At 65.2% G+C, this 55,902-nt stretch carries 62 protein-coding genes and 1 tRNA gene (1 of these 63 only partly in view); 39 read left to right on the forward strand and 24 right to left on the reverse strand.

The genetic code is table 11. The annotated features are described in order from the left end of the window. A partial coding sequence (locus tag VF992_04025) for an NUDIX hydrolase (protein HEX9340322.1) occupies nt 1–359 on the forward strand: 359 nt, incomplete at its 5' end. Here the strand turns inward: VF992_04025 and VF992_04030 are convergent. From VF992_04030 to VF992_04040, 3 genes are all read right to left on the reverse strand, one after another. Continuing rightward, the gene (locus VF992_04030; GenBank protein HEX9340323.1) at nt 356–928 is read right to left on the reverse strand and encodes a hypothetical protein; all 573 of its coding nucleotides are present in this window, start codon (nt 926–928) and stop codon (nt 356–358) included. The two genes, VF992_04025 and VF992_04030, sit on opposite strands and share 4 nt — an antisense overlap. Then, entirely contained in the window at nt 925–1,272 is a 348-nt protein-coding gene (locus VF992_04035) for a PadR family transcriptional regulator (GenBank protein HEX9340324.1), read from the reverse strand. Before VF992_04035 ends, VF992_04030 begins: the two co-directional genes overlap by 4 nt. 145 nt (nt 1,273–1,417) lie before the next feature. After that, nucleotides 1,418–2,737, reverse strand: coding sequence for a hypothetical protein (locus VF992_04040; GenBank protein ID HEX9340325.1), 1,320 nt, complete (start codon nt 2,735–2,737; stop codon nt 1,418–1,420). Between the two features lie 134 nt (nt 2,738–2,871). Here VF992_04040 and VF992_04045 point away from each other — a divergent pair, with 134 nt between their 5' ends. From VF992_04045 to VF992_04055, 3 genes are all read left to right on the forward strand, one after another. Beyond that, nucleotides 2,872–3,237, forward strand: a complete 366-nt coding sequence (locus tag VF992_04045; GenBank protein HEX9340326.1) for a twitching motility protein PilT — start codon at nt 2,872–2,874, stop codon at nt 3,235–3,237. Between the two features lie 111 nt (nt 3,238–3,348). Then, on the forward strand, nt 3,349–3,936 hold the full coding sequence (locus tag VF992_04050; protein ID HEX9340327.1) for a DUF120 domain-containing protein: 588 nt from the start codon (nt 3,349–3,351) through the stop codon (nt 3,934–3,936). 55 nt (nt 3,937–3,991) lie between these two features. Continuing rightward, nucleotides 3,992–4,486 carry a hypothetical protein gene (locus VF992_04055; GenBank protein ID HEX9340328.1) on the forward strand — a complete coding sequence of 165 codons (495 nt, stop codon included), beginning with the start codon at nt 3,992–3,994 and terminating at the stop codon, nt 4,484–4,486. Between the two features lie 42 nt (nt 4,487–4,528). Here VF992_04055 and VF992_04060 read toward each other — a convergent pair whose 3' ends face one another. The 3 genes from VF992_04060 to purL form a co-directional block, all read right to left on the reverse strand. Beyond that, on the reverse strand, nt 4,529–5,389 hold the full coding sequence (locus VF992_04060) for a carotenoid biosynthesis protein (protein HEX9340329.1): 861 nt from the start codon (nt 5,387–5,389) through the stop codon (nt 4,529–4,531). A gap of 104 nt (nt 5,390–5,493) precedes the next feature. Next, nucleotides 5,494–6,366, reverse strand: a complete 873-nt coding sequence (gene purQ / locus VF992_04065; GenBank protein HEX9340330.1) for a phosphoribosylformylglycinamidine synthase subunit PurQ — start codon at nt 6,364–6,366, stop codon at nt 5,494–5,496. Beyond that, nucleotides 6,327–8,666, reverse strand: a complete 2,340-nt coding sequence (gene purL / locus VF992_04070; protein ID HEX9340331.1) for a phosphoribosylformylglycinamidine synthase subunit PurL — start codon at nt 8,664–8,666, stop codon at nt 6,327–6,329. The genes purQ and purL overlap by 40 nt, the downstream gene beginning before the upstream one ends. A 100-nt stretch (nt 8,667–8,766) precedes the next feature. Between purL and VF992_04075 the strand changes: the two genes are divergently transcribed. The 3 genes from VF992_04075 (at nt 8,767) to VF992_04085 (ending at nt 12,571) form a co-directional block, all read left to right on the forward strand. Then, nucleotides 8,767–9,711 carry a hypothetical protein gene (locus tag VF992_04075; protein HEX9340332.1) on the forward strand — a complete coding sequence of 315 codons (945 nt, stop codon included), beginning with the start codon at nt 8,767–8,769 and terminating at the stop codon, nt 9,709–9,711. 71 nt (nt 9,712–9,782) lie between these two features. Further along, nucleotides 9,783–10,802, forward strand: coding sequence for an ATP-binding protein (locus VF992_04080; protein HEX9340333.1), 1,020 nt, complete (start codon nt 9,783–9,785; stop codon nt 10,800–10,802). 929 nt (nt 10,803–11,731) lie between these two features. Then, the gene (locus VF992_04085; protein HEX9340334.1) at nt 11,732–12,571 is read left to right on the forward strand and encodes a recombinase family protein; all 840 of its coding nucleotides are present in this window, start codon (nt 11,732–11,734) and stop codon (nt 12,569–12,571) included. Here VF992_04085 and VF992_04090 read toward each other — a convergent pair. The 3 genes from VF992_04090 to VF992_04100 all read right to left on the reverse strand — a co-directional run bounded on the left by VF992_04090 (nt 12,566) and on the right by VF992_04100 (nt 14,214). Next, nucleotides 12,566–13,135 carry a hypothetical protein gene (locus tag VF992_04090; GenBank protein ID HEX9340335.1) on the reverse strand — a complete coding sequence of 190 codons (570 nt, stop codon included), beginning with the start codon at nt 13,133–13,135 and terminating at the stop codon, nt 12,566–12,568. The genes VF992_04085 and VF992_04090 overlap by 6 nt on opposite strands. Then, nucleotides 13,120–13,863 carry a hypothetical protein gene (locus VF992_04095; GenBank protein ID HEX9340336.1) on the reverse strand — a complete coding sequence of 248 codons (744 nt, stop codon included), beginning with the start codon at nt 13,861–13,863 and terminating at the stop codon, nt 13,120–13,122. Before VF992_04095 ends, VF992_04090 begins: the two co-directional genes overlap by 16 nt. 69 nt (nt 13,864–13,932) lie before the next feature. Next, nucleotides 13,933–14,214, reverse strand: coding sequence for a hypothetical protein (locus tag VF992_04100; GenBank protein ID HEX9340337.1), 282 nt, complete (start codon nt 14,212–14,214; stop codon nt 13,933–13,935). 66 nt (nt 14,215–14,280) lie between these two features. Between VF992_04100 and VF992_04105 the strand changes: the two genes are divergently transcribed. Next, entirely contained in the window at nt 14,281–14,718 is a 438-nt protein-coding gene (locus tag VF992_04105) for a hypothetical protein (protein HEX9340338.1), read from the forward strand. A gap of 41 nt (nt 14,719–14,759) precedes the next feature. On the opposite strand, the gene purS is transcribed toward VF992_04105, so the two are convergent. From purS to VF992_04120, 3 genes are read right to left on the reverse strand one after another with little or no spacing between them, the layout of a single operon-like run. Further along, nucleotides 14,760–15,005: a phosphoribosylformylglycinamidine synthase subunit PurS gene (gene purS / locus VF992_04110; protein HEX9340339.1), complete on the reverse strand. Its 246-nt coding sequence runs from the start codon at nt 15,003–15,005 to the stop codon at nt 14,760–14,762. Nucleotides 15,006–15,041: 36 nt separating this feature from the next. Beyond that, on the reverse strand, nt 15,042–15,644 hold the full coding sequence (locus tag VF992_04115) for a hypothetical protein (protein HEX9340340.1): 603 nt from the start codon (nt 15,642–15,644) through the stop codon (nt 15,042–15,044). Nucleotides 15,645–15,675: 31 nt separating this feature from the next. Further along, a complete protein-coding gene (locus VF992_04120) occupies nt 15,676–16,311 on the reverse strand; it encodes a MarR family transcriptional regulator (GenBank protein ID HEX9340341.1) in 636 nt (211 codons plus the stop codon). Between the two features lie 122 nt (nt 16,312–16,433). Here VF992_04120 and VF992_04125 point away from each other — a divergent pair, with 122 nt between their 5' ends. Both VF992_04125 and VF992_04130 read left to right on the forward strand, forming a co-directional pair. After that, nucleotides 16,434–16,952, forward strand: coding sequence for a PH domain-containing protein (locus VF992_04125; GenBank protein ID HEX9340342.1), 519 nt, complete (start codon nt 16,434–16,436; stop codon nt 16,950–16,952). A gap of 60 nt (nt 16,953–17,012) precedes the next feature. Continuing rightward, a complete protein-coding gene (locus VF992_04130; protein ID HEX9340343.1) occupies nt 17,013–17,366 on the forward strand; it encodes a hypothetical protein in 354 nt (117 codons plus the stop codon). Here the strand turns inward: VF992_04130 and VF992_04135 are convergent. Then, nucleotides 17,363–17,989, reverse strand: coding sequence for a Mov34/MPN/PAD-1 family protein (locus tag VF992_04135; protein HEX9340344.1), 627 nt, complete (start codon nt 17,987–17,989; stop codon nt 17,363–17,365). The genes VF992_04130 and VF992_04135 overlap by 4 nt on opposite strands. Nucleotides 17,990–18,163: 174 nt before the next feature. Between VF992_04135 and VF992_04140 the strand changes: the two genes are divergently transcribed. Continuing rightward, nucleotides 18,164–18,406, forward strand: coding sequence for a PRC-barrel domain-containing protein (locus VF992_04140; protein ID HEX9340345.1), 243 nt, complete (start codon nt 18,164–18,166; stop codon nt 18,404–18,406). A gap of 6 nt (nt 18,407–18,412) precedes the next feature. Beyond that, nucleotides 18,413–19,768 carry an MBL fold metallo-hydrolase gene (locus VF992_04145; protein HEX9340346.1) on the forward strand — a complete coding sequence of 452 codons (1,356 nt, stop codon included), beginning with the start codon at nt 18,413–18,415 and terminating at the stop codon, nt 19,766–19,768. Nucleotides 19,769–19,777: 9 nt separating this feature from the next. Here the strand turns inward: VF992_04145 and VF992_04150 are convergent, their stop codons facing one another. Then, nucleotides 19,778–20,440 (reverse strand): MarC family protein, encoded by a 663-nt coding sequence (locus VF992_04150; protein ID HEX9340347.1) that lies wholly within the window; start codon nt 20,438–20,440, stop codon nt 19,778–19,780. A 27-nt stretch (nt 20,441–20,467) separates the two neighbouring features. Beyond that, nucleotides 20,468–21,226 carry a methyltransferase domain-containing protein gene (locus VF992_04155; protein HEX9340348.1) on the reverse strand — a complete coding sequence of 253 codons (759 nt, stop codon included), beginning with the start codon at nt 21,224–21,226 and terminating at the stop codon, nt 20,468–20,470. Nucleotides 21,227–21,320: 94 nt separating this feature from the next. Between VF992_04155 and VF992_04160 the strand changes: the two genes are divergently transcribed. Genes VF992_04160 through VF992_04175 form a run of 4 tightly spaced genes read left to right on the forward strand, consistent with a single transcriptional unit; the run spans nt 21,321 to nt 25,367 of the window. Continuing rightward, nucleotides 21,321–22,472, forward strand: a complete 1,152-nt coding sequence (locus VF992_04160; protein ID HEX9340349.1) for a branched-chain amino acid ABC transporter permease — start codon at nt 21,321–21,323, stop codon at nt 22,470–22,472. Then, nucleotides 22,469–23,812: a branched-chain amino acid ABC transporter permease gene (locus tag VF992_04165; GenBank protein ID HEX9340350.1), complete on the forward strand. Its 1,344-nt coding sequence runs from the start codon at nt 22,469–22,471 to the stop codon at nt 23,810–23,812. Before VF992_04160 ends, VF992_04165 begins: the two co-directional genes overlap by 4 nt. A gap of 9 nt (nt 23,813–23,821) precedes the next feature. After that, a complete protein-coding gene (locus tag VF992_04170; GenBank protein HEX9340351.1) occupies nt 23,822–24,586 on the forward strand; it encodes an ABC transporter ATP-binding protein in 765 nt (254 codons plus the stop codon). A gap of 4 nt (nt 24,587–24,590) precedes the next feature. Continuing rightward, nucleotides 24,591–25,367: an ABC transporter ATP-binding protein gene (locus tag VF992_04175; protein ID HEX9340352.1), complete on the forward strand. Its 777-nt coding sequence runs from the start codon at nt 24,591–24,593 to the stop codon at nt 25,365–25,367. Nucleotides 25,368–25,392: 25 nt separating this feature from the next. Here VF992_04175 and VF992_04180 read toward each other — a convergent pair whose 3' ends face one another. Next, nucleotides 25,393–26,772 carry an ABC transporter substrate-binding protein gene (locus VF992_04180; GenBank protein ID HEX9340353.1) on the reverse strand — a complete coding sequence of 460 codons (1,380 nt, stop codon included), beginning with the start codon at nt 26,770–26,772 and terminating at the stop codon, nt 25,393–25,395. A gap of 239 nt (nt 26,773–27,011) precedes the next feature. Between VF992_04180 and VF992_04185 the strand changes: the two genes are divergently transcribed. The 8 genes from VF992_04185 (at nt 27,012) to VF992_04220 (ending at nt 33,555) form a co-directional block, all read left to right on the forward strand. Next, nucleotides 27,012–27,404, forward strand: coding sequence for a zinc ribbon domain-containing protein (locus VF992_04185; GenBank protein ID HEX9340354.1), 393 nt, complete (start codon nt 27,012–27,014; stop codon nt 27,402–27,404). A 24-nt stretch (nt 27,405–27,428) separates the two neighbouring features. Beyond that, nucleotides 27,429–27,950, forward strand: coding sequence for a hypothetical protein (locus VF992_04190; protein ID HEX9340355.1), 522 nt, complete (start codon nt 27,429–27,431; stop codon nt 27,948–27,950). 57 nt (nt 27,951–28,007) lie between these two features. Then, nucleotides 28,008–29,294: a hydroxymethylglutaryl-CoA reductase, degradative gene (locus tag VF992_04195; protein HEX9340356.1), complete on the forward strand. Its 1,287-nt coding sequence runs from the start codon at nt 28,008–28,010 to the stop codon at nt 29,292–29,294. Nucleotides 29,295–29,616: 322 nt separating this feature from the next. Next, the gene (locus VF992_04200; GenBank protein ID HEX9340357.1) at nt 29,617–30,423 is read left to right on the forward strand and encodes a recombinase family protein; all 807 of its coding nucleotides are present in this window, start codon (nt 29,617–29,619) and stop codon (nt 30,421–30,423) included. A 3-nt stretch (nt 30,424–30,426) separates the two neighbouring features. After that, complete coding sequence (locus VF992_04205; protein HEX9340358.1) at nt 30,427–31,155, forward strand: recombinase family protein; 729 nt, start codon at nt 30,427–30,429, stop codon at nt 31,153–31,155. Nucleotides 31,156–31,314: 159 nt separating this feature from the next. Next, the gene (locus VF992_04210) at nt 31,315–31,467 is read left to right on the forward strand and encodes a hypothetical protein (protein ID HEX9340359.1); all 153 of its coding nucleotides are present in this window, start codon (nt 31,315–31,317) and stop codon (nt 31,465–31,467) included. 146 nt (nt 31,468–31,613) lie between these two features. Further along, nucleotides 31,614–32,987, forward strand: a complete 1,374-nt coding sequence (locus tag VF992_04215) for a replication factor C large subunit (protein HEX9340360.1) — start codon at nt 31,614–31,616, stop codon at nt 32,985–32,987. After that, entirely contained in the window at nt 32,980–33,555 is a 576-nt protein-coding gene (locus VF992_04220; protein HEX9340361.1) for a hypothetical protein, read from the forward strand. Before VF992_04215 ends, VF992_04220 begins: the two co-directional genes overlap by 8 nt. A 5-nt stretch (nt 33,556–33,560) precedes the next feature. Here the strand turns inward: VF992_04220 and VF992_04225 are convergent, their stop codons facing one another. Next, entirely contained in the window at nt 33,561–34,142 is a 582-nt protein-coding gene (locus VF992_04225; protein HEX9340362.1) for a hypothetical protein, read from the reverse strand. A 349-nt stretch (nt 34,143–34,491) separates the two neighbouring features. On the opposite strand from VF992_04225, the gene VF992_04230 reads away from it, so the two are divergent. The 4 genes from VF992_04230 to VF992_04245 all read left to right on the forward strand — a co-directional run bounded on the left by VF992_04230 (nt 34,492) and on the right by VF992_04245 (nt 38,174). Further along, complete coding sequence (locus tag VF992_04230; protein ID HEX9340363.1) at nt 34,492–34,848, forward strand: hypothetical protein; 357 nt, start codon at nt 34,492–34,494, stop codon at nt 34,846–34,848. A gap of 660 nt (nt 34,849–35,508) precedes the next feature. Then, complete coding sequence (gene twy1 / locus VF992_04235; protein HEX9340364.1) at nt 35,509–36,447, forward strand: 4-demethylwyosine synthase TYW1; 939 nt, start codon at nt 35,509–35,511, stop codon at nt 36,445–36,447. Nucleotides 36,448–36,506: 59 nt separating this feature from the next. Continuing rightward, entirely contained in the window at nt 36,507–37,151 is a 645-nt protein-coding gene (locus VF992_04240) for a hypothetical protein (GenBank protein ID HEX9340365.1), read from the forward strand. 39 nt (nt 37,152–37,190) lie between these two features. Beyond that, nucleotides 37,191–38,174, forward strand: coding sequence for an NOG1 family protein (locus VF992_04245; protein HEX9340366.1), 984 nt, complete (start codon nt 37,191–37,193; stop codon nt 38,172–38,174). Here the strand turns inward: VF992_04245 and pdxS are convergent. Continuing rightward, entirely contained in the window at nt 38,128–39,123 is a 996-nt protein-coding gene (pdxS, locus tag VF992_04250; protein HEX9340367.1) for a pyridoxal 5'-phosphate synthase lyase subunit PdxS, read from the reverse strand. The two genes, VF992_04245 and pdxS, sit on opposite strands and share 47 nt — an antisense overlap. A gap of 569 nt (nt 39,124–39,692) precedes the next feature. Between pdxS and VF992_04255 the strand changes: the two genes are divergently transcribed. Genes VF992_04255 through VF992_04270 form a run of 4 tightly spaced genes read left to right on the forward strand, consistent with a single transcriptional unit; the run spans nt 39,693 to nt 42,731 of the window. Continuing rightward, nucleotides 39,693–40,229 (forward strand): AAA family ATPase, encoded by a 537-nt coding sequence (locus VF992_04255; GenBank protein ID HEX9340368.1) that lies wholly within the window; start codon nt 39,693–39,695, stop codon nt 40,227–40,229. After that, nucleotides 40,222–40,656, forward strand: a complete 435-nt coding sequence (locus VF992_04260; protein HEX9340369.1) for an RNA-binding domain-containing protein — start codon at nt 40,222–40,224, stop codon at nt 40,654–40,656. The genes VF992_04255 and VF992_04260 overlap by 8 nt, the downstream gene beginning before the upstream one ends. Further along, a complete protein-coding gene (locus VF992_04265) occupies nt 40,657–41,820 on the forward strand; it encodes an aconitase X catalytic domain-containing protein (protein HEX9340370.1) in 1,164 nt (387 codons plus the stop codon). After that, nucleotides 41,817–42,731 carry a DUF126 domain-containing protein gene (locus VF992_04270; GenBank protein HEX9340371.1) on the forward strand — a complete coding sequence of 305 codons (915 nt, stop codon included), beginning with the start codon at nt 41,817–41,819 and terminating at the stop codon, nt 42,729–42,731. The genes VF992_04265 and VF992_04270 overlap by 4 nt, the downstream gene beginning before the upstream one ends. Here VF992_04270 and ileS read toward each other — a convergent pair. After that, nucleotides 42,646–46,698, reverse strand: a complete 4,053-nt coding sequence (gene ileS, locus VF992_04275; protein ID HEX9340372.1) for an isoleucine--tRNA ligase — start codon at nt 46,696–46,698, stop codon at nt 42,646–42,648. The two genes, VF992_04270 and ileS, sit on opposite strands and share 86 nt — an antisense overlap. 82 nt (nt 46,699–46,780) lie before the next feature. Continuing rightward, on the reverse strand, nt 46,781–48,463 hold the full coding sequence (locus VF992_04280; GenBank protein ID HEX9340373.1) for an ABC transporter substrate-binding protein: 1,683 nt from the start codon (nt 48,461–48,463) through the stop codon (nt 46,781–46,783). Between the two features lie 29 nt (nt 48,464–48,492). Here VF992_04280 and VF992_04285 point away from each other — a divergent pair, with 29 nt between their 5' ends. Beyond that, a complete protein-coding gene (locus tag VF992_04285) occupies nt 48,493–48,651 on the forward strand; it encodes a hypothetical protein (protein HEX9340374.1) in 159 nt (52 codons plus the stop codon). On the opposite strand, the gene VF992_04290 is transcribed toward VF992_04285, so the two are convergent. Next, a tRNA-His gene (locus VF992_04290) sits at nt 48,633–48,708 on the reverse strand. The genes VF992_04285 and VF992_04290 overlap by 19 nt on opposite strands. 168 nt (nt 48,709–48,876) lie before the next feature. Between VF992_04290 and VF992_04295 the strand changes: the two genes are divergently transcribed. Both VF992_04295 and VF992_04300 read left to right on the forward strand, forming a co-directional pair. Beyond that, nucleotides 48,877–49,266, forward strand: a complete 390-nt coding sequence (locus VF992_04295) for a hypothetical protein (protein ID HEX9340375.1) — start codon at nt 48,877–48,879, stop codon at nt 49,264–49,266. 204 nt (nt 49,267–49,470) lie between these two features. Next, entirely contained in the window at nt 49,471–49,833 is a 363-nt protein-coding gene (locus VF992_04300; GenBank protein HEX9340376.1) for a winged helix-turn-helix domain-containing protein, read from the forward strand. A 17-nt stretch (nt 49,834–49,850) separates the two neighbouring features. Here the strand turns inward: VF992_04300 and VF992_04305 are convergent, their stop codons facing one another. Continuing rightward, nucleotides 49,851–50,108 (reverse strand): hypothetical protein, encoded by a 258-nt coding sequence (locus tag VF992_04305; GenBank protein ID HEX9340377.1) that lies wholly within the window; start codon nt 50,106–50,108, stop codon nt 49,851–49,853. Between the two features lie 89 nt (nt 50,109–50,197). On the opposite strand from VF992_04305, the gene argF reads away from it, so the two are divergent. From argF to VF992_04325, 4 genes are read left to right on the forward strand one after another with little or no spacing between them, the layout of a single operon-like run. Further along, complete coding sequence (gene argF, locus VF992_04310; GenBank protein ID HEX9340378.1) at nt 50,198–51,130, forward strand: ornithine carbamoyltransferase; 933 nt, start codon at nt 50,198–50,200, stop codon at nt 51,128–51,130. A 45-nt stretch (nt 51,131–51,175) separates the two neighbouring features. Next, complete coding sequence (locus VF992_04315; protein ID HEX9340379.1) at nt 51,176–52,861, forward strand: ABC transporter permease subunit; 1,686 nt, start codon at nt 51,176–51,178, stop codon at nt 52,859–52,861. 1 nt (nt 52,862) lies between these two features. Next, a complete protein-coding gene (locus VF992_04320) occupies nt 52,863–53,624 on the forward strand; it encodes an ABC transporter ATP-binding protein (GenBank protein HEX9340380.1) in 762 nt (253 codons plus the stop codon). Between the two features lie 55 nt (nt 53,625–53,679). Then, nucleotides 53,680–54,165: an AAA-associated domain-containing protein gene (locus VF992_04325; GenBank protein ID HEX9340381.1), complete on the forward strand. Its 486-nt coding sequence runs from the start codon at nt 53,680–53,682 to the stop codon at nt 54,163–54,165. A gap of 3 nt (nt 54,166–54,168) precedes the next feature. Here the strand turns inward: VF992_04325 and secY are convergent, their stop codons facing one another. Then, complete coding sequence (secY, locus tag VF992_04330; GenBank protein HEX9340382.1) at nt 54,169–55,773, reverse strand: preprotein translocase subunit SecY; 1,605 nt, start codon at nt 55,771–55,773, stop codon at nt 54,169–54,171. 3 nt (nt 55,774–55,776) lie between these two features. Beyond that, nucleotides 55,777–55,902: the 3' end of an uL15 family ribosomal protein gene (locus tag VF992_04335; GenBank protein ID HEX9340383.1), read on the reverse strand. 312 nt of this gene lie beyond the right edge of the window; the window shows 126 of its 438 coding nt (coding positions 313–438); its start codon lies beyond the right edge, outside the window; its stop codon occupies nt 55,777–55,779.

The following is a 55,902-nucleotide window of genomic DNA, read 5'->3' on the forward strand; positions in this document are numbered from 1 at the left end:
TCGTCCTCCACGATGGCAAGCTCGTCGTCGTCCGCCGTCGGAACGATCCGTTCCGTGGGATGCCCGCGCTGCCCGGCGGCTTCGTGGAACTCGGAGAAAGGGTCGAAGACGCGGCGGTGCGAGAGGTCCGTGAAGAGACCGGCCTCGGAACGCGAGTCTTGCGCCTCGTCGGCGTGTTCTCGGATCCGTCCCGGGACCCGAGGGGCCATGTCGTCTCGATCGCGTATGCGCTCGAGGAGATCGGCGGTGTCTTGAAAGCGGGGAGCGATGCGGCCGATGTGATGCTCATCAATCCGGACGATCTTCCGAGGATGGCCTTCGACCACGATGAGATCATTCGGCGATGGAAAGGCGACTAGAGCTCCGCCCGAGGCCCGGACCAAGTCTGTTTCGCGGTCCCCGGCAACCATCCGAGGACCACGAGGGCTACAGAGGCCGCCAGGAGGATTTCGATGCCTTCTGCGGTCACCACCGCGCCGGGCTGCGTCTGAGCCGCGATCGCGAAAGCAAAGACTCTGCCCACGAACCCCGCGACGCCGGCGATCAAACCGGCGCGCGATCCCGCGGCGACGCTCACCCACACCACCCAGGCGGCGACGACGATGAGGAAGATGATCGAGAGGCCATAGGGGAAGATCCGTTCGTTCCCGGAAACCAGCACGGGGATGGAAGGGACGGCCAACAGGAAGGCGATCATCGCGAACAACGCGCGATACACGCGACTGTATCCGTAGATGGCCCGATAGTGGCGGCCCACTTCTCGCGGAGAGCCGAGTCCGGAAAACGCGGTGGTCGGATTGTCGCCGTTCGCCGCCATGGATTCCGCGACGTGGCTCCGGAGCTCGCGCAAGATGTCGTCCCGCACCGCAGGCTCCATGCCGGACATCGCGCGACGCACCTGGCTCAGGTAGTCCTCCTGCGGCGTCATCGGGCGTCCTCCAGGACCGCTGCGGCGCCCGCCGTCATGGCGTCCCAGATCCCGAGGGCTTCCGTGAGCGCGACCCGGCCGCGGTCCGTGAGTCGGTAGTACTTCCTCGGCACGCCCGTCTCCGGTTCTTGCCATCGGCTCTCGACAAATCCCCGCTCTTCCAGGCGCCGCAGGGCCGGGTACAACGTCCCCTCCTTCAGATCGAAGAACCCGTTCGACTTGTCCTTGAGTTCGTGCAGGATCTGAAATCCGTACTTTTCCTGCTTCGAGAGCAGGGCGAGGAGGCAGAGCTGGATCGAGCCCTTCTTCAGCTCGGCCGTCCACTCCGGCGAGACCTCGGGCATCCGCGGCACCTCGTATCCGTGCCTCGCTATTTCGGCTTTCGTGACCCGATTGCGTCGGCGAGGGCAGATTCGTCATCGGCGTCCATCCCTCCGAAGACTTCGATCATCGCGCTGGGATTCGAGAGAAAAAGGGGGAGGGGAGGCGCTACGTTTGGCGCCTCGCCTTCACTCGCAGGTACAGGGCAGGACCCATGGCGATGGCGACAACCGCCAGCTGCGCCGCGAGGATCGTCAGGGGAGTCAGGTTCACCGCGGACGGCAGATCGACGAGCGCCTCCGTCGAGAGGACGGGGTCATGCTCGATTGTCTGGCCCTGCGGATACACGAATGCACCCCGGAGCCAGAAGCCCACGAAGTACGCGCCCCCGTGCTCCAAGAAAAGGCTCCCGCCACCCTGGAGGTTGAACGTCATCGTCGACGGCCGCCCGTCTACCGTGACGCTCGTCGCCCACTCGAACCGGCCGATCCGCGTGTAGTTGTCGTCGAAGTACACGCTGTCGCGCGTGTAGAGGCGGGGCCGGGTCCGCAGCGTGTCGTTCAGGGTGCGCGCATCGCCGACTGTGCTGTTCCCGTCGTCCGCGCGTTCGCGCAGGAGCGCGTGGATGAAGTCCGCCGTCCGTTCAGGGATGTAGTTCCCGATGATCAGGTGGGTCTCGAGCGCAAGCCGGCTGTCCGGGTACGCGAAGTCCCAGCCTTCGATCAGGTGGTCGTACTTCGCGCCCATCGCGACGGTCGGGCCCGTGACGTTCCTGTAGCCGAGGAAGTCGACGTCTGTGATGTCGTAGCGGTTGCCATCGTCCACGGTCACCTTGAACCACGGGATCTGGGCGCTCTTGTCGCGCGTGTCCACGGTCAGGTGGAACGTGAACGCGACGTAGTTGAGCATCCCGTCTCCGAGGCTCGTGTTGTCGAGCACGCGCGTGTACGGCAGGTCGGGCGCACCGACCGTGAAGTTGACGTAGGTTACGTCATCGACGGTCTCGTTCGTCAGGCCGCTCAGCGTCCACGCCGTCACGAGGCTGCGCGCTTTGATCGGGACATTCTGCGTGAGTGGGACCCCGAAGGTGTCGACGCTCATCAGGTCGAATCCGTCGCTCGCGTTCACGGCGCGGAACTCGATGAAGCGGTTCAGGCTCTGCGCCAGGACCGTGTACACCGGCACGCCGCGCGTCGCGATGTAGTTGCCCTGTTCATCGACGATCTCTGCTCCGCCCAGGAACCGCTTGTACTCCGCGAAGATCACGACGTCGTTCACATGAGCGGTCGTTCCGTACCGTACGCCGAAGACCGCGTTCCCGGCTTTCACACCGACGAGATCGCCGCCACCGAACCGGTCCGTCGAGATGGGACCGATCACGACCGGCGTGAGGTCGCGCGGTGGGGCCGCCGCGCTCGCCGATCCCATGAAGCCAAGGGGGATCGCGAGCAGGGCCGCCACGACCAATGCCACCACCAACGTGCGCATGCGTTCACCTTCCCCGTGAGACGATATATCGCCTCACTATGGACATAGTGTCGCTATGATTGTATCTGTACTTAAATCCAGCGAAGCGATTCTCCGGTCAAGCCCATATAGTTCGGCACGGATGCACGAAAACGGTGTCTCGGCTCATCTTGCTCGACGCGAACGCCCTCTTGATGCCTTTCCAGTTCCAGGTCCACCTCGACGCGGAGCTGCGCCGAGTCGTGGGCGATGTCGAGGTCGCGGTCCCGACGCCCGTGCTGGCGGAGCTGGCCGTCCTCGCCGAGTCCGATCGGGACGCCCGGTCCGGGCTGCGTCTCGCAGGAAAGTACCGCCGGATGGAGGCCCACGGGTCCGCGGACGACGCGCTCCTCGACCTCGCGACGACGCATCGCGCGGTCGTCGTGACGAACGACCAACCGCTCCTGGAACGACTTCGGGCGGCGGGCGTCCCTCGCGTCTTCCTGCGATCCCGCAACCACCTCGTCGCGGAAGGCTTGTGACGCTGGAAAGACATAAGCCCGGCGCGGGCCTGTCCCGCGCCGCTGAAGCCGTACCACGTCGAGACGCTCAAGGCGATTGCCCTCACGGGCGGGCTCAAGGACTACGTCAACTTGTCGTCACGCGACCTGGGCAAGCTCGTCGGCGTGAGCCAGCAGAGCGCGTCGCAGCGGATCCTCGAGTTGATCCGCGAGGGCTTGGTGGCGCGAGACCTCGCGACCCGCCGCCAGCGCATCCGGCTGACGCCGAAAGGCGCGGACGTCCTCCGGAAGGAGTACGCCGATTATCAGCGGGTCTTCGACATCAAGGAGACGCTCACGATCACGGGGAGCGTCGCGAGCGGCCTGGGGGAAGGCGCGTTCTACATGCGGCAGAAAGGCTACAAGGACCAGTTCCGCAAGAAGCTCTGGTTCGAGCCCTACGAAGGGACACTGAACCTGAAGATCGCGGGCCCGGACCTCGCGAAGCTGCGGATCCTTCAGGAGAATCCGGGGATCGAGATCTCGGGATTCGAGGCCGCCGGCCGTACGTTCGGCGGCGCGAAGTGTTTCCTCGCGACGGCGGGCCATGTCGATTGCGCCGTCATCATGCCGATCCGCACGCACCACACGGACGTCCTCGAGGTCATCTCGAAGCACTACCTACGGAGCGCGCTCGGGCTCAAGGATGGGGACGTGCTCGAGCTCAATGTGACGCTTTAGGAAACGTCCGTACGTAAACGCAAAGCCCAAGACCGTGGGCCGTGTTCGTCGTGCGATGGCTTTTCCCAGGGCCCTTCCGCTCCTCGTCGCGGGGTGCATCGTCCTCGTCGCCGCCGTGGCGGCCTGGTTCCCTCATCCCGCGGTGTGGATCTCTGTCCGCGCGGGACGGACCGTCTACGCGCCCGGGGAGCCGGTGAATTTTACCGCCACACTCGTCGTCGGTGGGAACCGGCCCGTCACCGTGCCGGACGGCCCCGGGGGTCCGGGTTGTGGAATCTACTTCATCGTGGAGGACGAAAGCCACGCGCAGATATACCCCGGCGACGGGGGATTGCGCTCTTGTCCGCTGATGTTCGCGAGGCTCCTCCCTCCGGGGGAGACTCGGTCGTGGAATTTCACGTGGCTCCAAGTAAATGCGTCGGGTTCGCCCGTACCGGCGGAGCGCACGTATTGGCTCGTCGCCGAACTCTTTACGTCGCGCGACATCCAAGTAATCGTGGCGCCCGCCGGTATCTTCGTGGGGATGGGCGGGATGTCGTCGAGCGGTTGATGAGCCGCGGTGACGGTTTTCGCAGCACGCACCGATCGAGCCTCAGGCGCGGTCGTCCTCTTGGGCGATCCGTCGGGCGTTTGCGGCCGCGGTCGCCGGGCTCCACAGATTCGGGGCGAAGAGTTCGCGCGGCATCAACGCGAGGCGACGCCAGGCGAGCCCGACGACCGGCAGGACGATGCCCAATCCGATGAGGGCGGTCACGAAGAAGCCGTACGCCGTCGACAGGATTCCGAACTGGAGGGCGGACGTCAGGAGCACGCCTGGTACGATTGTGAGGATTGCGCGGGGCATCTGGGCCGGTGCGCGGACGTCGCGCGCCCACATCCAACGGGTCGCCGCCGAGAGCCCGGTGACGATCAGGAACCAGCCGAGGAAGTTCGACAACGGGACGCCGTACAGGGTGGCAGGAGAGAGCCAGGTCCAGAATTGAGACCGGACCGCGACGGGGTCCACGAGCAGGTCCCACGCCGTCGCCACGAGGCCGTCCACCGGCGCGAGCCACAGGGTCGAACGGCCCAGCGCAGCCGTCGTCGTGGCGATTGCGAGGTATCCGACGAGAATCCATGCGATGAAGATGAACACCGGCACGAGGCCGAGCACGTACGGGCCCGGTGCCTGCAGATAGGCGTACGCGCCGTACGGGACGCCTGTGAGGACTCCCAGGAATTCGGATGCGAACGGAATCGCAATCACGAGGCCGACGAACGACATCGTGCCCGAGAGGCCGTGCGTCCGCAGCATGCACGCGACGACGAACGCCGATGCGAGGACGGTGGCCCCGGGCACCGTCGCGCTCGTGATCAACTGGATGATCGCCGCGCTGAGCTGGATGGCGGCGACGCCGACGAACGCGAAGAGGTAGACGCGGTCGAGCCGGGAACGGCTGGGCACGACCTCCATCCAGTCCCGGATGCGGACGGCCCGGAGATATAACTATGTCAAGGCGGAGCGCGGAGTCCGTCGATCGTCGAATGCGGAACGGCGGGGCCGAGGTCCGGAGTCGGCTAGAACCGTCTCTCGACGTACTGCAACACGCCCTCGAAGACGGCTTTCCCGTCGCCGTAGACCGGGTCTCCATCGTCCCTGCGGGTCCAGTCCGGATGGAGGTGGCGGAAGAAACATCGCTCGGGGTGCGGCTGCACGCCGAAGACGTTCCCGTCGCGATTGCACAGCGCGGCGATGTTGAACGTCGTGCCGCTTGGGTTCCACGGGTAGCCGGCGTACTTGCCCCGGTCGTCCACGAACCGGAAGACGATCTGGTCGTTGTCGGCGAGCTCCTTCAGCATCTTCTTCTCCCGGTCTTTCGGCAGCAGGAACTTTCCCTCCGCGTGGGCGGAGATGAATGTGACCACGCCGCCTCGTTTCAGGCCGCGCGTGAAGACGCACGACCCGCCGTTCTCCATCCGCAGGAAGCTGGGCCGGCACTCGTAGTGGCTTGAGTCGTTCGTCGCGAGGACCGCCTCCGGCTCGTCCGTCATGACGCCACCGAGGGCGGGGAGGAGGCCCGCCTCCACGAGGACCTGGAACCCGTTGCACACGCCGAACAGCGGCTTGCCCGCCTTCACGAAGGCGACGAGGTCTCTCGAGAGCCTCGATCGGAGCCGGGCCGCGAAGATCGTGCCCGCGCGGACGTAGTCCCCGGCCGCGAAGCCGCCCGGAATCATGACGATGTCGTAGTCATCGAGGTCCCGCCGGAGTTCCGCGGGCGCGTCGCCGGTGAGCTGCTTCAGGTGGACCTTCTCCGCGTGGGCGCCGAGGTGTCGGAAGAACGCGACCGACTCGTCCTCGCAGTTCGTGCCTTCGATGTAGACGACGCCGACGCGGATCGACGAGCGCTTCAGGCGACCACCACCTGCTTCGGGATCGCCTCGCTCCACGCCTTCCGCATCGCGGGGAGGGCGAGGGAGGTCCACTGCCGACCGCGGGCGAGGTGCAGCGAGCGCCCGCCCGTCGTGCCCAAGTACGTCGCCGGGACGCCTTCCATGAGGTGCATGAACTCCTCGTACCGGTCTTTCGGGACCTCGACGAGCCAGCGTCCGTTCGACTCGGAGAACAGTTGCACGTCCCACCGCCCCGGGTCCATCGCCGTGGTCTTGAGGTCGGCGCCGAGGTCGCCGCCGAGGCACATCTCGGCCGCCGCGACTGCGAGCCCCCCGTGGCTTAGGTCGTGGCACGCGCGCACGGTGCCGGCCCGAATCGCCGCGAGGAGGTGATCAATCGATGCGCGGAGGCCCGGTGCGTCGACCGCGGGCGCCGGGGCGATCCCCTTCCCGCGCAGCCGGAGGTACTCGGAGCCTCCAAGGTCCGGACCCGTGTCCCCGACGAGGACGACCGGATCGCCGGGCCGCTTGAAGTCTGACGTCACGCACCGCCGAAGGTCGTCCACGATCCCCACGCCGAGGATCACGGGCGTGGGCGGGCACGGCCCGATCGCGGATTCGTTGTAGAACGATACGTTCCCCGAGGGGATCGGCACGCCGAGCGCCCGGGCCGTCGCCCCGATGCCGCGGACGACCTCGCGGAACGACCACAAGCGGTCGGGCTTCTCCGGGTTGCCGAAGTTCAGGCAGTTCGTCAGGGAGTGAGGCGCGGCGCCGACCGCTACGAGATTGCGACACACCTCGTCGACCGCGGACGCGCCGCCGGCGAACGGGTCGATCGAGGCGATGTGCGGCGTCGAGGCGACCGCGATCGCGAGCGCACGCCACGAATCCGGCATCGGTCGGATGACGGACGCGTCGCCGTGCGCCGCCTTCCCGATCACCCCGTGCATCGGCTTGAGGACGGTCGACGCGCGGACCTCGTGGTCGTACTGTCGGATGACGTATTCCTTCGAAGCGATGTTCGGGGACGCGAGCAGCCTGAGGATCGTCGTCCGATAGTCCCGCGGTTCCGGCGGGAGATCGAGCGCACCTCGTGGGTTTCGCTTCGGAGGCCGGACATCGCGCGTGTATTCCGGCCCGCCGGTGTAGAATTCCAGGGCCATCTCGAGCACGCCGACACCGCGGTAGGTCACGCGGCCGACCTTCTCGGGGATCACGCGCCCGACGACCGTCGCCGGGACGTCGTACAGGGCGAAGATCCGCAGCACCTTCTCGACGTTCTCCGGGAGCACGGCGAGCATCATCCGTTCCTGGCTCTCGGACACCCAGATCTCCCACGGCGCGAGGGCCTCCTCCTTCAGCGGGACCTTCTCGAGGTCGATCTCCGCGCCGAATCCGCCGCCCAGGGCCATCTCCCCGACGACGCACGAGAGCCCGCCGCCGCCGAGGTCCTTGAGACCGTCGAGGAGCCCCGCCTGCGCGCACTCGACGCACGCGTGGATGAGCGGCTCCTTGAGGATCGGGTCTCCCAGCTGGACGGCGCCGGCCTCCCATCCCTCGACGGCTTTCTCCGTGAGGTCGACGCTCGCGTACGTCACCCCGTGGATTCCGTCCCGGCCCGTCCGGCCGCCGCCGAGGATGAAGACATCCCGCGGCGACCCGACGCGGTTGCGGACGAGCTGGGACTTCTTCGCGAAGCCGACGCAGGCGACGTTCACGATGATGTTCCCGAGATACCCCTCGTCGAAGACGATGCATCCGGCGACGGTCGGGATGCCCACGCGGTTCCCGTAGTCGCGGATGCCCGCGACGACGCCGCCGAACAGGTATTTCGGATGTTTCGCCCCTTTCGGCAGCGCATCGAGCGGCGTGTCGAGCGGACCGAAGTGGAGCGGGTCCGCGAGGGCGATTGGCTGCGCGCCCATCGCGAGGACGTCCCGCAGGATCCCGCCGATCCCGGTGGTCGCGCCGCCGTACGGCTCGACGGCGGACGGATGGTTGTGGCTCTCGATCCGCAGGGCGTACGCGTGGTCCGCGTCGAACTCCACGACGCCCGCGTCGCCCCGGTCGATCACCCACGGCTGCTGGACGGGGAAGATGAACTCTTTCAGGAAGACCTTCGACGACTTGTAGCAGCAGTGTTCCGACCACGCCTGGCCGAGGCTTTGCAGCTCGACGTCCGTCGGGTCGCGGCCGGCGGCGCGGAAATAGTCCTGGATGCGGCGCATCTCGTCAACGCTGAGGGCGAGCCCCATCCGCTCCGAGATGCCGGCGAGGTCCGCCGGGGAGGCGTCTCTCAGGAGGACGTCGTGCAGCGGGAACGCGAGGGACCGCCGTCGGAACCGCTCGCCCAACCCTTCGCCTCGAAGACGACAATCGTGCGGAATACATTATGCTTGTCCTAGGTCGGCGTCGGCGAACGTTCAAGTGGTGCGGTACGCCATTTCGCCCGCGATGCCGCCTTCGTTCCGGGACCGGCTCCGCGCGTCGCCCGTCGTGCTCGAGGTCGTCCCGCCTTCCCGGCGCGCAAGCGAGAAGGCGATCGCGGGGCTCGTCGCGCGCGTCCGTGAGGCCGCGCGCTCGATCCAGGGACTCGACGCGCTCAACGTGCCGGAGGTCCTCGACGAGAACCACGAAGGCCAGCCGTTCTACCGCAACCTGGACCCGCGCGACTTCGTCACGCGACTCGGGGCGGATCTCGGCGTCGAGCCGATCGTGAACAAGGTGGTGGCCCACCTCCCGTCGACCGCGGCGTTACGTCGCTGGGCCATCGAGTCGGCCTCCGAGTTCGGGGTCCGCAACTTCGTCCTCGTTGGCGGGACGACGGGCCGGATCCGCTATCCGGGCCCGTCCGTCGTCGAGGCGAACCGGGTCGTACGGGCGGCGCTCCGCGGCCGAGCGGATGTCGCCCTGGGAAACATCACGATCCCGGAGCGGGAATCGGAGATCGACCGGCTCATGGAGAAGACCCAGGCGGGATGCGACTTCTTCGCGTCCCAAGTGCTGTTCGAGGCGGAGCCGATGGCGACCGTGCTCCGGGCGTATGGCCGACGGTGCGCGGCCCAGGGGCTCGAGCCGGCCACGGTGTTGCTGAGTTTCGCACCCGTCTCCGACTACCAGGACATCGAGTTCCTCGTTTGGCTGGGCGCGACCGTCACCCCGCGGACGGAGGAAGCCCTCCTCGCCTCGGTCGAGCCGGGATCCGGGCGCCCGTCGTTCGATCGGGCGCGGACCCTCTGGTCCCAGCTGCGGGCCGCGGCCGCGCTCTCCCGCCCGCCGGTGCCCTTAGGCGTGAACGTCGAGATGATCTCCGCGCACAACTTCGACCTCGCGGTCCAGATGGCCCACGACTTTTGCGCGTCCCGGTCGGCCGCCGGCGCGCCGGCCGGCGATGTTTAAATATCGGCGCGCCTGTGTTCGCCCGCCGGACCGTGCGGCGGAACGCCGCCGTCCGCCTCGGGGGATCTCGAATGGCGAAGGAGGACCGGGACGAGTGGATTGTGAAGTGCCCGAAGTGCGGCCGCATCCGAGAGTCGTGCCGGCACGTGTCCCGCGACGACGTGCGCCGGATCGTCCACCTCCTCGACGCCGGCGTCGAGGTCTACCAGGCCGAAGACGAGCATGAGGCGCCGGAGCCGCACATCCACGAGCCGCCGAGGCCGATTGCGCAGGTCGTCCAACCTCGGTTCACGATCGCGGACCTCGTCCTCGCTGAGACCACTCGAGAAGGGCTCCAGGACGCGCTGACGGAGTTGCGGAACAAGGGCCTCATGTACCGCCGATGGGGGCTCCGCAAGGTCATGCGGAGGACGAAAGGGCTCAGCCTCCTGTTCGCGGGGCCGCCGGGCACCGGCAAGACGATGGGGGCGGAGGCAATCGCGAGCGAGCTGGGCCGGCCGCTGCACGTCGTGAATTACGCGCAGCTCGAGAACATGTGGGTCGGGGAGACGGAGAAGAACATCGAGCACGTGTTCCACGCGGCGCTCGACGGCAGCGCGGTGCTGTTCTTCGACGAGGCCGACGCGGTGTTCCAGCGCCGGGGCATCATGTCGACCCCGTGGATGAACCGGGACGTCAACGTGCTGTTGTCCCAGATGGAGACGTACCCGGGCGTCGTGATCCTCGCGACGAACCTCGCGCGGGTCATGGACAAGGCGCTCGACCGCCGCGTTGACATCGCGGTGGAGTTCCCGATGCCCGACGCGGATCTGCGGCGGCAGATCTACGAGCGGCTCGTCCCGAAAGAGGCGCCGCTCGCGAGGGGCGTCGACTTCGAATCGCTCGCCCAGAAGTACCCGCTCAGCGGAGGTTCGATCCTGAATGTCGTGCGCCAGGCGATGCGGAACGCCTTGCGCCGGGGCAAGCGCCATCGGATCACGATGGAAGATTTCGTCCGGGCGGCGGAGAGGGAGACGAAGAAGTCCGCGCTCATGTCGACGGACCACCTCCAGGAAGCGCCCCGCCGCGAGCGGATCCGCGGATACGCCTGAGGGCGCCGCGTGTCGCCCGCCGCATCAAAGGCTGGCTCGCTTCCCCGTTGGCCATGGCGGGGCCATGGTCGAGGAGCCGTTCAATACCCCACGGATCCGCCGCGAAAGCCCGAAGGCGGCGGGTGACGTTCTTGTATCAACCGCCGATATGATGGACCCGATGCGTCGGGAGGTCGTGGGAATTGTCGTGGCGAAAGTCCGAATGTCCTCGGCAGATCGCCTCTGCGCACAAGCGCTCGAACTCATTGTTGATACGGGATCCACCCTCACCTGGGTCCCCGCCCGCCCACCGGAACCTTGAGAAAAGTCGACGCGTACCTCGCCCTGGTCACATAGGCGGCCCGAGAAACCATGATGGTGGCCCTTCAAACCGTTCCTGCGACAAATCTGGGCGCGCGGAGGCGGAGAAAGGGTTGCCTTTCCGGCAGGGAAGAAGGTGTCGGGCTTTGGCTCGGTCCAGGGGCCGAATGGCGCTACCACGAACGCGTTGGCCGACGGGCTTGGGCACTCGAGGAGGACCGTCAATGTCACTGAGGATGGAAATTCACACGGAAGTTCCGGCGCGAAGTGCAAGGAAAACGAGGAACTTCCCGTGAGCAGCTCGAGCCGCTCGTGCGGCAAATCGATGTCGGGTGGCGCCCCCTCGTTATCGAACAGGCTGGAGAGGGCTAGTCCGTCAAACATACGCGACTCCCGCATTGCGTTAGTGCTGAGATGAAGCTTGCCACCGAGGACGGGATAGGGCTTGGAATGGAGTGAAAGTGCCCCAGATCGAACCGTAGCGCGTCAATGAGGACCTGATAGGCAATTTCCCCGGGGGAGTCGTCACTTTCTCCTATCTCTAGGGAGAACCCTGATGCGTTCGGGCGTCCAAGAAGAGGGTGGAGCCGAACGTGTTGCCACACGATCGGCCCAGGCAGGTCGATGTTGTGAGCATCGAACCCGACTGTTCCACCCAGTCGCCGAATCGAGGCATCGCCTTTGAAGCTGCTGCCCGGGTCGCCGGATACATCCGCGTCTCAACGGAGGACCAGGCGCGGGAAGGGTTCAGCTTGGACGCGCAGGCGACAAGACTGCGGAAGTACTGCGAGGCGAAGGGCTGGTGGCTCGTCCGGATTTACCGAGACGAGACCAGCGGAAGAGCGACGACGAGGCCCGCCTACCGACGGATGATGGCCGACATGGACACGTGGGATGTCCTGCTCGTGGTGAAGCAGGACCGGATCCATCGCAACGTCCGGAACTTCTACGAGATGGTCGACGAGCTGCGTGCGAACGGCAAGCAGTTCGCCAGCGTGGAAGAGTCGATAGACACCACTACCGCAATGGGTTGGGCGTTCATCGGCATCCTTGCCATTTGGGCTCAGCTGGAATCGGATCAGATCTCGGAACGGGTCCGGAAGGCGATGCCTGTGGCCAGGGCCAAGAACTACCACCTGGGCCGTCCGCCGATCGGATTCGTCTGGGTAAAGGCCACGAAGACGTTCGAGCCCACGGAATGGGCACTCGCGATTGAGGCGGCCGCGTCCGCATATGGCGTCGTAGAAGCGGGCAAACTCCATCCCTATCCGGACGGCAAACGGGCAGGCGACTCTGTCTCGGAGAGATCTGTACGACGAGTCTTGGAGAACTTGGAGCTCTACCGGGAGGGTCGCCTTGTCCCGAACGGCCTCTCCGAGGACCGCTACCGCTACAAGTCGTTGGAGGTCCCGACGGGAGAGATGATGAGGTCGCCCCTTCATGGCGGTTGTGAGAAGATTGGCCTATAGGACGCCAGTCACAAGTCTATAGTTGCCGGGATGCCGATCTCCATGGGGCCTCAATGTTGACACCTTGACAACCTTGACCTTGTGAGTGATTCCAAAGGACGACCGGGGGCGAATGACGTTCGCCTTGAGGACCGAGATGCCCTCTAAGACCTCGCCTTGCTGAAGAGGAGCGAAACGCACCGACGTGAGACCGACGAGCGGAATGAGCAACCCGCACTGCATCAGGGCCGAGACCTCTTTTAGACCGCCGTAGTGGGGGTCGGCGGGGGGATATGTTTTGGTATTGACTTCCATGATTTCGCCGTTGAACGCGCACATGGGAGTTCCTCGAGTCAGCAGCTCGAGAAATCTTGTGGGGGCCCCGACCCCGGTTTCGACTCGTCTCAGGAAGAGGGCCAATGCAACACTGAGGTCGATCTCCAACTCGGCGTCGAGAGTCGAGCCGATGAGTCTGCTATCTGCCTGCTCCTGGGGATGACGAAGATAATCGCTACTACCCTCCCATTCGGTATCACTCACAAGGAAGGTTACTTCCATCTTGCCCGATTTCAGTATGCTGTCCAAACTATCCATCCATCGCCGGTTTCGTACCGGACTACGACCCGCAAAGCCCCTGACTGGTAGAGCCAGTTTCCTCCTTGCGGTATGGGTGTTGAGGTTCTTATGGTGTGCCCAATCGCGCCGAAAACCTCCTCTTCGGATTGGAGGCGTAGCTTTTGCGTTATTTGCGTGAAGCGGGAGAACGGGGCTTTGGTGCCGACGTCCTCATAGAAATGGAGGACTGTCCGCTCTGGGAATGAAACTATTCTGCCGGTTTGGTCAGCAAATCTGAACTTGGTGGCCAACCTTCCGAGTTCGGCTCTTTCAAAGAATTCTGCCGTTCCTTGCGGAATCTCGTAGCTCGGCTCCGCGATCAATCGCGCTCGGGGCGCCTGTCCAATGAATCCTCTCTCTGCCACATAGGCCCTTGAAGCAGCTTCATCAAATCCAGAAAGGCCTGCCTTTCCGGCACCCACTTCAGAAAGGCTTGCCTTTCCGGCAGGGAAGAAGGTCTCGGGTTTCAGCTCGGCCAATGGGCAGAATGGAGTCGCCACGAACGCGTCGACCAATGGGCTTGGAAACGCGAGGAGCACCGCCAATGTCACGGACGATACAGAGTCATGCGGAAACCCCGGATCGAAGTGCAACGAAAACGATTCCGTGAGCAGATCGAGCCGCTCGTGCGGAAGATCGATGTCGGGCGATGTCTCCTCACCTTCGAACCAGTCAGCGAAGCTTACTCCGTCCAACATGCCCGATTCCCGCATTGCGCGAGAGCCGAGATGAAGCTTGCCACCGAGGAGGACCACAGGGAGACAGGCCTACCAGGGCGGTTTGGGCAGGAACGGATAGTGTGTCTTCAACTGCTCGTAGATCTCCCGTCCGTGCTTCGGAGACAGGTACACGGCAGGGCCGTGCTTTGTGGACTTGCGGAGGACCGTCCCTTCCCGTTTCAGGGTTTCCAGAGCCGCCTTGAGGTTCGCGATTTGATCGGGCGGAAAGCCACGAAGGAGGTTATCCTCGAGCATGTGGTGCTTCCCGAACACTCGATGGCGGTAAAGCTTGTACAGGATCGCGGCTTCGTCCCGTGAAATGTCTCTCAAGCGCGCGGCAATCGGATGAGAAGGTATTAGTAGCCAGTGTTAACTATCTTTACGCAGGTGTAAGGAATGTTTACAGACATCTTCGGCAATGCGCCCAGGGTCAGGCTCCTGGATTTCCTGACGGATCACCCCGACTTTGACTACACCATCTCCCAGATGGCGGAGTTCGGTGAGATCGCCCGACCCACGGTCTACAAGCTCGTGGAGGAGCTGCTGGGTCAGGACATGCTGACCTTCACCCGTTCGGTGGGGGATTCCAAGTTCTACCGTCTCAATGTCGCGAATCCTCGGATCGTTTCGATGTTGCAAGTGGACTTTGAAGGCATCAACAAGGAACTGGCCGCCCGGGTGTACAATGAGATGTCCGGTGCCGCGACAGAGCCCAAGAAGTCCCGCGCCGGTGGCCCCTCGCGAAGTCGCCTCTCCCACCGAGGGCGTGTGGTGCCGGTCCGTGCATATCCGAGGCGTGGCGTTCGAAGAAAGGGACCGAAGTCGTCCGATTGAACCACCGGGGAGCCGGTCCTCGCCGCATGGTCCGATCGGAGTTACTTCTCGACGGCGATCTCGTACTCGTGGATGACGGGGTTCGCGAGGAGCCGACGGCACATCTCCTCGACCTCCTTCAGGGCCGTCTTCGCGTCCTTCGTGACGAGGTCGATCCGAAAGAGCTTCGAGCTGCGGACCGCCCGGACGCCCTCGAATCCGAGTAGCTTGAGGGCCTTGTGGACGTTGTCCCCCTCCGGGTCCGTGACGCCGGGGCGGAGGCGGACCTCCACTCGGACGCGGACCAACCCAGGTTCCCCGGAGTCGGCATGGCCTCCCCGTTCTTAGGCCTTTCCCGGAGCGGCCGCGAGGTGCGACCGGAACAGCGAGGACCGCTCGGACGGCCGGGCAAACGACCGACCGGCCCGCACCTCGATCGTCAGGAGGCCCTTCGATGCGAGGGACCGGATCGCCGCGACGGCCGTCCGGCGGCTCATCCCGCGGGCTCCCGCGCGGGCGACGAGCCCGTCCACGGTCACCGCCCGTCGGACCAGGGCCATGATCGCCCGCTCCGACGCCGGGAACGGCTCTCCCAGGCGGACTCCGGAGAGGACCGGCAGCCGGATCGGCGTCGTCTCGCAATACCACGTCTCGATCCCCTCCAGGAAGGCCGCGAGGATCGCGGCGTTCGCCAAGATCTTCGTGCCGCCGCTCACGCTCAGCCGGACGGGTCCCTCCCGCGCCGACTCGAGGATCGTCCGCCGCACGGTCCCGAGCGAATCGAGGAGATCGAACGGACGGACGACGACAGATCGGAGGGACGGCTCGAGGTCCTTCAGCCGGCGGAAGCCCGCCGACCGGAAGCTGTCCCGGCCCGCCACGACGACGAGCCGGTCATACGGCATGAGGCGCAACGCCGGCAAGACGTGCCGCTCGTCGAAGCCCATCGTGACGATCAGCGTGCGTCGGCCCGTCCGTTCACCCCACGAGGAGGTCCATTGCCGGAGCGGGCTTGACGATCAGCTTCCTCGCGTCCCTCGCGTCCGCCAGGCGTTCGATCGCGCCTTTCGCGTCGAGCTCGCGGAGGTGGTGGTTCATCGTCGCCTTGTGTACGCCGAGCGCCCGGGCGAGCGCCGTCTCCGTGAAGTCCTTCTCCCGGTTCTTCACAAGGAACGTCAGGACCTCCCGCTGTTTCGTCGTGAGGCCTTCGCCGTACGTGATGCGAAGCAGGGGAAGCGGGATTTCCTGATACGTCTCGTCGTGGACGTAGGTCGCCGGGATGCCCTCGAGGACGCAGACCAGAAGGGCGGCGCTGCTCATGAGCCGCGTGCCGCCCGCGATGTTGAACCGGAGGTCCGAGCCGCTCGCCCGGTCCTTCCGGATGTCGGCCCGGATCTGCGTGGCCACGTGCAGCAGGTCGAACGCGTCGCTCACCTCGTTCGCGGTCGCGGACAGGCCAAGGGCGCGACAGAACTCCATGACCTTGGCCCGCGCATCGCGGCTCTTCGCGTGGTCGCTGTGGTAGAACACGACCCGCTCGAGGCCCTCCGTCGACCGGATCGAGGGGATGAGGCTCTGAGGCCGCCATCCGAGCGTGCCGAACAGGACGGTCATCGCGACCCGCCGAGAGGCCGTTCCGACGATATGAACTTCCTTCCAACCGCGGACACGGAAGGTCCACTCCGGGCGAAACCATTTTATCGCGGCCCCGGGTTGGGCACGTGGAAGGTCGCCGGATGGACGCGGGCGAAAAGACGTTGCTGGTCACGCGGCCGACGCGGCTGATCGCCCTACGCTTCTACCTCGCGATGTTCCTCCTGCTCATCCTCGCGGGGGCCGTGTTCTTCGTCGACCGCCTCGCCCCGTCGTTCCCGGACCCCGCGATCGGCCCGGTGCGGCTCAGCACGATCCTCGCTGGGTTCGTCGCGGTCCTCGCCCTGCTCGCCTTCTTGACCGCCGAGCTCAAGCGGAAGACGACGCGATACATCATCACGGATAACAAGATCATCCGCGAGGACGGCATCCTGAACAAGAACACCGTCATGATCCCGTACACCCAGCTCGAGCGGGTGGACCTCCATCAGACGTTGTCCCAGCGCATCCTGAAGATCGGGACGATCGTCGTCGACACGGGCGACGACACGATGAACATCGACATGGTCCCGCGTCCGTCCCACATCCAGGAGCTGCTCAGCACCCGCATCGGGAGACGCGGCTGGACCGGCCCGCAGCCACAGCCACCGACGACGCGCTAGGTCGGTACCCTCTCGATGGGAAACGTTATTTGCGGCCGGTTCTCTTGACCGTCGATTCGCATGCTCATGGCATTCACGTTCCGCGCGAAGCGCGGTAAGGAATCCGAATTCGAGCGCGTGCTGAACAATCCGGAGGGCGGGAAGGTGGTCGCGAGAGGACTCGGTGCGACCCGGAATGCGCTGTTCCTCAAAGACGGACAGATGATCCGGATCATGGAGTTCCCGGATGGCGCACGGCCGAAGTCTATGGTCGAGGTCGCGGAGGCCGACGCGAACCTGAAGGCGTTCCTGCGCCGGCTCGGCCCGCTCGTCGAGGACGGTTTCGATGTCGATGTGCCCGGGAGCCTGGAGGCGTTCAACCGCCGCATTTCCTTCGCGCCGGCGTACGACGTCCACGTGGGGCCGGGCGCCTAGTCCGCCCACGGGAGGAGCAGGCGCGCCTCGCGCGTGTCGACGAGGTCCCATGCCCCGGGCACCCCGTCCGGCTCGCCTTCGATCCAATACCCACCGATCGTCATGTCGTACCCGTGCGTCGGGTCGGTGGCGACCGTGCACCCGAGCTTCCGCCGGTATCGGCGGGTCGTCCACCCGGCCGCACGCCGGCGAGACCATTCCCGACGCTTGAGCGCGACGACCACCTCGAGCCATTCGGCCCGGTCCATCGAGTGGCTCCGGGACAGGCGCTTCAGTTCGTCGCTGACGTAGTCGAGATCCGTGGCGGAGAGGCTCGCCACCCCATCCGCCCCCGTGTGGCTGTGGAAGCCGCCGAGGACCGCATACCCGACGTCCGCGCTCTCGATCACGCCTCGCGCGCGACGGAACGCCTTCTCGTTCCCGTGGCTCACCCAGTTCGGCTTGCGGTCCTCCGTCTGGAGCGGATATGCGGCCCGCAGGACGGTGACCTCCCTCGGCCGGCGTCGCAGGATGCGCGTCCCGCGGTTCCCGACAAGGAACCCGTTCGTCTCGCGGTTGTACGCCTCCACGGCGGAAGCGACCAGGCCGACGAAGCAACCGCGTTCGATGACGACATCGTCCATGGGCACCGACCTCCGGAGAAGGGGACCCCTTCACCCCTCCGGGTCTATAAGAAAGTGATGTCCCGATTGCTGGGAACTCGTTTGGCTTCGCATGAGACGGTCGGATAGTGCCTTCATTAGTCGACGTCCCCATAAGGAAAAATAATCTGCCGCGAATACGCGCCCGGCGCACGCGTGAAGCGGTTCGCGACGGAGCTGATGGGGAAGACGGTCATGACGGAGGACGGGCAGATCCTCGGCGTGCTATCGGACCTGATGGTCGAGACGAAGTCAGGCCGCATCCATGCGCTCCTCGTGACGGCCGCCGGGAGCGTCGAGAGGCGGTTCTTCAAGACCGACGCGGAAGGTCGGCTGCTCCTGAACTTCCGGTCGATGAAGGCGGTGCAGGACGTCATCGTGACCGCGCTCGCGGAGTGACGAGACGTGGCGAAGCTCACGTTCTACGGCGGGGTCGCGGAGATCGGCGGGAACAAGATCCTCCTCGAAGACCGCGACGCCCGCATCTGGCTCGACATGGGCGCCCCGTTCGACCTGGGCGAGGACTATTTCGTCGAGTTCCTCGGCCCCCGGGACCGGTTCGGCCTCCGCGACTACTTCGCGCTCGACTTGATGCCGCGGATCCCCGGCCTCTACTCGGCCGAGGCGCTCCTCCCGACGGACATGGCGTACGAGCCGCCGGCGTTCTCGGGAATCTTCATCACCCACGTGCACTACGACCACACGCAGCACCTCCGCTACGTCGATCCGAACATCCCGGTCCACATGGGCGAGGGCGCCCGGACGATCTTGGAGTCGCTCGATGCGACCGCGCGCACGCCGATGATGCGCCTCGGGTCCCACGCGTACGCGACGTTCCGGTCGGGCCAGGCGACGACCCTCGACGGGGTCGAGGTCGAGCCAGTCCACGTGGACCACAGCGCGCCCGCCGCGTACGGCTACCTCGTGCACACGAGCGCCGGCACGATCGCCTACACGGGCGATCTACGCCACCACGGCCCGATGCGACGCCTCACGGACGACTTCATCGAGGCCGCACGGGCCGCGAAACCGATCGCCCTGATTACGGAAGGCACGCGCGTCACCCCGGACGACCCGCGCGCCAGCCTGACGGAGGCCGACGTCAAGGAGAAGGCGATCCGGCTCCTCGGTTCGGCGAAGGACAAGCTCGCCCTCGTGACGTTCCCGGGCCGCGACGTCGACCGCATCCGGACGTTCTTCGAGACCGCGCAGGCGGTCGGTCGGAAGTTCGTCGCCAACGCGAAGACCGCGCATCTCCTCCTGACGCTCAAGAAGGACACGCACATACAGGTCCCGGACATCGCGAAAGAGGGCGATTTCCTCCTGTACGATCGGCTGATGCGGAAGACGGACCCATGGGAGCGGGAGCTCCAGGACAAGCTCGCGGGCCGCGTGGTGACGGCCGAAGAGATGGCGAAGCGGCCCTCCGAGTACCTCGTCCAACTCGACTTCTGGCACCTCCCCGAGCTCGTGGACCTCCAGCCGCCGGCCGGCTCGCCGTTCATCCACTCGAAGAGCGAGCCGTTCGAGGAAGACGACGTCAACGATGCGGTGCTGCAACACTGGCTCGACCGGTTCCACCTCGTGCGGCACCAGCTCCACGCGTCCGGCCACCTCAGCGAGAGGGAGGTCGGTGAGATGATCCAGGCGATCGACCCGGAGATTGTCCTGCCGGTACACACGGAACATCCCGACCGCTTCACGCGGCTCGCCCGGCACGTCGTCCAGCCGGAGCGCCTCCGGCCGGTCGATTTCTCATGACACAACGGCTCACGGGATCGGCTGGAAGTACTGGAGGTACGCGCCTTGCACGCCGAGGAGGATGAACTGGACCGCGATCGCAGCGAGGATGAGGCCCATGATCCGCGAGATGGCGTACGCTCCCATGCGGCCGATGCGGCGGAAGATGTGATCCGCGTAGGTGAGCATGACCCAGCTCACCACCATCGTCGCGACGATTGACGCCAGGATGATGCCGATCCGCAGCATGTCCAGCTCGGGCGCCGACGCCTCCGCCATGAGCACCATGACCGTCGTGATCGCGCCGGGGCCGGCGAGCATCGGGATGCCGAGGGGCACCACGCCAACGGCCTCCTGCTCGAGTGCCTCTTGACGGTCCTGGGGGGTGAGTTGCGTGCGGGACCGCTCGCCCTGCATCATCGAGAACGCGATCGAGAATAGGAGGACCCCTCCCGCGATCCGGAACGCCGGGATCGAGGTGCCGAACAGGAGGAAGATGTAGTTCCCGACGAACGCGAAGACGAGGAGCGCGATCGTCGCCGCGAGGACCGCCTTCTGGATCACCCGCGTCTTCATCGCCTTCGGGTAGGCCCGCGTCAGGACGACGAAGAACGTCATCGCCCCGATCGGATTGACGATCGCGAAGATCGCGACGAGCGTCGTGACGACGAACGTCGTGAGATCGTAGGCCATGGCCCGGCGGCCACACGACCCCCGATATTAGAAGGTGTCGAGCACTTTCCGCGCGAACGTAAGGTAGCCCGTGTGGCCGAGGGGCGCGAAGGACGGACGGGTCCCAGCCTCTCCCGCAACAATCTCGCGTTCGATGATTTCGATGGTCCGAATCTCAACGAACGGCCCAGCCCGCAAGGCACCGGCCGTGCGGCTCACTTGCTCCGTGTTCGGTGAGTACGAGGCGAGGTGTCCGCACGGCTTCATCGCCTCCTTCGCCATCGCGATCGCCTCCCAAGGATCGGGAATGTCAAAGACGCATGCGTCGGCGTCCCGTTCCTCGATCCCCAATCGCACATCGCCTTGCTTGAACTCCACGCATCCTCCGAACCCCGCGTTCAAGACGTTTGTGCGCGCCACCTCCAGAAAGTCCCGACGCATGTCGTACGTCACGACTCGGCCGTCCGGGCCGACGGCCTGCGCGAGGACGAGGGTCAGCGCCCCGGACCCTGCCCCGGCCTCGACGACGAAATCACCCGACTTGAGATCGCAGTTCCAGACCAGCGTCGCCGCATCCTTCAGGCCGACGATTTGCGCCTGACGTCGCATCGATGCGACGATGTCCCTGACCGTCGGCGTGAGCACGAGGAAGGATCGACCGCCAACGGACCAACGACGGCCGATGAGCGCGCGAAGCACCTCCGCGCGGGCCACGCCGACCCCGGGAATGTTGACGACGTCACCGTCCAGGACGACGAGGTGCTTGGCTCCGGCGGGCTCCAATAGCACGAGTCGATCGGGCTGCACGATTCCGGCAAAGCCGCCCCGATTGTAAGACTTTTCTCCCGTGCCGCAAAAAGTTAATGAGGCTCCTCTTGTTCCTCGCGTGACAGATGATACCATGGCCCATGTCTCCCCGGAATCTCCCGCGCGCTCGAGGTGGGCCGCACTGCGCCCGACCCGCCGCTTTCGGCGACTGCTCCTCCGGGCGGCAATCGTAGCCGCGATTGGCGTGGCGTTCCTCGGTGGACTCGCATTCGTATTCGGGACCATCATGCTCAAATATGCCCTGGGCGGGCTGGTCATCAGCAGCATCGTGATTGTCGCGGCGATTGGCCTCACGCTCTTGTACGGCATCCGAGGGTTTGCCAACTTCGCCTACGGGGACACAATGACACTTGGGGCGTACGTGGCGCTCGTCCTGACACTGAACGGCGTCTCTCTCATCTGGGGGGCGGTCGTCTCGTTCCTGGCCCTCGCCGCCTTCGGGATCGTCCTCGAACTCGTCATCTTCTCTCGCCTCGAAGGCCGCGGCCCCGTCGCCCCCCTCGTCGCGTCGGTCGGAATCGGCCTCATCCTCCAAAACGGGATCCGTTCTGTTGCGGGGACGCAAAAGTGGCTCTATCCCGTCCCCGCGCTGCAAGACATCCCCCTCGCTCCGGGTGTCGGGATCCACCCGGTACGGGGAATCCTGACCCTCGGCGTCGGACTGCTCTTCGTAATTTCTTCCCATATCCTCCTGAAGTACACGAACCTCGGAAAGGCGATGCGCGCGACGGCCGACAACCTCGAACTCGCGAAGGCGACGGGCATCGACACGAGGCGCGTGACGTTCGCCGCGTGGGGGGTGAGCACGGCCTTCGCCTCGACCGCCGGGGTCCTCCTGGGCCTCGGAAGCGCACTCAGTCCGACGATGGGCTTTGACATCGTCCTCCTGATCTTTGCCGCCGTCATCGTGGGAGGAATCGGGTCGCCCTACGGGGCGATGCTCGGCGGGCTCCTCGTCGGTCTCTCCCAGGAGATGTCGGTGCCGCTGTTGGTGTGGCTGGAGCGTCCCGACGTGATTGGGTTGCAGTTCGGAAGCGCCTACAAGGTCGCCGTTCCGTTCATCATCCTGATCCTCGTCTTGATCCTCCGACCTTGGGGGATTGCCGGTCGGAGACCCGCCTTTGCCCGCCGAGCGTTCTTCATCGAACGCATCACGCGGTCCTTCGGCGAACAGGTTGGAGCGGGGACCAAGGCACCGGCGAGCAAGGAGGCGACCAAACCGTGAGCCAAGGCAGCTCAAAGGGTCCTGTCCGCCGGCCTCCGACGAACGAAGTCCCGTGGAGCGGAGTCATAGTTTTCAGCGTAATCGCAGGCATCATCCTCCTCGGGGTCGTGTCCGCGGCGATCGCGGGCGCGACGCCCAAAGGGATCCTGACGAACCTCGGCTTCTACGTGAGCATCTCGATCGTCTTCGCGGTCCTCGCGCTCGGTTTCAACCTCCAGTGGGGCTACACCGGGTTGTTCAACGCCGGAATCGCAGGTTTCTATCTCATCGGGGCCTACGTCGCGGCGATCGCGATCACGCCGCCGACGCCGCCGATCATCGTGGGGGGTGTCGTCGTCTTTCCAGGCCACCTCGGCGGCTTCTCGCTGCCCCTGGTCGTCGGGGTCCTCCTCGCGATGCTTGCCTCCGGGGCGACCGCGGCGCTCGTCGCAGTCCCGGCGCTGCGTCTTCGCGCCGACTATCTCGCGATTGCGACGCTCGCCTTTGCGGTGATCCTCCAGATCGCCACGACGAACTTGCAGTCGATTACGGGCGGGAGCATCGGAATCTCGGGGATTCCGCCGCCGATCTACTACCAGGGCCCGGACGCGCAGTTCCTGAACGCGATGACCCTCGTCGGAGTCGGGGCGCTCGTCCTGGTCGCGTTGATCCTGATCCTCCAGTTCATGGTCGAATCCCCGTGGGGCCGGGTCTTGCGGGCGATTCGGGAGGACGAGGAGGCGACGATGGCCCTCGGCAAGAACACGTTCAACTACAAACTCCAGGCGTTCGCGATCGGCGGGGCATTGATGGGCCTGGCAGGGGCCCTCTACGCCATCACGCTCGGCTACCTCTCACCCTCGTCGAGCTTCGCCCCGTCGGTGACGTTCTCCGTTTGGGTGATGGTGATCGTCGGAGGATCCGGCAACCACCGGGGGGCAATCGTCGGGGCGTTCCTCATATACGGAATGGAATGGATCTCCGTCCAAGTGCGGGACCAAGCCGTCGTCGGTCTTGCGGCAAACTATGGGTTCATGCGGGACGTGTTCCTGGGCCTCGGCCTCGCGGCGTTGGTGGCCCTCGGACTTCTCTTCGTGCTCGGACGACTCAGGCCTGCATTGACCTGGGCTCACCCCATCGCACTGTACCGGAGGAGTGCGGTGACTCGAGGCCTAATCCTCGCCGCCCTGGCGGTCTACGGAGTCGGTTGGGCATTCATCCTCGTCGAACAATTCGCTCCTTTGGCGGTCGGCGACACCATCTTCTACACCCGGCTCATGTTGATTGGGGTGTTGTTGATCTTACTTGTCGTCTATCGCCCTGAGGGGATCCTCCGTGAGCGCAAGCGGGTCCTGAGGTGAGGCATCGGGATGGCCGAGGACCCGCTCCTGACGGTCGACCAGGTCGAGAAGGCTTTCGGCGGAATCCACGCGGTCGACGGCTGCAGCCTCTCCGTACTCCCGAAGACCATCACGGGCTTGATCGGCCCGAACGGGGCGGGGAAGTCGACCCTGTTCAACATCATCGCCGGGCTCTATCGCCCCGACGGCGGCCAAATCCACTTCAACCGCAGGCGAATCGACGGCCTACCGCCGTATGACATCGTCGACCTCGGACTGACCAAGACCTGGCAGATTCCCCACGAGTTGCGCAACCTGACCGTGCTTGAAAATGTCGTCCTCGCTGCGAAACACAATTCGGGCGAACACCTGCTGAACCTCTTCGTCCATCCGCGCGAGGTCAAGCAGGACGAAAAGCGGTGGCGCGCCCGCGCACGAGAGGTCCTCAAGCTGACGCAACTCGACGGCCTCGCGAACGAGCACGCCCGGGCGCTGTCGGGCGGACAGAAAAAGCTGCTGGAGCTGTCCCGCGCCCTCATGTCCGATCCCACGTTGGTCTTGCTCGACGAGCCGGTCGCAGGCGTGAATCCCGCCTTGGCAGAGAGCCTGATGGATCTCATCGAAGGGCTAAGAAAGGGCGGTCGGACATTTTTCTTGATTGAACACGACATGAACGTCGTCATGAACCGTTGCGACTGGGTCATCGTCATGCACCAGGGTCGACGGATCGCGGAAGGCCCACCGGAATCGGTGAGAGCCAACGCGGCCGTCATCGACTCGTACCTCGGAGGGTAAGCCCATGCTCCTCCAGGTCGACGCTCTCCACGCGGGGTATGGGGAAATGGAAATCCTTCACGGAGTCTCGATGACCCTCGACGAGGGAGAGCTGGTCACGATCATCGGCCCCAACGGGGCCGGGAAGTCGACTCTCGTCAAGGCGATGTTCGGCTTGATACGGCCGATGGGCGGTCGGGTGGAATTTCGGGGGAAGGACATCACTGGCTCGGCCCCTAGGGACCTCGTCATGATGGGGCTGGGCTATGTCCCGCAGACGAACAACACGTTCCCGACCCTCACCGTCCTCGAGAATCTCGAGATGGGAGCGATCACTCGACGAATCTCACCGATCCCGACGCCCTGGAACCGTCCCTCGACCGCGCGGACTCGCTCTCGCATGATGAAAGATGCCGAGATTCGAAAACGGGCGACGGATGCCATCGCGATGTTTCCGAATCTCCAACCGAAGTTGCGTGAACTCGCCGGCACCTTGAGTGGGGGCGAACAGCAGATGGTCGCTTTGGCGAAGTCGATGATGCTCGACCCCGATGTGCTGCTGATCGACGAGCCCTCCGCGGGGCTCGCCCCCAAGCTGGTCGACGCCGTGTTTTCGAAGATCGTCGAGATCAACGACCGGGGAACGGGAATCGTCATCGTCGAGCAGAATGCGAAGAAAGCCCTCGCGATCGCGGACCGAGGGTACGTGCTCGAGACAGGCCGGAACCGCTTCACCGGCACCGGCGAATCGCTGCTTCACAACGCGGACGTGGGAAAGCTGTACCTCGGCGGGGCAGCCTGAGACCGGCGCGAAAGGGGAAAAAGGTTCAGAGCCGCCGGGAGAACCCGACGGTCTGAGCCGAAAGGTATCGCACGCCAAACACCGATCCGAACGTCGTCAGGAGCCACCCGAAGGGCGAACTCCCGAGCATGGCCGTCGTCGGGATGCTCGAGTCGGGGATGAATGCGACTCGGACGATCTGGAACGTCGAGTCGACCCCCCAGACCTCGTAGCTCCCTCGGACGTCCCCGTTGGCGTCGAAATCCTCGGAACCTGCCGCTCCTTCCCAGTTCACGTCGCCCCCGCTCGCACCCAGAGCCGCCAACGCGGCCGACCACTGGCCGGGCTTGACGACCGTACCCGGCGCCTCCGATACGGCGCGCAGCTGGTCGCGAATCGCGGTTCCGTTCACGGAGCCGGCCTTTTGGGCCGCCAGCGCGATCAGGTATACGGCGTCGTAGGTGTAGTCCGCGTAGAGGACCGGAGCCTGGCCGCTGTTGTTCGCCTTGTATTGCGCCACGAACGAGTCGTAAATGGCGCCGAACGGCGATACCGGCGCGGTGCCCAGGATCTTCGTGACGTCCACGTTCACCGAGGGATCATGCAGCTGGTCGATGAACGCCTGGCTCTTCAACCCCTCCGAGAAGATCCACGGCCGGTTCCACCCCGGATTGCTCGAGAGGCCCGCCTGCCAGTTCGACATGACCGTGATTCCCTCTCCGGGGAATCCGACGAAATAGACCGCCTGCGGATTCGTCGAGAACAGCTGCGTGAGAGCCACGTCGAAGTTCGGAGCCGCGGGGTCGATAATCACCGTCGTGTTCACGACGCCGGTGAGAGCCGTGAACTTTGCCTTGACCACTCCGGCGAGTCCTCGACCGTACGAATCGTCGCGCGCGATGAGGTTGACATATCGGTACGACAGGTTTTGATAGAGGTAGTCGGCCGCGACGACCCCCTGAAGCGCGTCGGACGGGGCGGTGCGGAAGAAGTAGCCGCCGGTCAGCGAGAGGTTCGACAGTGCGGGCGATGTGGCCGACGGGGAAACCATTGGAACGAACGCCTTCTTGGCCGTCGAATTGACTGTGGGGATCGATCCACCCGAGAACTGAGCGCCGACAATGGCGTTGACATGGTTGACGTTGATCAGCTTCGTAGCCGCGGCGACGGTCGCGGTCGCGTCCGTCTGGTCGTCTTCGACGAACATGATGATCGGCTGCCCCAGAACTCCGCCTGCTAGGTTAATCTGGTCGACCGCTAGCTTCGCCCCCTTCGTGTCGCCGGGTCCGTATTGGCTGAGCGCACCGGTTTGGGACAACAGCACACCGATGCGAAGCTGCGGCTTCGGCGCGGCGCTTGGCGAAAACAAGCCCGCGAATGCGGCGGCCACCACGACGACTATGATCACAATCAGAACCGCTATCACGGCCCACAACGCCTTACTCCTCGAGGCGGGTCTTGCGGCCGCTCCCGATGGTGCCTGCTCCTCCTCCATAATGACCCCGCGGGCGAATGCTGCGACATGTCTTTAAGGATTACGAAAGCCCTTTGTCGTTGGTCAAGTCTCGAACGAAGGCCGGAAATCTCGGCGGCTACATGCCCGCATATTCGGCCGTCGGACCCTTTAAATATCCTCATCCGCATGCGCGGCCGGAGGGCGGGTCCGTGGTGTTCGCGACGATTCCGGGCGCGTTCCAGGCTGAGATTTTCAGCGGCGCCGTGTTGGCCCTTTGCGCCGTAATCTTCGTCATATTCATCCTCGTTGCGATCTGGGTCTACCGGGACGCGGAGAGTCGGGGGATGAGCGGCGTCTTGTGGCTCATCGTCGTCTTGCTGTTCAGTTGGATCGGCCTGATCATCTACCTCGTCGTCCGAAAGGACAAGCTCCAGCCGATGATGGCGCCGCCATACGGCCAGCAGCCGTGGCAGCCGCCGCCGTCGGGCGGCGCGCCACCACCGGCCGGCCCCGCTCCGCCCGCCCAGATGACGTGCCGGAACTGCGGTTCGCCGCTCGCCCCCGGCGCGACGTTCTGCGGGAAGTGCGGCGCGAAGGTCTGAGTCGGCCGTTCGGGCGCCGGCATCGTGGCATCCGGACCGGGCGCCGTCCCGAAAGGGATTTCACGGCCCGCGCCGTTCTCGGCCCTGGGTCGTATGGAGGGCGCCGGGCTGATTTCCTTCGGGCCCACCGCGCTGCAGGTCCTGCCGGTCGGGGCACTGTGCGCGATCGCGATCGCCTTCGCCGTGATGTGGCTCCTCATCGGCGTACTCGTCTACGAGGACGCGGAGAGCCGAGGGATGACCGGCATCGGCTGGTTCCTGGTCGTCCTCATCCTCGGGCTCATCGGGCTCATCATCTACTTCGTCGTACGGAAGGATCGGCTCCCTGGATATGGGCCGCCCGCATCGAATCCGTGGGCGCACGCGCCCTCGTATGACTACCGGCCACTTGCGCCGCCAGCTCCCGCCGCCCCCGCGGCAAAGCCGCCCGCGACCGCGTCGCAGCCGACGGGTCCGAGTTCCGTCGGCCGTTCCTGCCCGTCGTGCGAGGCGAATATCCCGTTCGACGCGATCTTCTGTCCGAATTGCGGAGATCGGGTCACGTAGGGCGCGCGGTTCGATGCTTTTATGGCCGGGGAGCCTTCTCCGGCGCGCGGTGCGCGCATGAAGAGCTCCGACGTGTCCGGCTTCTACAAGAAGAGCCCGGAGGACCGCTGGCAGACGATCCGCGGTTTCGGCGAGCTCACGGACGCGGAGATCGACACGATCCGCAACACGGGCGCCCTGAAGTTCGAGCAAGTCGACCGGATGATCGAGAACGTCGTCGGCACGATGCCGGTCCCGCTCGGAATCGCGGTGAACTTCCGGATCAACGCGCGGGACTACCTCGTGCCGATGGCGATCGAAGAGCCCAGCGTCGTCGCAGCCGCGTCGAATGCGGCGAAGATGGCCCGGGACCGCGGCGGGTTCGCGACGAGCTCGACGGGGCCCATCATGATCGGCCAGATCCAACTCGTCGGCGTGCCGGATCCGCACGGCGCGCGCATGACGATCCTGGCGCATCGCGACGAGATCCTCTCGCTGGCCAACGAGAAGGACCCGATGCTCGTGAAGGTCGGCGGCGGCGCGAGGGACGTCGAGGTGCGCGTCCTCGAGACGAACCGCGGGCCGATGGTCGTCACGCACCTCCTCGTCGACTGTCGGGACGCGATGGGGGCGAACGCGGTGAACACGATGGCGGAAGCCGTCGCGCCGCAGCTCGAAAAATGGACCGGCGGCCAGGTGTACCTTCGAATCATCTCGAACCTCGCCGTGCGCCGTCTCGTCCGAGCGCGGGCCGTCTTCTCGAAAGACGCGATCCGATCGGAGGACGTCTCTGGAAAGGACGTGGTCGAGGGCATCCTCGAGGCGTACGCCTTCGCCGAGGCGGACCCCTTCCGGTGTGCGACGCACAACAAGGGAATCATGAACGGCATCGACGCGGTTGTCGTGGCCACCGGGAACGATTGGCGGGCGATCGAGGCGGGCGCCCATGCGTACGCATCGTGGAAATCCGGCGGGTATCGCTCTCTCACGGCGTGGGAGAAGGATGCCAACGGCGACCTCGTCGGGACGATCGAACTCCCCATGGCCGTTGGGCTCGTCGGGGGAGCGACGGCGGTCCATCCGACCGCCAAGGCTAACGTCCGCCTGCTCGGGGTCAAGACCGCACAGGAATTGGGCGAGATCATCGCATCGGTCGGACTCGCCCAGAACTTCGCGGCACTTCGGGCGCTCGCCACGGAAGGGATCCAACGAGGACACATGTCGCTTCATGCGCGCAACATTGCCGCCACGGTTGGCGCGACAGGCGATGAAGTCGACCAGGTCGCTCAGCTCCTCGTGAAGGAGCGGAAGGTGAGGATGGACCGGGCGAAGGAAATTCTCGAGGATCTCCGGAAGTCCCACTAATATATGCGGCCACGAATTATTCCGTTACGCAAATTTCATGTCCTGGCTATATATAGATATGTAGACACGATACCTACTCCCCATTCGATATGTCATAGCGAAAGGGGCGTTTTCCGTGTTACTTCCTGTCACGGCGCCATCGATTCCTGGCGAGTTGGATATGCGTCTCCGAATAAAAATGGCTTCCCACGACGGCGGTCAAACGTATCGAGAGACGGCGTGGAGGTCAGCATGAATCGTCAGACTTTCGTCCGACCGGCAGACTTTTTTACCCGCACGTGCCTTCGCCGCCGCGGGATGGGCACACACGGTCCGCGTCGCGATCTACACTAGGGTGTCGACGGAAGACCAGGCGAAGGAAGGCTTTTCTCTCGATGCGCAGCGGGAGCGCCTCCAGGCGTACTGCCTCGCTCGGGACTGGTCCGTCGCGGCGGCCTACGTGGACGATGGACACTCCGGTCGAAACACGAAGCGCCCCGCCTACCAGCGGATGATGGCCGAGCGCGATCGCTGGGATGCGATCCTCGTCATCAAGATGGACCGGATCCACCGCAACGCTCAGAATTTCATGGAGATGATGGACGACCTCCGCGCGTGGGGGAAGGACTTCGTCTCGGCGACGGAGTCGCTCGACACGTCGACGGCCATGGGTCGGTTCGTGATGGACATCATCCAGCGGATCGCCCAGCTCGAGTCCGAACAGATCGGCGAGCGGGTGTACATGGGCATGTCCCAGAAGGCGAAGACGGGTCCGGGAATCCTGGGCTTCCACGCCCCCCTCGGCTACGTCCTCTCGGAGGGTCAGCTCCTCCCCGACGAACGAGGCGCGTCCCTCGTCCGCGATATCTTCGATCGCTGCATCGAGGGACGCACGCTCGAGGAGATCGCGTCCGACCTCAACGCGGGCGGTCACCGGACGAGGCGGGGCACCGAGTGGACGGCGGTCAAGGTCCACCGAATCGTCCACAACCCGGTGTACGCGGGCTTCCTACGGTGGGACGGCATCTTCCGTCGGGCGGAGCACCCCGCGATCGTCCCCGTCGAGACGTTCAACGAAGCGCAGGAACGCCTCCGGAACCGCGCCCTCCTCGCGAACGCAAACGGCCCCCCGATCCTCCTGGAGACGTGAGTCGTGGACGGCCGATGCGCGCGGTGCTGGACCCCGAAGAATCTCGTGAACCACGAGGTCGACGCCAATCCGCGGGCGGATCCGACGGTCCGACGGGAGAAGGTCGTCCTGTGCAAGCACTGCGGGGACGGGGCCCCGCTGGACGCGCTCCTATTCTGGGAGGTCTACATGCGCTTCGGCTCGACCCGCGAACTCCTGCAGCACTACGGGGCCGACTCGGAAGAGCTCGCTCTGCAGAAGCTGTGCAACGAACGCGGGCTGAACGAGCGCGAGGTCCTTCGCCGCGCACGCGGACAGCAGAGCGCCGAGGCGCTCAACAACGCCGTCAGGAAAGCGAACGCCTTCCTGACATACGCGAGCCCGTACGGCTACGACTACGTGAACGGCGCCCTGCAGGTCCGCCAGGATGAGGCCCGCGTCGTCTCGCTCATCTTCCGCCGGTACCTCGAGGGGAAAGGGATCGCGAAGATCTGCCAGGAGCTGAACCGCGACGGATACCGCACGAAGACAGGACGCGCCTGGGCAAGCCAGACGATCGCGAACATCCTCAGCAATCCGGTGTACTGCGGCCTCGCTCGGCTGAACGGCGGCATCAAGCGCGGAAGGCACGAGGCCCTGATCGAGGTCGACACGTTCAACCGGGTCCAAAACGAAATGCAACGTCGGATCCGCCGGCCGGACCAGAGGAAGCCTCAGCCACCGCAGCTGCGGCTCGAGGATTACTCCGGTTGAGCCATGGCCCCCAGGCGAAGGGCCCGTGAGTCCCGTATGTTCGACCCCCTGAGGTGCGGTCCCGTTGCGCCTCGGTCTACCCAATGTGTATGGGGACCGCGGCCAGTCCGTATTGACAATCCATAGTACTATACAGACCCATAGGACTATGGCGCGTCCATGACAAAGCGTGACAAGCATCTCACGACGATTCAGCTGACGACCGAAACGCGCGATCGGATCTTCCGCTTGAAATTCCGCAAGACCTACGACGAGTTCTTGCGGGAGCTCTGCGACTTGTTCGAGTCGGCTAACGCGGACGCACAAAAATGAGCCTCGGAGTATCAGTTTACGTCCAACATATAATTTGACACACGGTATTGTAGCGGCTATACAAAGCGCACGTCCCGCCTATTTCGCCCCTTTCGCTCGACCCGTTGATACTGTTATCCCGGCCGTCGGCATTCCGCGTCCGCGCGATGACCGCGTGGACCGAGAAGCATCGGCCGAAGACCCTCGAGGAGATCGTCGGCAATCCGACCGCCGTGGCCGAACTTCGGAAATGGGCGGACGCTTGGCAGCGGGGCCGCCCGGAGAAACGCGCCGTGGCCCTACAAGGCGACCCCGGGGTCGGGAAGACGAGTGCGGCGCTCGCCCTCGCGAACGAGATGGGCTGGAGCGTCGTCGAGATGAACGCCTCGGACAGCCGCAACGCGGAGGCGATCCGCACGGTCGCGACCCGCGGAGCGGTCCTCCAGACGTTCAGCGACACGGGGGAGTTCCTGACGACGGAGAAGGGAGGGCGAAAACTGATCGTGCTCGACGAGGCGGACAACATCTTCGGGCGGGAAGACAAGGGCGGTGTCGCCGCAATCGTCGAGATGATCCAAGAGACGCAACAGCCCGTCTTGCTGATCGTGAACGACTACTACGCGCTCACCCGCCGATCGGCGTCGTTGAAGCGACTCTGCAAGGCCATCAAATTTCAAGGCATTCACGATGACGCGATGAAAAAGATACTCCGCACCATTGCGTCCGGCGAAGGCCTCGATGCGGCGGACGACGTCCTCGACCTGATCGTAGAGCGGGCGAGCGGCGACTTGCGTTCCGCGATCAACGACTTCGAGTCGATTGCGATTGGCAAGAAGGAGGTCCTTGCACCCGCGACGAAGTCACTCGGCTACCGGGATCGGGAGCTCACGATTTTCCCGGTCATCGAGGAAATCTTGCGGTCGGGCGATGCGAGGCGGGCCCGCGAGGCCGTCCGGAATCTTGACGAGACGCCGGAAGACCTCATCCTCTGGATCGACCAGAACCTCGCCCACGAATTCGGCCGGCCGGACGATCTCACGCGCGGGTACGACGTGCTGAGCCGAGCCGACCTCTTCCTGGGTCGAGTCCGTCGGCGCCAGAGCTACGGTCTGTGGTCGTACGCGCGCGAGCTCATGTCGAGCGGCGTAGCGGTAGCCCGGAGAGGACGTGCCCGCGGGGGACAGCTCGAGTTTCCGTTCTACCTGATTCAGATGGCGCGATCCCGGGCGCAGCGCGGCGCCCGGAACTCGGTCGCGGCCAAGTTCGCCCGCTACCTGCACGCGTCCCAGTCGCTCGTCCGCACGGACATCCTCCCGGTCCTGAAGGCCCTGTTCGCCGGGGACGAGGAACTCCGGATCCAGTTGACGGCCGAGCTCGGCCTCGATGAGCGCGAGGTCGCGTTCCTCCTCGATGAGGCGGAGGCGAGCCACGCGGTCAAGCATCTCCTGGAAAAGGCCGCCAAGATCGCCCGCCCGAAGGCCCGCGGGGCGACGGCCGGACGGCTCCACGCATTCGACGAGGGCGAGACGGACGATGCGTGAGACGGGCATCCGCCAGCGGGGCATCGTCGGCCGGCGGATGGCCTTCGATGAGGGGGAGATCGTCACGAAGTACACGGTCCCCTTCGTCGATTCGGGGTGGCGGGTCGCCTTCACGGTCGTGGACCGGATCGGCGGACCGCCGCGCGTCGTCGACGCCGTGATCCGGGTCGAAGGGGACCGACTCCGCGCATCGAGCCGCACGGCGGACTTGCGGCCGATCGAGTCGATCCCGGCGGATCGCTTCGCGGCGCTCGTGCATTTCGATCCATGGTGGGCGTTCCGAGGGGTCTCCGGCGTGGACCGGCGGTGGATCGAGGCGATCTTTTCGACGAACATCGCACGGACGTTCGTGCGAGAGCATCGAACCCTGAAGGTCCACGACCTGCGCTTCTCCGACGATCTGCGGACGCTCGATGCGGTCGTCACGAAGGACGAGGCGTTCCGGCCGATCGAGTTCCGTGCCGGGGAGATCGACCTGCTCCCGCTCCGGCGGCCAACCCATCGGCCCCAGGAGGCTGAGGCCCTCGGACGCGCGAAAGCCCTTTCTAAGTCGGGAATCGTCCGCTAACGAAGTCATGGAACGATATCCTTCGCGGGTTTCAAGAGCTTCAGTCGGACGCTCTCAATCTTCCGGGCCATCTCGTCCGTCGTCATCGCTCCTTGGTCATACTCGGCCATGATAGCCATGTACGGCGTCAGGGAGTCAACGACGCGGACTTCGGTGGCGGTGAAGATGCCGCACGGGCCATCGAGCCACTCCGTCTCTTGGTCGCTGATGATTTTCTCGACCTTGCGGTTGCCGGAATACCCGAGTGCGCCTTCCGTTGCGCTCTCGACCGCATGGCCGCGAAGATACGCGACGAGGACTTGAGGGACACGATCCTGCTGTTGTCGCAACTCGACCCAATGCCGCAGGTTCGCTACTCGGACCCAAGTCGTGATTCGGTGCCGCGCGAGGAAATTCCTCCATTCCTTGGCCATCGTGTGGTCGTCGCTCTTGACGTTGGTCAACTTCCCGTGCGGTCTCCTGGGCCAAATCCAATCGGAGGGCGCGTTGTACGGCGTTTCCGCCTTCCACGCCTTCAGGGCCTCGGAGGCGAGCGACGGAAGTCGAGCGATGACCGGCGAGTCTGTCTTGCACTTCCGGCCCGGCATCGACTCGGCCACAAAGGCTAGCGACCGTCCGAATTCACGGACATCGGACCATCGGAACTGTCCGAGCTGATCATCGCTCTCCGTACACTGCCTCGTCCAGGTCAAAATACTTTGGGGTGTCAGAATTACCGGCCCAAAATCATGGTTTCATGTATTCTGCGGGTGCGACGCCCCCAGCTATCCGCCTCTCGGCTTCGGCGAACTCCATGCTCTCGATTTCCCGGGCCTTCAGTTTCTTCCAAAAGTCGGAACTCGGTTCCCCGCTGAAACCGGAACTAGAACCTTACGTCGTCGTGGAGGCGAAGATGGCCCGCGAGGTTTCAATAGCGTTCGGATGATGCGGAGGCCAATGGAGAAGGGAACCAAGCGAATTGTGCTTGTGATTGTCGCGGTTGCTTTGGCTGTCGTCTTGCTGGGATACCATTCGTCAACCCTTATCGTGATAGTGGGCAGCGATCATCCCGTGTACCCGATGACGTACACCGTCAACGTGGATGGAAACATCAGGGCGGAAGGTATTCTGGAGCCTGGTCAGTTGGTCCGCATTACGATACCCTTGTCGTGGTGGGGGCTTGGCTCTTGTGTGGGAGTGAGGCTCCAGGTCACCTTCCAGAGCGCAGACTATGGCCCAGCGACGTTTGGTTCTGGGCTGACACACTACGTCTGCGTGGGCCGGACACGGGAGGTAAGGTATGTGGTTCCATGAGAGGTCGCGTGATTTGCGGCGGGCTACGATCCACCGACTTCCGACCCAAAGTGGCAGGCGCGGACACGTTCGAAGTAACCGTGAAGTCCTGCGTGCCGTAAGATTCACCTCGGCACCTCGGTCAAAGGGTTCCCGTCGCTCGAGTCCCAAAGATGGGATTGGACCCAGTTGTCGATATCGTTTCATCCCCGCACTTGCGGCACGGCCCCTGCTCTGTCTTTCCCAATGCCTGCGCAGGATGACTCGGACCGCTTCTTCCCCTTCGACACAGTCGCAGGGCTCGACCCGATGGTCGTAATAGCCTAGGCTCGGTGATGCCATTCGCCGAGCAGATAATACGCCTCGATTCCGCACACGCCACAATGGGAAACGGAGAGTTTTTCGTTCCTGAGGGTCAGGATTGCGGCTCTAAAACTCTCAGGTCAGACCAATCCTATAGCGTTCCCCTTCCGGTCGCGACAGCGGGATGGGGCGTCCTATCCTCGGTAGCACTTGGATTCTGGAGTCGGTCTCTCGCCGCGAATCCGAAAATGGAAAGGGCCGGGCGGTTGGGCCCGGCATGCAGGGAACAGGGAAGTCGGGGGTGCGGGACGCGAGTTGTTTATCGGTCGATTTCCGCTCGCGAAAGCCCTTTAACCCGAGCGGCTCATGCAGCGGCGGATGGACCCGGAGAAGAAGGACGTCCTCGAGCGGCAAGGCTACCGAATCGTGGGGGAGCACAGCGGCGTCAAGCTCTGCCATTGGACGAAGGCCAGCCTGACGAAGGGCATCGGCTGCTACAAGCAGACGTTCTACGGCATCGAGAGCCACCGGTGCCTCCAGATGACGCCGACCGTGGACGCGTGCAACCTGTCGTGCCAGTTCTGCTGGCGCACGCAGGAGTGGGGATCGGACAGCCTGCTCGGAGCGGACGACCCCGCGTTCATCGTGGACGAATCGATCCGGGCGCAACGCGAGCTGTTGAGCGGATACAACGGCAACCCGAACGTCAGCCGGGAACGGTTCCTGGAGGCATGGCATCCTTCGAACGTCGCGATCAGCCTGACGGGCGAGCCGACGCTCTACAAGCGGCTCGGCGAGATGATCGACGAGTTCAAGCGCCGCAACATGTCCACGTTCCTTGTGACGAACGGCACGACCCCGTCGGTCTTGCGGCGGATGCGCGCGGAGGGCCGACTCCCGACGCAGTTGTACGTCACCGTGGCGGCCCCGAACGAGGAGGTATACCGCAAGCTCGTGGCGCCGAAGTCGGACCACGAGTTCCGCAAGCTCAGGGAGACGCTCGCCCTCCTCCCGACCCTCCCCACGCGCACGGTCATCCGCCACACGCTCGTGCAGGGCTGGAACCTGGGCTGGGAGGACGAATACGCCGAGCTGGACCGCCTCGCGAAGCCGATGTTCATCGAGTGCAAGGGCTATAGCTTCGTCGGCGAGAGCCGCCTCCGCCTCCAGGCGGACAACGTCCCCTCCCACGCTTCGATCCGGACCTTCGCGGGACGCTTGGCGGACCGCGTCGGGTACCGACCCGCGGCGGAGCGAGAGGACAGTCGAGTCGTCCTCCTGACCCGGGATGGGCGACTCCACCCTCTTTCCGGCTGAGAGAATTCACGGCGGCGGTTTTTATAACCCCTTCCGGATACGACGCCATTCCTCTCCAAGTGGTGCGCGCCATCCGGCGCGGGTACGACGTTATCGTGGTCCGCGTGAGGAAGCTCGGTCGGCGAAAGATCCTCATCGCGGTCGTCGTCGCCGCGGTCCTCCTCGTCGTCGGACTCAGCATGGGCCGGGTCGATCTGCTCGGGGTCCTGACCGGCGCCTATGACACGCCTTGGCTCTACATGCTCATCGCCTTCAGCTACGCAATCCTCGTGGCGGTCATCCTGCCGATTCCGATCGAGATTGCCCTGTTGCCTCCGCTCCTCGATTCCCGATGGGGCTACATGGCTGGCACGGCCCTCGCGATCGCGGCGGGCAAGACGATCGGCGCGTGGCTGATCTTCTGGTTCGGGCTGAACCTCGAGGGCTCGGTACGGAAGTGGTCGGACCGGTGGCGGCTTGCCCGCTGGTTCGTCGCGAAGGCGGAGAAGTTCGTCGGGAAGACGGGGTACACCGGAGTCTATCTGCTCCTCAGCGTCCCCCTGATGAGCGACACGATCCCGATCTACGTGTACTCCCTCTTCAACGCCGAAGGCAAGGCGCTCGAACGGAACATGTTCCTCATCGCAAATTTCCTTGCCGCGCTGAATCGCGTCGCCGTCCTGGGCGTGGCCTACGTGATCGGCGCGAACCTGTTCGCCCGGTGACGCCCGAACCCTTATCCGCGAACGCGGATTGGCGCGGCGGTGTTCGAGCTCCCGTCGATCCTGACCGCGGACGGCCTCCTGGACAAGGCGTTCGGTCGCGCGATGAAGGCGACCGCCAAGGGCCCGGACCGCATGACGCGGGCGCGGAACCTCGCGATCATGCGCGTGGGGACCGCCGGAAAGGCGATCGAATCGACGCTGCGCGGATACGTGAAAGGATTCCCGACCCTGGATCGGCTGCCGCCGTTCTACCGCGAACTCGTCGACGTCCTGGTCGACGTCGGCGCGTTGAAGAAGCACCTCGGTGCGGTCGACTGGGCGGCGCAGAAGGCGGCGGAGATCACGCGGCAGTACCGCCGCCGGATCGGGCGGGGGCCGGGGACCGACATCGGCGCGCTTCGGCGGGAGGCGTTCGGCCGACTGTCCTCCCTCGTGCATCAGGTGAGCGGGGACCTCGACGCCCTCGTCGAGGCGCGACGGGCCCTTCGAAAGCTCCCGTCGATCGATCCGGACGTGCCGACGATTGTCGTCGCGGGTTATCCGAACGTCGGCAAGAGTTCGTTCGTCCGCGCCGTATCGTCCGGTCGGCCGAAGATCGCCGATTATCCCTTTACGACGAAGGGCGTCTCGCTCGGTCACATCGAACGCGGGGTACGTCGGTACCAGATCCTCGACACCCCGGGGATCCTCGACCGCCCCATGGAAAAGCGGAACCGAATGGAGCGCCAGGCGATCGCCGCGCTCCGGCATCTCGCCGAGGCCATCGTGTTCCTCCTCGATCCGACGGAGACGTGCGGCTACCCGCTCGACGACCAGGTGCGGCTCCTCGAGGAGGTCAGGGCCCTCTTCCCGGACGTCCCGCTCGTCGTCGCGGAGAACAAGGCCGACCTCGAGGGTCCGTCGCGGGGCCACCTGCGGATCTCTACCCTCACTGGCGCGGGGGTCGGGGACGTGCTGGACCGGGTCCTCTCGACCCTCACCAGCCGCGATCCTGCATTCGCGCTTCGATCGGCATCGCCTTAGCGTCGAGGCCTTTCATCGCCAAGCCGATCCCCTTCGAGACCTCGGCGACCGTGCTCGGGTCGTCGAAGTGGGCGACGGCATCGACGATCGCGCGGCCTCGCGTCTCCGGGTTCTCCGACTTGAAGATCCCCGATCCGACGAAGACGCCGTCGCAGCCCATGAGCATCATCATCGCGGCATCGGCCGGCGTCGCGATCCCGCCGGCCGCGAAGTTCACGACCGGCAGTCGCTGGATCTTCTTCACCTCGCCGAGGATTTGGAAGATCCCCTCCGCGATGTCGTCCAAGGTCGCGCCCGCGAATACGACGTCGGCCTCGTGGACGACGACGGGCTCCTGGCCGTGCGCGGTCCGGACCTCCCGCAGAAGAGTCGTGAAGCTGTCCGCGAACTTCGTCGCGATCCCGTAGAGCCGGTCGTTGTCCTGCGACTTGAGCTCCGCGATCGCCTGCGTCATGAGGCGCATATGGCGGACCGCCTCGACGACGTCGCCGGTGCCAGGCTCGCCCTTCGTGCGGATCATCGCCGCGCCTTCCCATACACGCCGCACCGCCTCGCCGAGGTTGCGGGCCCCGCAGACGAACGGGACCTCGAAAGCGCGCTTGTTGACGTGGAAGAACGGATCGGCGGGCGTCAGGACTTCCGACTCGTCGATCATGTCCGCGCCGAGGGACTCGAGTGCCCGGGCCTCGGCCTCGTGACCGATGCGGCACTTCGCCATCACGGGGACCGTGACGGCGTCCATGATCTCCTGAATCTTGATGGGGTCCGCCATGCGAGCCACGCCGCCCGCCGCGCGGATGTCCGCAGGCACTCGCTCGAGCGCCATCACCGCGACCGCGCCCGCTTCTTCCGCGATCAGCGCCTGCTCGGCGTTCGTCACGTCCATCACGACGCCGCCCTTCTGCATCTTCGCAAAGCCGCGCTTGAGCAGTTCCGTGCCGAATCGCAGGCGGGTCAAGTCGAGGTCGAGCGGGATGGTTTGCCTCCGGGCTGAGCTACGGGCCGTGCCTATTTCTATTTTACGGGCCCCGTTCCTTGAAAGCATGTGTCGGTAATGCTGAGACTACTTCGCTGACGCGCCGCTCCGAGTGGTGGACATCTCGGAGTGGATGCCGCCCTTCCCGTGGCCAAATGCCTGATGCAGCCAAGGAGTCCTCATCGCCACGCGGGCAACTAATGCTTGATAAATTTGCATTGTTTGTGGCCGGCAGGCGACGGAGGAACTGCCTTGTTGGCTATGCAGCGGAACCGGCGTGGTTCCCTCATTACTAGTGCCGCGCAAGATCGGATGGTGGAGTCAACGCGACACTGAGTGCACAGAGTGCAAGGGCAACGGCAGGCTAGGCTATTGTGCGCAAGATGCGGCCTTCAAGCAGAGCGAAGTGAATCGTCAGTAGGAGGATGAGTACCGGAGTCTGACCGCGGCCCGCTCCAAGACAATTCGTGCGGTGCTCGATCAGGCGTGCTAGGTCGAGTTTCCGGAAACACTTAAGAGAGCCCTCCGTTTCCTCGCGGCCCGTGCAGGTCGTATGCGTCACCGGGATGCCCGGATGCGGCAAGGAGGAGGTCCTGTCCGTGGCGCAGGAGCTGGGTTTTTCGATCGTCCGCATGGGAGACGTCGTGCGGGAGGACGCCCGACGCCGCGGCCTCCCGATTACCGATGCCGCCGTCGGCGGGCTGGCCCACGCGGAGCGCGAGGCGCACGGGTACGGTGTTTGGGCGGAGCGGACTTTGCCGCGGATCCAGGGGGAACGGGTGCTCGTCGATGGCCTTCGCGGCCGCGCGGAACTGGATGTGTTCCGCAAGGCGTTCGGGGACCATCTGACCGTCGTCGCGGTCCACGCCTCTCCGACGACCCGCTACCAACGGATGATGAAACGCCGCCGAATGGACGACGCGCCTGGCAACGAGGCGTTCCGCGGCCGAGACATCCGGGAGCTCGGCTGGGGACTGGGCGAGGTCATCGCGACCGCGGACGTCATGCTCGTGAACGAGGGCTCCCTGGAGGAGTTCCGTGGGCAGGCGCGCGCGACGTTGGAGCGGCTGCATGGCTAAATTGCCGGTGCGATGGATTGAGGTCCGCACCTACTGCCATGCGACGGAAGATGAAGCGCGTGTTGCCCAGGCGCTCGACGCCGTGTGCCCGGTCGGGGAGACCGTGCGGGAATCGCTGGAGGGCCATTTTGGGAACCCGCTCCTGCGGCTGACGCGGCGCGTGGACGACGGAAAGGCGATCCGCTCGGTCTGGGACCGATGGACCGCCGCCGGCCTCCCTCAAGACATCGGGAGGGACCTCGAGAGCCGCCTCGACGACGACGGGATCCTTCACTTTCGGATCGACAAGCAGGCCGCCTGCCTCGAGAAGCTCGCGCTCGCGAGGGACGCGGACACGATCGACGTGCGACTCAAGCTGATGGCGTTCCCGGCGAAGCGGGACGTCGCGAAGGAAGTCGCCCGTTCGGTCCTTGCGGGAGGACCGTGAGTGCGTCTCACGGCGGCTCAGCGTCGGCTCGTCGACGAAGGCTCGCCGGCTCAGCGCACTTCGATGCGCCTCCTCCTTGCGGTCGCGCGACTCGGTAACGCCGACAAGTTCGTGCCGATCACCTCGGCACACGTCTCGGGAGCGTCGTACAAGATGATCGGCGATCCCGGCCTCGAGTTCCTCGAGGACTTCGCTCGGGACGCCCGAGTCGCGGTGCCGACGACCGTGAATCCGCTCGGCACGGACCTTGCGCAATGGAGGGAACTCGGCGTGCCGGAGACCTTCGCCGTGAAGCAAGAGCGCATCGCGCACGCCTACGAGGCCATGGGCGTTCGGCCGACGTACTCGTGCACGCCGTACGACGCGCTCCCGCGTCCGGCGCTCGGCGAGCATCTGGCCTGGGCCGAATCGAACGCGGTGTGCTTCGCGAATTCGGTGATCGGTGCCCGCACGAACCGCGAAGGCGGGCCGTCCGCCCTCGCCGCGGCGATCGTCGGCGCCACGCCCGACTACGGGCTGCACCAGGCCGAAGGACGCCAACCCACCGTCATCGTCGACGTTCGCACGAGGCCCCGGGGCGTCGACTTCTCGCTCCTCGGACTCGTCGCGGGGGAGCGCGTGGGAGACGGCCTCCCGTACTTCCGTGGGTTCCGCGCCGCCGAATCGGAGCTGAAGTGGCTCGGCGCCGCACTCGCCTCGTCGGGTTCGTGCGCCATGTTCCACCTCGCCGGCATCACGCCCGAGGCTCGTCGGGCCCGCCTCCGAGGGCTGAAGGTCCTCTCGATCACCCGGGCGGACCTGCGGGAGGCGCAGCGGCGCTACTCCGACGGCGAGGATGCCGATCTGATCGCGTTCGGGTCGCCCCAGCTCTCGGCCGACGAATTGCGTGAGGTCGCGGCGCTCGTCGATCGGACACCGCCTCGGATCCCGGTCTGGGTCTTCACGAGCCGTGCCGCGCGAGAGGCGCGTCCGGATTCCGTCGCCACGATCGAGCGGAACGGAGGCCGGGTCCTCGCCGACACCTGCCTGGAGGTCACGGTGCTCGAGCACCGGTTCGGCACCGTCGCGACGCCGTCGGGGAAGGGCGCGTACTATTTGCCAAGCCTGTGCCATCAGAAGGTCATCTTGGACGACGTCCGCGCGCTCCTGGAGCGGTTCGCATGAGGATCCGCGCGCGGCCGATTGCGCCCGGTCGGGCGACCGGCACCGCGCTCGTCCATCCGGAGCCGTTCTCGTTCGTCGGCGGGGTGGACCCGTCGACGGGGGAACTCCTCCATCCCACGCCATCGGCGTCGGGCGGTGCCCTCGCGGGACGCGTGTTCGCCTTCCCGCACGGAAAGGGGAGCACCGTCGGGTCCTACGTCCTCTACGGCCTCGGACGCCGCGGCGTCGGACCCGCGGCCATCGTCAATGCGCGCGCCGAAGCGATCGTCGCCGTAGGCGCGGTCCTCGCGGGGATCCCGATGGTCGACCGCGTGGACGTCGGCGGAATCCGGTCTGCGGATCGGGTGACCGTCGATGGGGATCGAGGCGCCGTCGACCTCCCCGATGTGCGCGCGCGACCCGTCGTCTCCGCGATCCTCCGGAACCGGGGGCGGATCCTCATCGTCCGGCGGAGCGAGGCGGTCGGGAGCTTCCGAGGTCGCTGGTCCGCCGTGTCCGGGTACATCGAGGGGCGAGAGGACCCCCGGGACCGCGCGGTCCGCGAGGTCCGGGAGGAGACCGGCCTGAGACGGCTCGTCCTCCGGGCGACGGGCCAGCCGGTATTTGCCCGGACGGACGCCACGGTTTACGTCGTCCATCCGTTCCTCTTCGACGTGGCGAGCCGCACGATCCGACTCGATTGGGAGAACACCGATCACGCGTGGATCCGGCTCGAAGACCTCGGCCGATACGACACGGTCCCCCGACTCGCGGACGTCGTCGCGTCCGTCCTGCCCGCCGCCGCGTCCGTCCCGACGCCCCCATCGCCGCGCCCACGGGACGGGGTCAGGAGGACCCGTTCCCCGGGACGACCCGGTCGACCTCGCGCTCGAGCAGCGTCATCTGCTGTGCATCGAAGGCGGACGGGTTGACGGACAGCAGGAGGACTGCCCCGTTCATCGCCACCCGGTCCCGGACGGCCTGGAGGAGGCGGAGGACGGTGATGAAATTGTTGTGCGTGACGAGGTATTCCAGGCCGTCGATGAGGATGACGCCGTTCCCGCCGCGGAGGAACTCCTCGACGAGGAGGGAGAGTTTCTCAAGGTCCTTCGGTCGGACCGTGCGCTCCTTCCCGACGTTGCTCAGCCAGATGATCGTGGGGGCTGCGTCGCCGAACCGCTCGCGGACCCTCTTGGGATAGGCGCGGGTGATGCAGAGGCCCCTTTTGCCCGTCTCCAGCGCGGACCGGAACAGGTCGTACGCCTCACGCGGGGTCTTCTCGCGGACGAGTACCGACGAAGGGTCCTTCAGCGACGGTGCGATCGGCTCGGAGGCGCCGGCCTCGGCCTGGCCAGTGGCGGTCGACGACCCGGTTCCCGCCAAGGCGAAGCCGCATGCATCGCACGCGTCAGACCCAGGGGGAATCGGCGCGTGGCAACGCGGACAAGGCGACGCGTCGCTCGTCGTGGGCTCGCCGCATCGAGGACATCGCCGCGCCGAGGCGGGAATGGTGGCGCCGCACGTTGGACACTCGACGTCGCCGGGCTCTTCGGTCGAGAACGCCGCGACGATTCGATCGAGGTCGGACGGCTCGAGGCCTTCGATCGCCGCGAGTTCCTGCCTCGTCGCCGCCTTGAGGGCTGCGACGCTCTTGTAGCCCGCATCGAACAGCGCCGTCGCCTTCGCCGAGGTGATGCCGGGGACCTTCGTGAATTCGCGGAGCGCCTCGGACATGTGGAGAGGCGTCACCCCGATCGTGACGGACCGTCCGTCGACGTCGTTCCATTCGACCACGTGCTCCGACCCGACGTCCTTGTCCGAGAAAGTGAAGTTGCGCGACCGCGTCTCCCGCGACATGAACGCTACCTGAGGCGCAAGGACCGCCGCGAAGTCCTTGCTCGTCTTCACGACCGTCGCGATGAAGTCGTCCACCTCGAGGTCGAGCTCCTTCCGCATCTGCTGCACGCGCCGGATGATCTCGCGGGCGTACGCTTCCGCCTGGAGCTCCGGCGTCACGCGGAGGTGGAGGTACAGCTCGCCATGCGGCGTCGGCGCGACGACGACGTCCGCGGGGACCTGCTTCTCGAAGCGCACCATCGACGCCCCGATCGTGACGATCTGCCCGTCTACGCCGACCTCGTAGGGCCCTCGCTCGAGCGCCTCACGAAGTTCCTCGGCCGGCCGTGCCTCTAGGACCTTCACGATCTTCGGCCCGAGGACCTTGTACGCCTTCCCGATCGCCGCGGGATCCGGCTTTGCGACGAGCGACATTCCAGGGAACTCGTCCGTCGGCTTGAGGACGAGGAGCTCCTTCGCATTGGCCAGTTCCAGGAAGACGCCCTTCAAGGAGTCGAGGGCGGCGGCCGCGGCCGGCGTCGGTCCCTTCACCGCGACGAGCTGGAGGGGCCACCGGAGCTTGCGCCCTCCCTTCTGCCGTTCCTTCGAGACGACCTCGACGAGCCCCTGGACGATCGCCATGGAGGCTTCGAGTTCCGCCTTGCGCCGTCCTTCGATCGCCGTGGGCCAATCGACCATGTGCACGCTGAGCTTGCGGCCGTCGAGACGCTGGTACATCGCTTCGGCGATGTGCGGGGTGACCGGCGCGACGAGGGCTGCGACCGTCCCAAGCGATTCGTGCAAGACGCGGTAGGCGGCGAGCTTGTCGCGGTCTGTCGCCTCGGTCCAGGTGCGTCCGCGGACGAGCTTGACGTACCAGCGGGACAGGTCGTCGAGGACGAACGACTCGACGGCTCGGTAGGCCCGATGCAGGTTGTACGTCGCCATCTCGGCGTCCACGGTCGCCTTCACGCTCTCGAGGCGCGAGAGGAGCCACCGGTCCTCGTGGCGGAGATGGCCCTCCACGACTGCCATGGCGGGCGCGAACGGATCGAACCGATCCAGGACCATGTACGTCGTCGCGAATCGCAGGACGTTCCACAGGATGTTCAGGGTCCGGAGGGCGGTCCGAACGCCCTCTTCCTGGAAGGTGATGTCGTCCCACGGCGCGTTCACGAGGACCATGTACAACCGAAGCGCGTCGACGCCGAACTTGTCGACGACGGTCGACGGCTCGACGTAGTTCCCGAGGGACTTGTGCATCTGCCTACCATCGGGCCCGTTCACCCATCCGTGCATCAGGACGGAGTCGTACGGGGCTCGATCGAAGGCGACGACGCCCGCGGCGAGCTGCGAGGCGAACCAGCCGCGCGTCTGGTCGGGCCCCTCGACGATCCAATCGGCGGGCCACCAGCGCTTGAACTCGTCCTCCCGCGCCGGGTACCCAAGGCTCGCCCATGTGGAGACGCCGCTCTCGAACCAGACGTCGACCGTGTCGGGGACCCTCGCCATCGTCCCGCCGCACTCGCTGCACGGCAGTGTGACGGCATCGATGCCGGGGCGGTGAAGGTCCATGCCCTCCTGGTAGCCTTGGCCCTCCCGGAGCTCGGCCGACGAGCCGACGACGACCCAGTGGCGGCACTTCGGGCACCGCCAGATCGAGAGCGGGACGCCCCAGTACCGCTGTCGGGATATGCACCAGTCCCGGAGGTCCTCCGTCCAGCGGAGCTGCCGGGCGGAACCGGCCCAGTCCGGATACCACCGCACGCGCTGGACCTCGTCGACCATCTTCGGCTTGATGTCCGAGACCTTGAGGAACCACTGGACCGTGGCGCGGAACAGGATCGGCGTCTTGCACCGCCAACAATGGCCGTACGCATGGACGAGCGTCTCTTCGGCGAAGAGGGCGTGAGCGGATCGCAAGTCGTTGATGATGATCGGGTCCGCCTCCTTCACGTACTTGCCGGCGTACTCGCCGGCCTCCGGGGTGAAACGCCCGTGTTCGTCGACGGGGGAGAACGCCGGCAACCCGAGCCGCTGCCCGAGTTCGAAGTCCTCCGGGCCGTGACCGGGCGCGGTGTGGACGAGGCCCGTGTGCTCCGCCTCGACGACCTCGGAGGCGACGACCCGGTGGGCCCAATCGCCCGTGACACCGGCCTGGTACGGGATTCCCTCGGCGAGTGGGTGTACGTACGCGCGACCAACGAGCTGAGCCCCGGTCGTCCTCTCGACGACGTCGTAGGAGGCGACGCCCCCGAGCGCCATGACGGCTGGGACGGCGGCTTCCATGATCCACAGGTACTCCGTCTTGTCGCCCTCGCCGACCCGCACCTTCGCGTACGAGAACTGCGGATGGACCGCGATCGCGAGGTTCGCGGGCAGCGTCCACGGCGTCGTCGTCCAGATGAGCAGCGATTCCTCCGGTCGCTCCGCGAGCGGGAACTTCACGTAGATCGAGGGGTCCGTTTCGTCCGCGTATTCGACCTCCGCGTCCGCGAGGGCCGTCTCGTCCCGCGGACACCACTGGATTGATCGCAGGGCTTCGTACAGGAGGCCGTGCTCGTGGGCACGCTTCAGGGTCCACCAGGCGCCCTCGATGTACTCGTTGCGGATCGTCATGTAGGGCCGGTCCCAATCGAGCCAGACGCCGAGGGCTTGGAACTGCTCCGTCATTTTCGTTAGGAGTTCGAGGGAGAAGCTCCGGCACGTGTCGATGAACTTCGCGATGCCAAGCTCCTCGATCTCCTTCTTGTTCATAATCCCCAGGGTCTTCTCGACCTGGACCTCGATTGGGAGCCCGTGCATGTCGTAGCCCGGTTGGTCGCGGACGTGGAAGCCCCGCATCCGCCGGTAGCGGACGACGGCGTCTTTGATCGTCTTGTTCAGCACGTTGCCAAGGTGAATCGAGCCGGTCGTAAACGGCGGGCCGTCGCCGAAGTAGTAATCCTCACCGCCCGCACGCGCGGCGACCGTCTTCGAGTAGACCTTCGCGCGCGTCCAAAATTCCCGGACCTGACGCTCCAGCTCCGCTGGAGCGTACGACTTCTCCGCCTGCTTGATCATCGCAGCCCCGCTCCCGGGGAATTCGGGCGACCGCGGGGCTTCTTCATCGCCCCGAGGAGGCGGTGCGCCCATTCGACAGATCCTATAAAAAGGTGCGCGGCTCTTTGCTGGCGGGCTCCTCCCGGCTTCCGCGGGCCGGCGACGCCGCGGTCTGGGCGGGTCCAAGCGGTGCCTCCAGGGGGAAGGAACCAGCCGGCAGGAGGGACACCACGAGGCTCTCGTTGAAGAATTCTTTCGTGTACAGCAGACTCGACGCGTCGAGCGCCCAGACAATGTAGGGGGCAGCGACGTCGCCGAAACCATTCAGGTTCGCGGGACCAGAGGCACCTTCGTAGTCGATGTCGCGGCCCGCGGCGAGTTCCTGCAGTGCGATGTTCCATTCGTTCGGGCGGACGACGGTCCCAGCAGGATCGGCGACACTTTGGATCTTGGCCCGAATTCCCGCACCCCCCGCGAATCCCACCGCCTCGGCGGCGAGGGCGACGAGGTAGGCCGCATCGTATGAGTTCGCCGCGAACAATGCGGGCGGGGTGCCGTAAATCGCCTGGTATCGTGCAGACCACGCCGCGAACTCGGGCGGCTCAATCTGGGCGTAGACCGCAGGCGAGGTGCCCTCGAACGCGCTCACGTCGACGCCGGCGGACACGAGAGGGTCGATGAAATTCGATTGATCGTACACGGCGTCCGAAAACATCCAGCTTACATTTGCCCATCCGGGATTCGCCCCGAGTCCCTCCCACCAGTTCCGCATGAGGACGACACCGCTGGGAGGATACACGATCGCGTACACGACCTCTGGAGGGGGATTCGCGTCCAAGACCAGGTGGAGGTCGCTCGTGTAGTCACTTGCGAGGGGATCGATCAGAACCAGAGACCCCGTGATCACTCCGCCGAAGCGAGTGAAATTGCTCACGAACGCTGCGGCCGTTCCAACCCCATAGTCGTTGTTCAATGCGATGACGCCGGCCATGGCGAAGGTCCGATTCTCGTGGGCATAAGACGCCGCGACGGCCGCTTGCAACGCATCCGACGGGACGGTCCTCGCGAACCATCCGCCCGTGTACGCGAGGTCCGAAAAAATCGGGCTTGTGCAGGACGGTGCAACCTCGAAGACAGCGGTTGCCTTCGCAACCTGCAGCACGGATGCGCACATGAAGGATCCCGTGGCGCCGATGATTGCGACGACCTTGTCGGAGCCGACCAAGGTCATCGCGGCATTCTGAGCGTCGATCGGGCTCGTGTGATCGTCCATGTGGAAAACCTGGATGGGCTGCCCGAAGACGCCCCCTGCCGCGTTGATTTCTTCCACCGCCATGTCGACCGCGTTCTGCTGCGAGACTCCAAAGCCCTGCAGGGGGCCTGTAAGGGAGAGGATCGTGCCGACCCGCAGGGGAGCGTGCGAGACCCTCACTTGCCGAGCCACGGTCGCGGTCAGGTTCCCCGTGTCGATCGCTTCCACGCGGACGGTGTAGTCGCCCGGCTGCGCGAACAGATGGTCTGCGGCCTTTCCCGTGGACCAGGGCGTGTCCCATGCGCTGTCGTTCTCCCAGTCCCATCGCACCTGAATCGAGCTCGGAGGGTCTCGATCGTCCGAGACGTCCGCGACGAACGTGAAACTCGTCGTGTTGTCCCCGGCCGCCGGGGTCACGGTGACGTCATTGACAGTCGGAGGGATGTTCGCGGAAACGGGACCAGGCTGCGTGAGTACGTACAACGAAATTCCCGCAAGAAGGAGGGCGACCGCAACGAACCCGACGATGACCATCGTCCGGGTCCGCCTCCGCCGCGGGCCTTGTGGGGAAGCGGCGCTGGACGTGTCTCCCATGGGCCGTCATCCGCATCCATGCGAAGAAACTTGTGCCTCGGCCGGATCGCTCGCAACGGGAGGGCTTCGATCTCGATCCCGTCGACCATCCGGGCGATCTCGTCGTGAGGGCCGGGAGCGAGATTTGAACTCGCGTCAAGGGATCCACAGTCCCCTAGCATAAGACCAGGCTAGCCCATCCCGGCCGCAGGGCGACGGATGCGGGGGATGAATATAGCGTTTTTGAACGCGGTTCCGGAACCTCGACTCAAGCCGCGCTGGACGCCTGCCTCCCCGACGAGGTTTGTTTCACCCACCCCTCTTCGCGAGATTGACTATCTTGAGGGCTCTACCGTCGTCCGAGAGGAATCGCGTTGTCCGGCCCGAACGCCATTGGTCGATTCCGCGCTGTCCGGCGAGCCCTCGAGCAACGGCTGAGGCAGACCAGCCTCGTCGCGGTGTTGCTCGGAGCCGAAGGACGCGGTCTCGCCGAGCGGTCGGAAATCGCCCGTGCTCTCCGGACGCGCGGCATGATTGCCATCATCCCGGAGGCGGACTTCCCGTCCGGAATCGGTCCATCGTTGGCCGAGCGCGTGATGCTGACGAGCGACGATGTGGACCTCATCTTCCTCAACGTCCAATCTTGGGGGACCGCCACCGAGCTCGGGCAGTTCCACGCAGACCCCAAAATTGCGGCAAAACTTCGGCTCCTCGTCGCGCCCGAGTACCACCCGGTCCACAGCACCAAAGGCGGCTATCTGTGAGACCTGTACCTCACGCACCTCGTCGCGTACGACCATGTGTATCCGGTGGACGGAGGACGACAGGCGCCCATCCCATCGGCGCTGTCCCTCGTAGCAATGCTCTCGGAGAGACACCGTCAATGGAAGGCCATTCGCGGCCACCGTCGAACTAAGGTTCTCTATACTACGTAAATATACTTATACCTCCAGCCCGATGTTCCGCGCGTGCAGAAGCCGCATCTCACCCTCGACACGGAAACAGAACTCTTGGACCAGCTTCGTGCATACACGGCGTTGGACAACCCGATCCGCCTCCGGGCTTACATTCTGATTCACGACGCTCCTGGGCTACCGTTCAGAGAAATCGTGAAGGATTTGGGCGTCGAGAGCGGACTCCTGGCGTATCACGTGGCGGTGCTCAAGGCGGCCAACGTGATCCAGGTGGACTATCAGCGCTCGGGACGAGAAACGACCGCGTACCGGCTGACGAAACGTGGTGAGGAGATCTACACCGCGATGTTCCGGAAGCGTCGCGCCCATCCCAGACGATCGCGAGTCGAGGCCCGACATTCCACGCCCGCGCGATGAGTCGAGCCTTCGGAGATTCACGGTTCGCGTGCCTGCAGCACTTCCGCCAGCGAGGTCCGAACCAATAGGAACGCTGTGAAGAGCAGGGCGATGCCGATTCCCATGACCCCGAGGAGCGCCGCGACGCTCCCCGGAGACAGGACGACGCCAACGCCGCCCCCGAATAGCAACGCGATACCCGCGGCCCCGAGCCGCACGCTCTTCTTGCGTCGACGCGCCGCGGCTTCCCGGGCTTCCCGCTCGCGTTCGGCGGGCGTCGTTCGTCTCGACTCCACGGGACCGGATTCGGCCGCTCGCTATTTCAACCTCCGTACCGCGCGGGTCCCGCTGCACAAACGTTTTGTACGACCCGGAGGATGGCGCGATGATGGTCACGAAACGCGACCTCGTCTCGATGCGCGATGTCCGCGATGACCTCGTCGGCCTCCTGGAGCTCGCCGGAAAAATCAAAAACCGGACCAAAGCCGGCGAGCCGTACGAGCCGCTCCGTGGCAAGAGCCTCGCGATGATCTTCGAGAAGGCGTCGACCCGCACCCGCGTCTCATTCGAGGTCGGCATGACCCAGCTCGGCGGCCACGCCCTCTTCCTGAGTCCGAACGACACGCAGGTCGGCCGAGGCGAGACGATCGCCGACACGGCACGGGTCCTAAGCCGCTACGTCGACGGCATCATGTACCGGGCTTTCCGCCGGGATAGCGTCCGAGAGCTCGCCGCGAACGCGACCGTGCCCGTGATCAACGGCCTCGATGACAAGGAGCATCCGTGTCAGATCATCTCCGACTTGTTCACGATCCAGGAGAGGAAGGGCGTGCTCTCGGGGATCAAGCTCGCGTACGTCGGGGACGGAAACAACGTCTGTAACTCGCTCCTCCTCGGGGCCTCGATCGTCGGCATGCACATGACCGCCGCGTGCCCGGCGGGCTACGAGCCGGACGCGGAACTCCTCACGGAGGCGCGACGCATCGCGAAGGCGAGCGGCGCCAAGATCGACGTCAAGCATGATCCGGTGGCCGCGGCGAAGAATGCGGACATCCTGTACACGGACGTCTGGGTCTCGATGGGACAGGAGAAGGAGAAGAAGGAACGGGAGCGGGCCTTCAAGACGTATCAAATCAACGCGAAGCTGCTCCGAGCCGCCAAGGCCGGCGCCTTCGTGATGCACTGCCTCCCGGCCCACCGCGGACTCGAGATCACGGACGACGTCATCGATGGGCCACAGTCCGTGGTGTTCGACCAAGCCGAGAACCGTCTGCACGCGCAGAAGGCGATCCTCGCTCGGTTCCTCGCGGGCATCTGAGCTGCGCGACAACCCGTATATACGCCCCATCCTTTGCGGGCCGCGATGCGAGGCGCCCGGCGGTGGCTTCGTCTCGCCGCCAGCATCCTGATCGTCCTCGGAATCGCCGCCGCGCTCTCGAATCCCGGGTCCGCGCTGAACGCGGTCCAATTCCCTCTCCTGGGAGTGTTTTCGACCGCCCGGATGGTCGTCGCATACCTGCTCTCCCTCCTCTTCGCAATCGTCTTCGGTCACACCGCCGCGACGAACAAGAAGGCCTCCATTGCCATGTTGCCTCTCCTCGACGTCCTGCAGTCGATCCCGATCCTGGTCTTCTTCCCGGCCGCCCTGCTCTTCTTCGTCGCGACCTTTCACGGGAATCCGATCGGCATCGAGCTCGCGGTCGTGTTCCTGATCTTCACGAGCATGGCGTGGAACATGGCGTTCGGCGTGTACGAATCCCTCACGACGATTCCCCAGGACCTCGAGGCGGCGGCGACCAGCTTCGGCCTTACTGGGTGGCTTCGGTTCCGACTCCTCGCCTTTCCGGCCGTCATCCCCAAGCTCGTCTACAACTCGATTCTCTCCTGGACGAACGGCTGGTTCTTCCTCGTGGCGAGCGAGATCTTCTCCGGAAACGGCGCGGAGTTTCAACGGCCCGGTCTCGGGGCGTTCATCGCGATTGCAGGTCGGAACGGGGACGTCCCCTCGATCGCCATCGGCTTGGCGGTCCTTGCCGCGATCGTGCTCGCGCTCGACGTCTTCGTGTGGCGGCCGCTGAGCGTCTGGTCCGAACGGTTTCGGATCGATGCCGTGGCGCGCGAGGCGAAGGTCCCGAGGTATGAACCGTTCCGATGGCTGCCTCGCTTCTCTCGCGTGAGGCGCACGATCGTGACGCATGCACGGCCCGTCGCGGAGACGTACCACCGCGCCTCGGCCCGGCTCGACCGCGTGTACGCGTCGCACCAAGCGGTCGTCCGCGAGATTCGCGCGGTAGACCTCGTGATGTTCCTCATCGTCTTCACGATCGTCGTGACGACCGGACTCGTCGGCCTGGTGCAGCTCTTCCTCCGTCCGCTGCCCGCCCGGGCCGGGTCCCTGCCGGAGGCCGCGCTGTTCTCGTTCTCGCGCCTCCTCATCGCCTACGGCGTCGCGTTGGCGTGGACGATTCCGATGGCCGCGCTCCTCGGCGAGAACGAGCGCGCGTCTCGGCTGCTCACGCCCGTCCTCGAGATTTTCGCGTCTCTCCCCGCGACCGCATTGCTGCCGGTCATCCTGGGATTCTCCCTCCTCGTCGCGGCCTCCGTCGCCGATACGGCGGCGCAACTCGCGGCGATCCTGATCGCCCTCTTCAGCATGCAGTGGTATCTGCTCTTCAACCTCATCGCTGGAGTCCGCAGCATCCCGGCGGATCTGCGGGATGCGGCGCGCTCCTTCGGGCTCCGTGGCACGACGTACTGGAAGCGGGTCTTGCTGCCCGCGATGACGCCGTCCTTGCTGACGGGGAGCATCACGGCGTGGGGAGCTGGCTGGAACGCCCTGATCGTCTCGGAGTACGTGCAGTACGCCCAGCGATTATACGAGGTGCAGGGTCTGGGATCGCTCCTGAGCGAGTCCGTCTACCTGACGCCCGATGGGGAGATGCTCTTCCTCACCGCCCTCACGATGATTGTGGTCGTGCTCGCGATGAACAAGCTCCTCTGGAGGCCGCTCTTCAAGCGCGCCGCGATCCGCTATCGCCTCGAGGTGTAGGATGACCGCGGCCACGCCCCTCCTCGATGTGCGGGACGTCACGAAATCCTACTCCGAGAACGGGAAGGAATTCAAGGTCTTGGAGCTCATCCGGTTTTCCCTTTCGGAACGCGACTTCGTCTGCGTGGTCGGCCCGTCCGGCTCCGGCAAGTCGACGCTGCTCCGGATCCTCGTCGGCCTCGAGAAGCCGACGTCCGGCCAGGTGCTGTTCGAAGGTGAGCCAATCCGCGCGGACAACCCGCAGGTCGCCTTGGTGTTCCAATCGTTCGCCCTGTTCCCCTGGCTCACGGTCACGCAGAACGTCGAGCTCGGTCTCGAAGCGAAGGGGACGCCGCCGGAGCAGAGGCACGAGCAGGCGCGGAAGTTCATCGAGGCGGTCGGGCTGACGGGGTTCGAGAACGCGTTCCCTCGTGAGCTCAGCGGGGGGATGAAGCAGCGAGTCGGCATCGCCCGCGCCCTCGCGATCGAGCCGTTGCTCCTGTGCATGGACGAGCCGTTCTCCTCGCTCGACCCCTTGACCGCGCAGAACCTGCGCGACGAGATCCTGCAGCTGTGGTCCGATCCGGCGCTTCCGCCGAGGGCCGTCCTCATGGTCACGCACAGCATCGAGGAGGCGGTCTACCTCGCGGACCGCGTGATCGTGATCTCCAGCCGGCCGGGACGAATGGTCGCCGAGCTCGTCATCGACCTGCCGAGGCCCCGGAACCGCAAGGAGCCCGAGTTCTATGGGTGGGTGGACGAAATCTATTCACTGATCGTTTGAAGAAAACGTAGGTCAAATGTCTAATATCGGTGACGTTGTTGGACCGGCGAAGCGGGTGACGGGCTTCCACTCCATCTCCAAGGCGTCGGTAGGCCAGATCCTCGGACTCGTCGAGGCGGTCGACGAGGCCGGAGGGGCCGCCGACGTCGCCACGATTTCGCAGGAGGTCGAAATGGACATCGACCGCCTCGGGCCCATCCTCGCCGCCGCGGAATTCCTCGGGCTCCTCGAAGTGGAGGACGGCGACGTGCGCATGACGGACCTCAGCCGGAAACTCCTGTCGGCCAGCGTCCGGGAGCGAAAGCGCATCGTGCGGGACATCATCAACGCCGTGCCGGTGTTCCGCCACGTGACGGAGATGGCTCGCTCCGCGAGGCGGCCGCTCGAACGCGAGGAGATCATTGACGCGATTGCGGCCAACGTCGGAAGCCGCCAGGCCGAGGAAGTGTTCAAGGCGCTCGTCTACTGGGGCCGGTACGTCGAGCTCGTCCGGTACGACAGCGTCTCGGAACAGCTCAGCCTGCGGACGCCGTCGAAGTAGACGTCATCCCGTGGCGCCGAAGAACTCCCGGAGAACGGGATGCATCTCCATCATTTGCTCCCGTCCGATCGCCTCGTACAGCTGGATCATGATGCCGACGGAAAGCAACACGCCGGTCCCGGAGGCGTTCCCCACCGTCCCGATCATGTCGGCGCCCGCGGCGAGGGCGCCCACGGAGGCCCCGGATATCACCGCCACCACCGGGATGTACCGCTCCAGCACGCGCCGCAGGACGCGCGGATCCCGACGGAATCCGGGAATCTGCATTCCGCTTGACTCGATTTGGCGCGCGACGTCTTCGGGCCCCATGTTCGTGGTCATGATCCAGAACTTGGCGAACATGACGGAACCGCCGATGAACACCAGCAGGAATACGAGAAGGTGCACGAGGACCTGCCAGTATTGGAGGCCACGGAGGTACACGTTATACTGGAGCGGATTGAACAGCGGCAGGAGCCAATCCTGCACGCCGTTGACGTTCGAGAAGTAGTAAGCCAAGCCGCCAATGGGCGTCGTTTGCTGCAGCTGTCGGCTCAGCACCCGGTTATCGGTCGCGCTCGGATACGCGCCGATGAGCGGGTTGTGTCCGATGAAGGGCCACTCGGGATGCTGCCAGAACAGGAGGGAGAACATGCTCACGTTCGCGAGGACCGCGGCAACGAGGATGACGGGGATGTTCGACGCGTACATCAACCGGATGGGATAGCGGCCTCGCGCTCCCCGAGCCATCCCGTGGGCGAGCGGGAGCTCGATCCGCGTCGACTCGACGTATGCGACGATCAGGAAGATGGCCATGGTGCCAATGAGCGCGATGAGCGGATTCGGCGGTGCGACCATGAGCTGCTCGATCCCGCCGTTCGCAAGATTACTCACGGAGTAGTTCTGGAAGTACCAGATCGTCTTCGGGATCGCGCCGGCCGGCATCTTACTCCCGGTGTTCGCGGGCTCGAAGTTGAAGGTCCCCGTGAAGATCTGCTGCGCGACGCCTCCCGCGATGAAGAGCGAAATGCCCGAGCCGATCCCCCACTTCGAGACGACTTCGTCCATGAGGAACACGAGGTACGAGCCTGCGAAGAGCTGTACGACGATCAAGAACTTCGCCCACGTGGCGCCTTGGCCGGCGGGCAGTACTCCAAACAACCCCGAGCCGTTCAACATGGTGACGAACGGCGCGGCGGGGGTCAGGAATCCGTAGACCTGGGGAACCGCCTCGACGAAGATCATCACGATCACGAGGAACTTCTGGGTTCCCTGGTAGACACTCTTGTCCTCGTCGTCCTGGAGGTTCAAGTTGATGATCTTCGCCCCGGCGAAGAGTTGCATGATGATCGAGGCCGTCACGATGGGACCGATGCCGAGGTGCATCAGCGAGCCCTGCGCGCCCGCGAGGATCGCCCGGAATGGCGCGAAGAAATCGATCACGGTCGAGGGCTCGAGTCCGTAGATGAAGATGTTCGTCATGGCGAAGTAGATGACGAGGATCGCCAGGACCCAGAACATTTTCGTGCGGAACTGCACGTGGCCCTCCGGGCGCGTGACCGCCGGAAGACGGTCCGTCAGCGGTTTTAGCGCGTACAGCCGGCTTTTCTTCTGCTCTTCGAGGGGCATCGCTCACATCCCCGGAGGGGAGGGCAGGACGACCTCACCGCCCGCGCCCGCGACCTTGGCCACTGCGGCCTCGGACGCTTTCGCGACGGTGATCCGCATCGGCCTCGTTACACGACCAGACCCTAATAG

It is taken from the genome of Thermoplasmata archaeon, assembly GCA_036395115.1.
Lineage (GTDB): Archaea > Thermoplasmatota > Thermoplasmata > RBG-16-68-12 > RBG-16-68-12 > RBG-16-68-12.

Excerpts from the sequence above, each read along its gene's own strand:
- VF992_04040 (HEX9340325.1), bottom strand. The coding sequence starts at position 2,737 with ATGCGCACGTTGGTGGTGGCATTGGTCGTGGCGGCCCTGCTCGCGATC.
- VF992_04095 (HEX9340336.1), bottom strand. The coding sequence starts at position 13,863 with ATGTTGGACGGAGTAAGCTTCGCTGACTGGTTCGAAGGTGAGGAGACA.
- VF992_04175 (HEX9340352.1), top strand. The coding sequence starts at position 24,591 with ATGCTCCTCCAGGTCGACGCTCTCCACGCGGGGTATGGGGAAATGGAA.
- VF992_04195 (HEX9340356.1), top strand. The coding sequence starts at position 28,008 with ATGAAGAGCTCCGACGTGTCCGGCTTCTACAAGAAGAGCCCGGAGGAC.
- VF992_04225 (HEX9340362.1), bottom strand. The coding sequence starts at position 34,142 with ATGCCGGGCCGGAAGTGCAAGACAGACTCGCCGGTCATCGCTCGACTT.
- VF992_04260 (HEX9340369.1), top strand. The coding sequence starts at position 40,222 with ATGGCTAAATTGCCGGTGCGATGGATTGAGGTCCGCACCTACTGCCAT.
- secY (HEX9340382.1), bottom strand. The coding sequence starts at position 55,773 with ATGCCCCTCGAAGAGCAGAAGAAAAGCCGGCTGTACGCGCTAAAACCG.
- VF992_04210 (HEX9340359.1), top strand. The coding sequence starts at position 31,315 with ATGACAAAGCGTGACAAGCATCTCACGACGATTCAGCTGACGACCGAA.
- VF992_04035 (HEX9340324.1), bottom strand. The coding sequence starts at position 1,272 with ATGCCCGAGGTCTCGCCGGAGTGGACGGCCGAGCTGAAGAAGGGCTCG.
- VF992_04125 (HEX9340342.1), top strand. The coding sequence starts at position 16,434 with ATGGACGCGGGCGAAAAGACGTTGCTGGTCACGCGGCCGACGCGGCTG.
- VF992_04135 (HEX9340344.1), bottom strand. The coding sequence starts at position 17,989 with ATGGACGATGTCGTCATCGAACGCGGTTGCTTCGTCGGCCTGGTCGCT.
- VF992_04055 (HEX9340328.1), top strand. The coding sequence starts at position 3,992 with ATGGCTTTTCCCAGGGCCCTTCCGCTCCTCGTCGCGGGGTGCATCGTC.
- VF992_04215 (HEX9340360.1), top strand. The coding sequence starts at position 31,614 with ATGACCGCGTGGACCGAGAAGCATCGGCCGAAGACCCTCGAGGAGATC.
- ileS (HEX9340372.1), bottom strand. The coding sequence starts at position 46,698 with ATGATCAAGCAGGCGGAGAAGTCGTACGCTCCAGCGGAGCTGGAGCGT.
- VF992_04115 (HEX9340340.1), bottom strand. The coding sequence starts at position 15,644 with ATGGGCTTCGACGAGCGGCACGTCTTGCCGGCGTTGCGCCTCATGCCG.
- VF992_04030 (HEX9340323.1), bottom strand. The coding sequence starts at position 928 with ATGACGCCGCAGGAGGACTACCTGAGCCAGGTGCGTCGCGCGATGTCC.
- VF992_04105 (HEX9340338.1), top strand. The coding sequence starts at position 14,281 with ATGTTTACAGACATCTTCGGCAATGCGCCCAGGGTCAGGCTCCTGGAT.
- VF992_04270 (HEX9340371.1), top strand. The coding sequence starts at position 41,817 with ATGAGGATCCGCGCGCGGCCGATTGCGCCCGGTCGGGCGACCGGCACC.
- VF992_04075 (HEX9340332.1), top strand. The coding sequence starts at position 8,767 with ATGCCGCCTTCGTTCCGGGACCGGCTCCGCGCGTCGCCCGTCGTGCTC.
- VF992_04130 (HEX9340343.1), top strand. The coding sequence starts at position 17,013 with ATGCTCATGGCATTCACGTTCCGCGCGAAGCGCGGTAAGGAATCCGAA.
- VF992_04280 (HEX9340373.1), bottom strand. The coding sequence starts at position 48,463 with ATGGTCATCGTCGGGTTCGTTGCGGTCGCCCTCCTTCTTGCGGGAATT.
- VF992_04170 (HEX9340351.1), top strand. The coding sequence starts at position 23,822 with ATGGCCGAGGACCCGCTCCTGACGGTCGACCAGGTCGAGAAGGCTTTC.
- VF992_04315 (HEX9340379.1), top strand. The coding sequence starts at position 51,176 with ATGCGAGGCGCCCGGCGGTGGCTTCGTCTCGCCGCCAGCATCCTGATC.
- VF992_04080 (HEX9340333.1), top strand. The coding sequence starts at position 9,783 with ATGGCGAAGGAGGACCGGGACGAGTGGATTGTGAAGTGCCCGAAGTGC.
- VF992_04060 (HEX9340329.1), bottom strand. The coding sequence starts at position 5,389 with ATGGAGGTCGTGCCCAGCCGTTCCCGGCTCGACCGCGTCTACCTCTTC.
- VF992_04160 (HEX9340349.1), top strand. The coding sequence starts at position 21,321 with ATGGCCCATGTCTCCCCGGAATCTCCCGCGCGCTCGAGGTGGGCCGCA.
- argF (HEX9340378.1), top strand. The coding sequence starts at position 50,198 with ATGATGGTCACGAAACGCGACCTCGTCTCGATGCGCGATGTCCGCGAT.
- VF992_04220 (HEX9340361.1), top strand. The coding sequence starts at position 32,980 with ATGCGTGAGACGGGCATCCGCCAGCGGGGCATCGTCGGCCGGCGGATG.
- VF992_04150 (HEX9340347.1), bottom strand. The coding sequence starts at position 20,440 with ATGGCCTACGATCTCACGACGTTCGTCGTCACGACGCTCGTCGCGATC.
- VF992_04120 (HEX9340341.1), bottom strand. The coding sequence starts at position 16,311 with ATGACCGTCCTGTTCGGCACGCTCGGATGGCGGCCTCAGAGCCTCATC.
- VF992_04230 (HEX9340363.1), top strand. The coding sequence starts at position 34,492 with ATGGAGAAGGGAACCAAGCGAATTGTGCTTGTGATTGTCGCGGTTGCT.
- VF992_04320 (HEX9340380.1), top strand. The coding sequence starts at position 52,863 with ATGACCGCGGCCACGCCCCTCCTCGATGTGCGGGACGTCACGAAATCC.
- twy1 (HEX9340364.1), top strand. The coding sequence starts at position 35,509 with ATGGACCCGGAGAAGAAGGACGTCCTCGAGCGGCAAGGCTACCGAATC.